Raw genomic sequence first — 57671 nt, 5'->3', positions numbered from 1 at the left:
GCAACAAACAGACCGGATGTCCTTGACCCTGCAATTCTCAGGCCAGGCCGTTTTGATAGGCTTGTCCATGTTCCGATGCCCGGAGTAGAAGCCAGAGGAAAAATCCTCGAGATCCATTGTGAAAGGATGACTCTTGCGGGAGAAATCGACTTTAAAAAGCTCGCAAAAGCTACCGAAGGGATGAGCGGAGCAGACCTGAAGGCAATTGCCACTGAAGCAGGCATGTTCGCGGTCAGAAAAGATAAGGAACTCGTTGAAATGGAAGATTTCCTCGAAGCAGTGGGTAAGGTATCTGTGGCTGCAGATACGCAAAAAATGATGCCTAGCAGCCCTCCTGAGACGACAATGTTCGTGTAAAAAACAGGGAGTCACAAAAAAGACCTTTCGGGGGTGCCCGTTTTTACAGAAAAAATTCCAGTTTCCCGTTGATTTCTGCTGGGAGTGGCGTCATGGGGAACCGGCAAACTATTTTTGTAATTCAGACATAAAGATACCTGTGAGTTCAGATTTTCACATCAAACCCGAAATCCGAATTCTGGGCATAGACGACTCTGCGCTTCTTAATGAAAGGGTAATGATAGTAGGAACTGTTTTCAGAGGAGGAGACTGGATAGACGGAGTCCTGCGCTCGGAGATCACCAGAGACGGACTTGATGCTACCGAGGTGATAAGCACGATGATAAAGAATAGCAGGCATTACGGCCAGCTCAGGATTATCATGCTTGATGGAATCACTTACGGAGGCTTCAATGTTGTTGATATAGAGGAACTTTACAGAGAGACAGGACTTCCTGTTATTGTAATCATGCGTTCCTACCCTGATTTTGAAAAGATTCGATCTGCCCTCAGGCATTTCTCCGATGGAGATGTGCGCTGGGACATAATAAAAAAAGCCGGCAAAATAGAAAAGCTGATAACGAAAAAAAACGGGACTCCGACTTATATCCAGAAAACCGGAATAGGGATAAAAAGCGCAGAAAAGATAGTCCGCCTCACTTCAATAAGAAGTAATATTCCGGAGCCTCTCAGGGTTGCCCATCTAATTGCAACAGGCATCATCTTTGGGGAATCAAGAGGAAAAGCATAACTGAAAACATAACCGTTTTTGCCGGACTCCGGGAGAGGATCCGGGCAGAGAACCAACAGAATCTTGAGCAGCGACCTGAGCAGAAAATTTAGCAGAAATAAGCTCCGGGCGGGTATGAGATTAAGGGGAAACATGAAAAAAAATCAGGAAAAAAGGGAAAGATAAAAATACAGGAACCAGCCTCAAAAAACATACAAAATAAAAAAATATACATTTGAGACAAATAAATTAGAGAAGTGCAGGCAGAAAAGAGAAACAGACCAGATAATCCCGAAGAGCAAGGAATATAAAATCAAACAGGAAAATAGAGTAACATTAATAAAATTATTAAGCATATACAGTGTAAATTCAAAAACTGGAAAAGGAAAACTATTAAATTGGAAACTGTATATGTGATGGTTAAAATAATTTGTTCCTTGTTGTAGTATACTTATTTCTAATACAATCCGTTAAATGATCATCCCAGCAGAATGGAGGAAAACAGTAGTATGAGGTCCATTGTGGAAGAAGCCCTTGCTCGATCTGCCCTGGAAGGACGCGCCGGGCAGGGAGAGTACTCAGATCCAGATTACTCTAATGAAAATTTAGAAGTGGATGCTGAACTTGAAGAAATACTGAGAAGCCTTAAAACAACTATCAAAGTAGTAGGTTGCGGAGGCGGCGGTTCAAACAGTATCCAGCGCATGATGGGCGAAGGCATCCAGGGAGCAGACCTTGTTTCTCTGAACACTGACGCTCAGCACCTTCTTCATATACGCTCCGGCAAAAAAATTCTCATAGGGAGAAAGAAAACTAGAGGACTTGGTGCCGGCAGTCTCCCCCAGATAGGAGAAGATGCTGCAATCGAGAGTATTGATGAGATTAACAAGATCGTCCAGGGCTCAGATATGGTTTTTATTACCGCAGGCCTTGGAGGAGGAACCGGAACCGGATCCGCGCCTGTAGTGGCTGAGGCAGCCAGGGATGCAGGAGCCCTTACGATTGCAGTCGTAACCCTCCCGTTCAGCGTGGAAGGGCATGTAAGGAGGACAAACGCTGAGGCCGGTCTCGAGCGTCTGAGAGATGTTGCCGACACAGTTATCGTTGTCCCCAACGACAAGTTGATTGAAGTGGTCCCAAGGCTTCCGCTTCAGGCTGCCTTTAAAGTATCGGATGAAGTCCTGATGAGAGCAGTAAAGGGCATAACCGAACTGATTACAAAGCCCGGACTTGTCAACCTTGACTTTGCAGATATCAGAACTGTGATGCAAAACGGAGGCGTTGCTATGATAGGGCTTGGAGAGGCAGACGGCGAGAACAAAGCTGTCGAGTCTGTCCAGAAAGCTCTGCGCAGCCCGCTCCTTGACGTGGACATATCAGGTGCGACCTCTGCTCTTGTTAACGTGGTTGGAGGCCCTGACATGACCATTTCGGAAGCCGAGTGTGTGGTTCAGGAAGTCTACAGCCGCATAGACAGCAATGCCCGCCTGATCTGGGGTGCGCAGATCGATCCTGACCTCGAACAGACAGTACGTACCATGATCGTGGTCACAGGAGTTACCTCCGCCCAGATTTACGGTCACGGGAACGATAAGAACATTACATATAAGTACGGAATTGACTTCGTAGAGTGATCAGATCAGGAATGAAACAGTAAAATGGGTTAAAACGCTCGGTTGGAAAAAACACTGTTTTCCTCCTCTTAAAGGAAAAAGAAGGAACGTAGGAATATAAATCCAATCGAAAACTATTTTTATGGTAAATGCAGTATGATGCCGATACAATTCGGCATCAAAAATGAATAAATATTTACTGACACGATAAGGGGTTTACGTGAGTAATAATCCTGCGTCTAAATTTTTGGATGTTTAAAAGACCGTGCCAGTGATATCTTCATATAATAGGAATTAATAATATAATCCGCCCGTCCTTCCTGAGATATTAAATCCGATATTCTGTGATATAAAAGCAAATTTCGGAGATGCAGCATACAAAGGAAGAGCCGCGCGTAAAACTCCAGAAAAAAATAAAGATGTATATAAAAACCTGGATGTGAATTAATTGGCAGAATCCACATTTGAACCGAAAATAACCACAAAAAGCGTTGGTCAGGCAATCCGGGCACACCTGAGGGTCCTGAAACTTACGAAAAAACCGTCCAGGGAAGAGTTCTTGACCATTGCCAAAGTTGCAGGTGCCGGCATACTGGCTGTGGGCGCAATTGGATTTATTATCTATGTACTGCTGACAATGTTGCCCCAGTGGGTGGCCCAATGAGTGAGGATTCCCAGATATTCGTAATCAAAACCACGGCAAACCAGGAAAGATCAGTTGCAATGGCCCTTGCAAGGATTTCGAAGAAGGAGAGACTGGACATAAGGGCAATCCTGGCTCCTGATGAGCTCAAAGGATATGTCCTTGTCGAGACCCCAAAGTCCGGAATCGTGGAACTGGCAATCCAGACAATTCCACACGCAAGAGCCATTGTTAAAGGGAGTTCTTCAATCGCTGAAATCGAGCATTTCCTTAAGCCCAAGCCAATAGTGACCGGAATCAAGGAAGGGGCTATAATTGAGGTCACCTCTGGACCCTTCAAGGGAGAAAAAGCCCGGGTTAAAAGGGTTGACGAAGGGCATGAGGAAATTACTGTGGAACTCTTCGATGCTGTGGTTCCGATCCCCATCACGATTCGCGGCGATACCGTAAGAATACTCAAAAAAGAGAAAGACTAAGCCAGAAATCGGATGGAAACGCCTGAAACATTCCAGCTTATTAATAAACAAAAATCACCAGTACTCAGAGTGGATTGAAACAAATCTACAAAATTTATACTATAAAAACCGGTGAGACTCAGATGACAAGTATTGTTGAAGCACTTGTCCCCGGAGGAAAAGCGAATCCCGGACCACCATTAGGTCCGGCACTTGGTCCGCTCGGGGTCAATATAAAAGACGTGGTCGAAAAGATCAATGCAAAAACAAGGGACTACAATGGAATGCAGGTCCCTGTGAAGATAATTGTTGACGACAAGAAAAACGTCGAGATCGAGGTAGGCACCCCTCCGACCGCATCCCTGGTCATGAAAGAACTGGGGATCCAGAAAGGGTCAGGAAATGCAGGAAGCGAGGTTGTTGGAAACCTCACCATCCCGCAGGTTGCAAAGATCGCCCGTATGAAAAAGGAAGACGTGCTTGCTTATGACCTCAAAGCCACAATGAAAGAGGTAATGGGCACCTGTGTCCCTATGGGCGTGAACGTAGAGGGAATGAAGGCTAAGGACTGCCAGAAGGCACTCGATGAAGGCAAATTTGACGATTTGCTTGCAAGCGAGGAATGGTAAACCTTCTTCTCCTTTTACCTTTTAATCCGTGGTCTGTCTACACACCAATAGTTTTAAATTGGATACCACTAATAGCACAAGAGCCTTGAACAGTGTTCTACTGGAATAGCTTAGAGAAAGTTATTGGTGGCTTACTGTTAAGAGTAACAGACCCGGATGGGAGCCCCTACAACCACCGTAGTAAGCCGGAGTGGCTGTCTGGACACTGAGTTCAAACACTACGGGGAGGAACAAGATGGTAGAAAAGACTATACTGGAAGCTGTCAAGAAAGTTATTGAGGAGTCGCCAAAACGCAATTTCTCGGAAAGCGTGGATCTGGCGATTAACTTAAAGAACCTTGACATGAACCAACCGAAGAACAGAGTCGATGAAGAAGTAATTCTTCCGCACGGGCTCGGAAAAGAGCTGAAGATCGGTGTTTTTGCAAAGGGTGACGTTGGCCTGAAGGCAAAAGCTGCCGGTGCTGCGTATGTTATTTCTGATGTTGAGCTCGAAGAGCTGGTAGCTGACAAAAACAGAGCCAGAACTCTTGCAAACGAATGCGACCTTTTTATTGCAGAAACTCAGTTCATGCCGATAATCGGTAAGAACCTTGGTATTGTTCTGGGACCCAGAGGCAAGATGCCTATCCCACTCATGCCGAACAAGGATATCGGCGAACTGATCCAGAGCAAGCAAAATGCAGTCAAGCTCAGGTCAAAAGACAGACTTACCTTCCACGTGGCTGTCGGCAGAAGGACTATGAATCCTGATGACCTTGCCGAGAATATTGAGACTATTATGGCCAGGCTTGAGCGTGTCCTCGATAAGGGCAAGCACAACCTCAGAACGGTCTATGTCACGACAACCATGGGGAAATCAGAGAGGGTGGTGTAAATGGCAGAAGAAAGGCATCACACCGAGCACGTCCCGCAGTGGAAAAAGGATGAAATCGAAAACATAAAGGAACTCATCCAGTCCCACAAAGTTTTCGGGATGGTAGGGATCGAAGGCATTCTTGCAAACAAGATCCAGAAGATTCGCCGGGACCTTAAGGACGTTGCGGTGCTCAAAGTCTCCAGGAACACCCTCACAGAGCGGGCTTTAAACCAGCTCGGGGAAACCATTCCCGAGATGAATAAATACCTTGACAAACAGACTGCTCTGGTATTTACCAATGAAAGTCCCTTCAAGCTTTACAAATTGCTTGAGCAGACAAAGACACCTTCTCCAATAAAAGGAGGCGCAATAGCTCCTGTGGATATAATTGTCCAGAAGGGCCCCACCAGTTTCCCACCTGGCCCGATTCTGGGTGAATTCCAGAGCGCAGGGATTCCCGCTTCAATAGAAGCCGGGAAGGTAGCAATAAAGGAAACTAAGGTTGTCTGTAAAGCAGGTGAGGCAGTCCCGCAGAAGCTCGCCACCATGCTCGCAAAGCTGGAAATATTCCCACTCATTGTAGGGCTTGACATGAGAGCCGCCTATGAGGAAGGGACAATTTACGGGCCGGAACTCCTTGCAATTGATGAAGGCAAGTACTTCTCTGACATTATCAGTGCAGTTCAGAATGCTTTCAATCTCTCAGTCAACACTGCATACCCGACAAGCGCAACAATCGGCACCCTGCTGGCAAAAGCACATGCAGAATCAAAGAACCTTGGTGTCAATGCTGTTATACTTGAACCGGGAGTCATGGACGCCCTGCTGGCAAAAGCACATGTCCAGATGACCTCTGTTGCATCCGAAGCTGCAGATAAGGACGCAGCTGCTGTGGATGAAGATCTGAGGGAAGTTCTCGGAGCAGCCGCAAGCGCGGCAGCAGCAGTAGCTCCGGTAGCAGCAGAAGAAAAGAAGGAAGAAGAACCTGAAGAGGAAGAAGAAGACCATGCCGAAGAAGACGGAATGGCCGGACTCGGTGCCCTTTTCGGATAAACAGATTTACGATTTACAATTTACGATAATATAAAATTAGGTGATCAACGATGGAATACATATATGCAGCTCTCTTATTGCACAACGCAGGTAAAGCAATTTCCGAAGAAGCAATCACTGCCGTTCTTCAGGCAGCTGGTGTAGAAGTAAACGAAGCCAGGGCAAAAGCCCTTGTCGCAGCCCTTGACGGCGTGGACATCGAAGAAGCAATCGCAAAGGCCGCATTCGCAGCCCCCGCAGCAGCAGCAGCTCCAGCAGCAGCAGCCCCTGCAGCAGCAGAAGCTGCTGTTGAGGAACCAGAAGAAGAAGACACCTCCGAAGAAGACGGAATGGCCGGTCTCGGCGCCCTCTTCGGGTGATTTCAATACCCATAGCTCGCCTCAGGGCGGGCATTCTTTTTTTTGGATTTCAAAACTTTTGAAGTATTTTTAGTGGTTTTAAAAAATAATCGTTTTGAAAAATAATCGTTTTAAAAAATAATCGTTTTGAAAACAAGAATTTGTACTCATAATAAATATTCCCATAGTTCAGATTTGGTTAAAGCTTAACTGTTTCCCTATTCAGAGATTCAATGTTCAGCTATTTTGAAGGTTACTTCTCCGAGCTGTTTTTCCATACTAACGTTTAAGATTATGTTTCTGGCCAATTAAGTGATTATTTTCTTACCTTCTCTTAAACATTTTAATCTCTTTAGTTCTCCTGTTATTCAGCTTCTCTTACAAAAAAGTTATAATAAAAAAGCTCATGAATAGAGGAATTAATCTTGAATGGAAAAACTGCTATTGTTAAAAACAGAAAGAGATCCCTATGTCCCGATTTGACCCCATCATGGCTTCAAAAGCCCTCTGGCAGATAAGGATTAAAAAGCGCCCTTTTGTCATCTCTCACGGCGTAAATGCCAGCTGCAATATGAGCTGCAAGTTCTGTGAATACTGGAAAGAGCCCGGAAAAGAACCAAAAAGAGAAGAGGTCTTCAAGCTGCTCGATGATGCGAAAAAATTCGGAATAGGAGTTTATAATGCCTGGACGACTGAACCTCTTCTCAGAAAGGACCTGCCCCTGATAATGGCTCATGCAAAGGGACTCGGGATGGTCACATCCATGGTCACAAACGGAAAGCTGCTCTACGAAAGAGTAGAAGAGCTTGAAGATGTGGATTTCCTTTCGGTTTCAGTAGATGGGATAAAAAGCTATAAAGAAATCCGGAGAATGGATTTTGAAACCCTGCTGAAAGGCTTAAAAAAGGCTATCGAGGTAAGGAAACACCAGAAACAGAAAAATCCAATCCTGCTGAACTGCGTACTCACAGGAAAAAATCTGGACGACATTGAAACCCTGATTTTGCTTGCGAAAAAACTGGGTGTAAAAATATCATTTGAGCCTGTACATGAGTTTCCCGGAATCAGCGAAGAGATCTGGAGCGAAATAGGAATCCGCGACAAAGAAAAATTCCGCCGGGTTGTGGACAGAATAATCGAGCTGAAAAAAGAGGGCTTCCCCATTATTAACTCCAAAACCTACCTCAAAATGGTAAGGGATGGAAAAATGGATTACACATGCAGGGCAAGCGGCATTATTATCAATGTCACACATGACGGGACTGCCGAGACCTGCCGGGTACAGCATGAACCACTCGGGAACGTTATGAAAGACGGATTTGAAAAAGTATGGGAAGATTCTACACAGCGCAGGAAAGAAATAGTGCAGAATTGCGAAGGCTGCCTCTTTTTCGGGTATACTGAAAATAGCCTGATGCAGAGTTTCAATCCTGAAGTTTTGATGCATTACGAGTGGATGTAACGGCAGATTTGCGCTTCCCGATTTGCGCTTCGGGATCACAGGAAATCGGAGATTTTCTGGGAGTTGCACTGCAAGTGCAACAGCACGCGGTCCTTTTCGCTCACTTTGTTCGCTCAAGAGGACTTAAAACAGGTGTGGGGATAAGTTCAGGGAGCGAAAAACAGGGCAACCGGAATACCGTATCAAATGTTTCTTATTCCTTTGATCCTTTTTCACCTGAAATCCTGGTTTTCGGAAATAATCCCCAGGGCTCCGGCTGCAACTCTCCTGACCTCCGGGTCCATGTCATTTAGTTTATTAACGAGGACTTCGATTGCTTTTTTATCTCCACTTTTTCCGAGGGCTTCGGCGGCACACTTTATTACCCAGGGATTATCGTCATCCAGCATTTTGATAAGAGAGCTTACTGCCTGCGGGGCTCTGAGGTTTCCAAGTGCATATACGGCAGTAATCCTGAGTTCGGGGTCGGGTTCGTTAAGCATTCCGATGAGAGGCTCAACTGCACGTTTGTCTCCGAGTTTTCCCAGGGCATATGCGGAAGCGTTTCTTACTTCAGGGCTGAGATCAGCGAGTTTTTTGACCATGTGGGAAACAGCCATCTCGTCCCCCAGGTTTCCAAGAGCTTCTGCGGCATGCTTTCTGATTTCCGGGTAGGGAGAATCCAATCTGGAAAGAATGGCTTCCAGGGCTTTTTTATCCCCGATTTCCCCAAGAGCGACCATGATATGTTTTTGAAGTTCTACGGGAGTGCCTGCCATCTGAGGGTCTTCCAGCTTTTTGAGAAGGGCATCTACCGCATTCCGGCTTCCAAGGTTTCCGAGAGCTTCGGCTGCAGCAACCCTGACCTCAAGGACTTTATCGTCCATCCTTCTGGCAAGAGGGAAAACTGCCCTTTCATCTCCGAGCCTGGCAAGCGCCCGGATGGTATGCGACCTGAAGTCAGGATCTTTATCTTCAAGCTTTTCAACAAGCACATCGACGGTTTTTTCGCTCCCAACACAACCGAGAGCCTCAACTGCAGCTCCCCTCACCCGGGAATTTTTATCTGCCAATTTTCTTAAGAGTGCATCTGCTGCCTGTTCATCCCCCAACCGACCCAGAAGCTGAGCCGCAACCATCCGGACATCCGGTTTTTCGTCATCAAGGGCCTGGATACAGAACTCCGTATCCTCGGCACTGAGCTCCATTTGCCCTGAAGACCCCAAGCCCTCAAGCTCCCGAAGGAGATTCGAAAGATGAGCAAATTTTTCGGAGGAAGTTTTTAGCCCGGAAACATCACTTAACATCTCCAGGGAAAGATAAACGATGGCGACGAGGGAGGCTACTAATGAAAACAGAGAAGTGAAAAGCATGAACTTTATTTTCACTTCTGGGGGAGAATATAAGCTGAAAATGATAAGCATCAGCCCGTTGAGATATATGCTTCCGGCAGCCGTGTATGATACGATTTTCAAAGGGAGCTTTAACCGGTTTGCAATCGAATGGATGCTGTCCCGGGCCCTCTGCAGGACAGGGCAAAAATGGCAATAAACACGGCATATACTGCAGCTATAGACTGCATCACCGCAGAGGGCACCCAGAAGTAATTATTCATACTTCCGGCCCTGGTTCCGGGATCATTTCCGGAAAGAGCGACATAGCTTAGAACAATCAGAATAGAAAAGAAAAAGAATTCCAGTTTGTACGTTTTTACATCAGTTAATTTCATACTTAACGGGCAGTTTGTATAAAGAATATTCTATAAATATTCACCTGCCTGAAGGCGAAGCTACTCATAAAATTTTAATTGCCACAGGGTCCCCACCTCTGAGCCCGAACTGAAGTGCAGCACTTCCCTGGTTTATCGCAATTTCCAGAAAACCGTGGCTGCCTATAAGTGCAAGTGCATCTTCCTGTCCGACAAAACCATAACTCCGGACAAAGGGGACTTTTCGGCCGTTTACCTCTACCTTCGAGCCAAAAGTGCAAAATTGCAGAATGGCATCTTCCGGGATATTCGTAATCACATTTCCGAAACTGTCAGCAAAAACAACTTTCCCCATAAGAAAAGGCCCGTCAACTCCAAAATATCCGAAATCAAGGTCCACAAAATCCGAGACTCTATGCCCGACACCCTCGATTGGCATACCTTTTGAGAGGTGGGCTCCCACAGGTGCAAAGATGTCCCTGCCGTGGAATGTCGCGGAAATCCCGGATTTGAGCATAAGGTCCCTGTTTGTAATTTCATACACTTCCATCTCCCCCAGGCAGCGAGCTGCAGGGATCAGGAGCCCGTTGTCAGGCCCCACGAAAAACTGCTCACGGCCAGCCTCTCCGGCTTTTATGGCAAGGGCGCGGCGGGAAGTCCCGACCCCGGGGTCGACAACTGCCACATGAACAGTCTTTTCCGGAAAATAAGGGACAAGAGAGTAAAGGGCAAAAGCGCCTTCCCGGATACCGGCCCTTGAGATCGAGTGAGTTATATCAACGATTTTCGCGTCGGGGTTGATACGCAGGACCACGGCTTTCATGGCTGCAGGGTAGAGGTCCCCAAAATCGGTGGTAAGGGTGATGACAGACATGAATATTATTCGGCTTTTTTGCTATTTTACACTATGGCGAATTGAGAAATAATATTAAGATGTGAGAAGATACAGTCCTACATTGGAAAATATAGAGGGAAATAGAAAAAGCGTGGCGAAAATGAAACATACAAAAATATTATTCATACTGATTCTCATAAGCCTGACTCTTTTTACATCAGGCTGCGAGGAAAGAACGATTGCAGAACCCCCGGATTCAGAAGAAGACTCTGAAGTTCCCGAAAAACTTAGCCTTGAAGAAGCCAGACAACAAGCCAGCTTTGAGATCATAACCCCGGAATACCTGCCCGATGGATATGTTTTCAATTATTCGATAGTATACAATAATGGCAATATAACTCCTGAAGATCAGGATGCCAAAATAGTCATCCTTAATTATCAAAAGGGGAACAAAAGCTTTCAGATAAAGGAAACAGTCTACGAAAGCAAATGGGAGTTTGGGGATGCTGAAATAACAGTCTACCCAGACAAGCTTGAAGAAAATACGTTCATGGAGGGGACTGAAAAAATTAGCATCAACGAAAGAGATGCAAAATACCTTGAAGGACCAGAAGATCTGAATCTACTGCAGTGGGAGCTTGGAGGAGTTGAGATAACCTTGAGCGGATCTCTCGAAAAAGCCGAGATGCTGAAAATCGCGGAATCTTTAGATCCTTATACCGAATTCTATATCCTCGGACCTGAAGGAACTGCTGAGAACTATCCAACAGATTACGTTCTCGGAAAAAGCGGAACAGTAATAGTAGGAGTCGTGAACCATGAGTACAAACCCGTGAATTATACAATGGAAGTCAGGCTCGAAGATACACCTCTGCCTTTACCCCCTGATCAGCAGTATATAACTCTCGGGGACAACGAGACCTGGGAAAAAGCAGTTACCATAACCCCACCCTTTGAGGGAACGGAGATGACGCTTGGATTTTTGCTCTACAATGAGGACGAGAAGAATGTACTTGAAGAGGGCATCTGCATGCCTTATAGAGACCTTCGTCTATGGATAAACGTATCACAGAATCTCTCGGAAAACATTTCAACTCCGTTAACGGCAATATAAATAACTGAGCTGAAATTCAACATCGAGTCCGCCTTTCCAGAAAAAGCTGAGGTAATTAAATCTGCAGGAATAAGTATTGTTCCAAAGCGGTCAGCACATGATTTCTCCGGGAATAAGTATTGTTCCAAAGCGGTCAGCACATGACTGAAATAATGATTGTTCTTGTGACAATATTTTATCTTACAGTTGCATTCCTGTTTTTGAAATTGGTATATAGATTAAAGAAAAGTTGACAGAACTCACAGAGAACTAAACAGGATTTACAGAGAAATGAGGAATGATCTTTGTGTTTTCTTATTTCAAATTGTTTCCTTCAAGCCTTAATAAAAACTCTTTTACATCCAGCCCACTAGCATAACCCGTAAGTTTCCCGTTTGCCCCGATAACCCTGTGGCATGGCACTATTATTGCGATCGGATTCCGGTTGTTTGCAAGCCCCACGGCCCGGGAAGCCTTCTGGTTTCCAATGCTTTTTGCGACCTCTCCGTAAGTCCTGGTTTCCCCATAAGGGATTTCACATAGAGCCTTCCAGACAGATTTCTGAAACTCCGTGCCTTCGGGAGCCAGCTTTACGTCAAAAGACTTGAGTTGCCCTGCAAAATAAGCTTCAAGTTGCCCGGAAATTTCCCTGAAAAAATCCTCATTTTCCGCCCAGCCATCAGGAACTTCGATGTTCTTTTTGCCTGTCTGGATGTTTAAGTATTTCAGGCCTTCCTCGTCCCCTGCCAGAAGTATTGGGCCTATTGGGGATCCAACTACATGATAATACATTTCTGTTTTCTCCTGCCGGTTACAGGTAGTTCTATTGTTTCTGGTAGAAATGCCTATTCAATGCCGGACCTATAAAATTCTCCAATGAATAGGCAGAAATTTCACAATTAAGACATATATTTTATAATATTTTTTCGAAAGATTTATCATAAACAAACTTTAAAATTTGAAGTACTGGCCCGAAAACAGAAAAAAGATCAAGAAAACAAAAGGAAAACGTAAATAAAAAAAACTGGAAGTTGGAGAAAATGAAAACAAAGACAATACTGCCCGTACTTATCGTCGTACTTATCGCAACGACACTTGCCCTATTTACCTCGGGCTGCGGGGAGAAACTCACTGTAGAAAAGGAACTTACAGAAGAGAATGGACTTACAATAGAAGAAATTGCAGCCCATATACAGCAAAACGAGGGCAATATCGAAGATTACTCATGTATAATACACCTGAACTTATTTTTAGAGGGAGAAGCCCTGGAAAGGGAATATGAGGTCATGTGCAAGAAACCGGACATGTACAGAATTCTAACGAAAAAACCGGGAGAAGAAACTGAAAAAGAAGAGGTTTCGGACGGAGAGTACATGTGGACCTATTACCCCTGGAAAAACACCACCATAAAAGTAAAACTGCCTGAAACTTCCGGACCCGAAGAAAAAGAATCCGAGGAAAAAGAATCTGCAGAGAAAGAGTCTGGAGAAAACAGTGGTACCGGGTTCATTGAAGGCCTCCTGAATGACAGCGGTGTATCCCTTCTCGGGACAGAAGAGATAGACGACAGGCCCGCCTACCTGCTGGGAAAGAACTCCGAAGAAAAAGGAGATGAAAAAAGAGAGGAAGATAACGAAAAAGGTGGAGAGAAAGAGGCAGATGGAGAAGAAGAGGGGGCCCAGCCAGGATATAGGGAAAAGTTCTGGATAGATAAAGAGACAGGGACGCTTCTCCGGTATGAGACATATGACAGCAGCGAAAACCTGACAGTAAAATATGAAATACGAGACCTGAAAATCAACACGGGCATCCAGGACTCCGAATTTGAATTTGAGGTGCCGGAAGGGACAACGGTAGAAACCAGAGAGTTCGGGAAATATTATCCTCCTGAAAACCTGACAGGCCCTGATGGGGACAGGCAGATAGCCTCAGGTTTCATCATAGGTCTTTGTCCCTGAAGAGAAGGGGCAACGGTGGAAAATAGGGAGGAAGAATAGGATTCAACTTTCAATGGGATGGGAAGAATTCAAAAAACCCGGGAAATAGAATGGTGGAGAAAATGACAGACAGGAAAATACTTACAGCATTTACATTACTGGTTCTGCTGGTTCCGGTCCTTTTTGTATCGGGCTGTACCGAGGAACACAGTGCGGAAGAAATCGCAGAACAGATGCAGGAAAAAGAAGCCAGCATCCAGGATTACTCGTATACGATGCAAATAACCTCATACATTGGAAATCAGACACGAGAAAGTGAGATCCAGACCCTGCAGAAGAAACCAGACAAGACAAAAACCGTTGCAATCAAACCTGAAGAAGAAGCAGGAACAATTGTGGTTTCGGACGGGGAATTTATGTGGACCTATGACCCGAAAACAAATACGGTCATAAAAATGGAAATGCCGGATACCCCGGTATTGGGTGAGTTAGATTCCGCAGGAATTATTGGCGAGTTCCTGAACAAAACGGATGTCTCTCTGCTTGGTATGGAGGAAATCGACGGAAGGTCCGCATACTTGCTGGAGGCAAACCCGAAAGAGGAAAAAGAGGGACTCCTGTTTGTAGAAGGGATGAAACTCTGGGTGGACAAAGAGACATGGATGCCTCTAAGGTATGAAATATATGACAGCAGCGGAAACCTGATGATGGAACTTGAGATCCGCGACCTGGAAGTCAATCAGGGGATCCCGGATTCCGAGTTTGTATTCGAGGTGCCGGAAGGGGCAACCGTAAAGACCGTGAATTTTGACTCATTAATTCCCGAAGAAATGACCCTCGAAGAAGCCAGAGAATCTGCGGGATTTGAAATCCTGGTTCCGGAGTACCTCCCCGAAGGATATGCCTTCAACTATTCGACGGTCTCCAACAACAGCTGGATAGCCCCTGAAGGGCAGGCCTCCGAGACGGTTTCCCTGAGATACGAAAACGAGGAGGAAGATTATATTTTCCTTTCGGAAACCGTACACGAAAACGAGGCCCCGGAAGCTCCAATCATGAATTCTGCAGAAGAAGTTTCTATTAACGGGATGGAAGGGAAGTACCTTGACCTGGGGGACATGAATATCCTGAGCTGGAAGATAAGGGATATTGACCTGAGCCTTACCACCCCCCTGGAAAAAGACGAATTACTGAAAATTGCAGAGTCAATTTCGGAAAAAGAATAAATCAAAAATTCACGAAAAATACAGAAAAACTGAAAAACAACAAAAACTGAAAAACAACAAAAACTGAAAATAACAAAAACAAAAGAAAAGAAAGTAAAGGCCAAAGGCCTTACTTTTTTTGCGAGACTACTTGCTTATTTTGCGAGGTTGTAGCTCTGGTTGACGATCTTCAGGGCGCAGTAGTTGCCGCACATTGTGCATGCGTCGGTGTCTTCGGGTGCCCTGCTGGTCCTGACTGCTCTTGCGTGTTCGGGGTCGATTGCAAGGGAGTACATCTTTTCCCAGTCGAGTTCTCTTCTTGCTCTGCCCATGTCAAGGTCCCACTGTCTTGCTCTTTCGGGGTACTTTATCATGTCGCCGACGTGAGCTGCAATTCTGGAGGTCTTGACTCCGGTTATGACGTCTTCGAGGTTCGGGAGGGCAAGGTGCTCTGCAGGAGTCACATAGCAGAGGAAGTCACAGCCGCATGATGCGGATACGGATGCGCCGATTGCGGTTACGATGTGGTCATAGCCGGGGGCGATGTCAGTAACGAGAGGACCGAGCATGTAGAAGGGCTTGTGGCCGCTCATTTCCTTCATGAGCTTTACGTTGGTTTCGATCTGGTCGAGGGGGACGTGGCCAGGACCTTCGACAATGACCTGCAGGCCCTGCTTGTGTGCCCTGTCAGCCATCTCGGAGTTGATAATCAATTCCTGGATCTGGGCGCGGTCGGTTGCGTCGTGGATTGCACCTGCACGCATTCCATTTCCGGTGGAGAGGACAACTTCGTGTTCCTTGAGGATTTCAACGAGGTAGTCGAAGTTTGCGAAGAGTGGGTTTTCCTTTTCGTTATGGAGCATCCAGGAGCTCATGAAGGCGCCGCCACGGGAGCAGAGACCGCCGTACCTGCCGTGGGCTTTAAGCCTGTCAAGGGTAATGTTGTTGATACCAGTGTGGATTGCCATGAAGTTGGTTCCGAGCTTTGCCTGGGCTTCGGTTGCGTTGAAGAGCTCGTCTTCGGTCATGTGCACGATTGAACCGTACTTCCTTGCAGCTTCAATGAAAGCCTGGTAAAGAGGCACTGAACCAACTGAAAGGGAGATGCTGTCAATGACTTTTTTCCTGATTGCGAGGAAGTCTCCACCGGTCCCGAGCTCCATGAGGGTGTCGGCGCCTGCTTTTTCTGCAGCGATTGCCTTTTGGACTTCCATCTCTGGATCAACAATGTCTGAGGATACACCAATGGAGGCATTGACCTTGGTCCTGAGCCCTTCTCCAATACCGCAAATCTTTACCTGTCTGTAGGGAGAGGTTGGAATAACGATTCTTCCGGCTGCAACGCCACGGCGGACAAATTCAGGGTCAAGTCCTTCGTCCTTTGCAACGATCTTCATCTCTTCAGTGATAATTCCTTTTTGTGCATCTTCCACAATTGTCATATTTAGTACCTCAAGCTTTCATTTATCTGTAAGATCATCATGCAAGATTCATAAGTAAGTAAAGGGATTGTGAGTTAGATCCTAAAAGGCTAGTAATTATATATAACACTATTTAAAAAACTAACTTTAACCTTAATCAACTTTACTTTACTTATATGTAGAGAGATGCCGAAAATAGATAGCATCGGATTAAAATAAGTTTTTTATAAAGAATTATTAAAAGTTGTTTTGAGTAGATAACAAGTAAAGTTGAGTTGAGGGGAGAGTTATATTAGAAGAAACTTGAAAAATGAGGATGAAAAATGAGGATGAAAAATGAGATGAAAAAGTAGATCCGGAGAAAAAATAAGTACAGGAAAAGACCTGTAGAATGCTTAAAAAATGTGCAGCGATCAGAAAACACAGAGATTTCTTATTATTTTCTCTGCTTATTATTCTCCTGGATTAAGCTGACTGTTTGCCTGTGGAGAGTTACTATAAGATCACTGATCATCCCGAAAATGAACATTTGAAGACCGAATATAATAAACAGTGTTGTGAGAATCGAAAGAGGGATGCGGGTGATTCCCTGAAGCCACTGGAATACCACAAAGGTTCCCGTAAACAGACCTGCCATAATAAAGAAAAAGCCTATAACCCCGAAGTAAAACATAGGGTTATGCACTTTTGCAAGCCTGTAAATGGTAGATCCGATTCTGATTCCATCTTTTACAGGGTTTAGCTTGGTTGCACCTTTTTCGCTTCGGGGGAGGTAAGTAATCGGGACTTCTTCAACCCTCTGTTTTTTCAGGATGCATTCCACAGAGATTTCGGTTTCGATTTCAAAGCCGGCCTTGTTAAGTTCAAGGTCCCTCACACTCTCGAGAGTAAACGCACGGTAGCCTGAGAGAATGTCTGTTAAATGTACTCCGTAAGCAAGGTTAAAAAACATATTAATCAGGCGGTTGCCCACAAGGTTAAGCTTTGTAAAAGCCCCCGGGGAATAATTTTCCAGCCGGCTACCTATAACATGGTCAACTTTTCCTTCCAGAACAGGCTCAAGGAGAGTAGGAGCTTCTCTTGCAAGATATGTCCCATCTCCATCGACCATTACCACATAAGGGCTCTCGATAATTTCGAAAGCCTGGATCACTGCCTGTCCCTTGCCCTTTCTAGTCTGCAAGACAACTCTTGCGCCTTCTGCCTCTGCAATCTGCGCTGTCCCGTCCCTGCTGTTTCCATCGATTACCAGAATGTTGGAAAACCCTTCTTTTTTGAAATCTTTAATGAGCTCCCCTATCGTTGCAACTTCGTTAAGGGTAGGAATGAGGATGCAAACATCTGCATTATTCACGTTTCACACATATCCTTTGCCGGAGCCTCTACGCGTATCGCAGAATCCGTTTTTATATAATTATTCTATCCATATCCTTTCCACCGGAGACAGATTTAATGGATATAATGGATATAATAGATTAAAAAATATGAGGATTCTTATAAAAGCCCCATGTTGTCGAGCTGTTGACGGACTACTTCTACACCCCTCTCACAGTCTTCAGGGGATTTCCCGCCTGTAACTACCAGTTTTCCGGAACTGAAGATAAGGACAACTACCTTGGGTACATCGATTCTGTACACAAGACCCGGAAACTGCTCGGGTTCGTATTCGATATTCTCAAGCCCAAGCCCGATTGCAATTGCATTGAGGTTAAGGATAGTGTGCAGGTCTGCGGAGGCAACTATATTCTGGACAGTAATCTGCGGGTTTTCGATTGTCGGGATCCCTATACCGTTCAGCTTTTTTGCCATATTGCCAATAACTGTGTGCACGTCATTGACATTTTTTGCTCCTGTGCAGACAACCTTTCCGGAAGTAAAGACCAGGAAAGCGGCTTTGGGGTCAGAAACCCTGTAGACGAGCCCTGGAAACTTCTGCTTGTTGTACTCGGCGCCTTCGAACTCGGATTCGATCACAATTAGATCAAACTCTTCAGCGAGTTTGGTGGATGCGACCACGTTTTCAATTTTAATGCTAGATTCGCTCATTAGTCAACCCTCAGTATATAAAGCAAAAGTAATATCCTCTAACCAGTATATAAAGATATAGTTAAATGCCTCGCATACTATATAAATACTATATATATAGAATATAAATGGAACAGAAAAGCTTAAATTATGGGCGCCAGTGAATTAAAAAAAATTAAAGGAGAAAGTGGCACCCGCATTGGCTTTGAGATGCCTCATTCTTCAAAGTTTTTCAAGCCTTCAAGGAGGGAATCATATTTTTTGCAGACCCTCTCGAGAAGGTCGCCCTCTACAGTGCGGTGAGTAGGTATCAGAATATTTGCCCCATTACCTATGCTAACTCCTTCGCGTGAAGTCCCGTAATCCGGAGCAACAAGGATACCGTCTGTAGAAATCCGTATGTTGAGGTCGTTTACGATCCTTGAGACCATCTCAGTTGCAGGTTTTACCTTCCTCTCAATTAGGAAAGCCGAAGATACGTATTTTTCCCGCGTCTCCCTGATCTTCCGAAGAGTGTTTTCCACTGTTTCGGGGTCTACCTCATCGGAAAGTTCTTCAGAGATTAGAGAGACTGCCTCGATAAGGTCTTCAAAGGTTGTTGAACGAACCTCAAGGATTTCCCCATCACAATGCTGCTTCACGGTATCAAGGTAGCCGGCAGAGACCACAAGCACATCAGCCTCAAGCAGGCGGGAAATTTCCTCCTTTGAAGGGCGGTAAGCATTGGCAACAAAATAGTCTTTAATCCCGCACATACCCATAAGGGACTCATACATTGGAGTCACAGCAATGATCTTTTTCCCAACCCAGAGGTTTATCTCACTCTGCCCTCCCTGCGACCTCAATAGTTCAATGATTTTTTCCTTTATGGCTTTAGGGTCATTTCTTTTGAGCCCGAAATAATCTGCAAACAGAGAAGTTGTAGAAAGCTGCCTGCTTCTCCCGCTGGGCACAGACTCAACAAATCCTCTCTCAATCAGGTCTTTTATATGATCATAGGCCCCACTGCCCCTCATATCGATAAGGTCGGACTGGAGCAGAGGCTGATGATAGGCAATCATAGAGAGGGTCCGGAGTTTGGGGGCGGATAGTTCTTTTGGGGCAACGTCCCGCATAAGTTCGGAGTACTCCGGCTTAACCTGCATAACGTAACGGTCTCCAAGGTCCAGAATTTCGAGGCCTGATCCCCGGAAAGAGTAAGCCTCCATCAGCTCCTGCACTGCCGAAAAGACATTCTTTTTTGGCTTTCCGGTAATTTTCATAAGTTTTTCAAGGCTTACTGCCCTGCCCGCAGCAAAAAGAGCCGCTTCGATAATTTCAAGCTCACTCATAAGTTTCACGACCAAAAAAGAGGATAAGGTTATTTTTCATTTGAGTTAACGTGTTTCTTCAGGAGAGTCTACATCTATATGTTCCGGCTCAAAGGACAGAACCTCGGGATACCCGGCTTCATCAGGCTCTCCATCAGTGTACTCAACCGGAGGTTTACTGTTTGCAAAATTGTCTTCCATAGAAAATTCAGGCTCTGAAACATCTCCTGTTAAGCCCTGTTTGCTCTGAAGGAAGAGAGGCGGGTTGCCTTCCGTAGAAAACCCTGATTCTTCTCCTGGATAAATATACAATTCCCCGAAAAGTTCACTCTGGAAAAGCCAGATCTTTCTGCTCGAAGCAAGAAAGAGGAGGGAAAGGTAATCCATGATCCTGTCTTCACTCAGTTTAAGGAGGTCAGAAAACTCCACAACAGGCTGCTTCATAAATAGTTCAACAAGCCTTGCCCAGATAAGTACCAGCCTCGAACCGATCGCCTCGTCGTGGGCAATCCCGAGCACGTCTCCGGTAGTAAGGGGATCCGGAGAAATATCAGGTTCTTCTGCAGCCAGACGGGCTTTCTTTTCGTTTTTCCTTGAGAGCGTCCTTTCAGCTTTTTTAAGCTCCAGAATAAGTTCATTCAGTGTGACAGGCCTTGTGGAAAGGCGGCGGACAGGCAGCTTTGGGATAGGAAACTCATCAGGCTCAGGGAGGTCTTCATCATCGAAAAATCCAGAGTCAAAATCATCTTCTTCTTCTTCCGTTCCGAGAATTACTGAAGATTTCATTCGGAGGAGGACAGCTGAATAAAGGAGAGTCCTTGAGGAAATCCTCAGGTCCATTTTCTGGAGCTCTTCTATCCTTTGCAGAAAACTGTCAGTTAGCTGCACAACATCGATATCCCAGGGATCGATCTTCCCGTCCTTTGCAAGTTCGACCAGGATACCCAGGGGCTCATAGGAATCAAACTCTGAAAGGTCGAGCAGAGTCCAATCAACGCCGAGGCATGAAAGAGTGTTCGGAAGCCCGAAAACTTCGGGGTCTGAAAAAAGAGAATTCTTTTCCCCCGATTCACGAACATCGGGGGAAGGAAGTCCGGAAATATCAAGTGCCGAATTATCTATAAGTTCAGCCATTAAACTTCACTCCGGTAATACTCGTGATGTTATTCTCCTGCATTGTAACCCCGATAGTCCGGCTTGCCGCCTGGATCATGGGTTTTCTTAAGGAAACAACAATAAACTGGACTTTTGAGCCTGAAGTTTTAACGTGCCTTGAGACTCTCTCCACGTTCCAGCCGTCAAGGAACATGTCGATCTCGTCAAAGGCATAGAAAGGAGCGGGGCGGTATTGCTGGATTGCAAAAATAAAGGCAAGTGCGGTAAGGCTCTTTTCTCCTCCGGACATGGCTTCTATACGCTGGAGAGTCTTTTCTTTTGGCTGGGCCCTGAGGGTCATTCCTCCGGCAAAGGGGTCATCAAGGTTTTCCAGCAGGAGTTCTCCCATGCCATCGGAAAGCTCGTAAAAAATCTCTTTGAAATTGGTATTTATGCTTGTATAAGCCTCCATAAAGGTGTCCCGCTTGAGCTGCTCGTAATGGTCAATGCGTTCAAGGAGCTGTTCTCTTTCGGAAAAGAGAGTATCGCGTTTGCCCTGCAGGTCTGAAAGCCTTAGTTCCACCTCGTTATACTCATCGATTGCCCTCATGTTTACAGGTTCAAGCCTGCGCAGGGCTTCTTCGATTGCCTGGATCCTTATGTAAACGGTTTCGTAACTCGGGACCTCTAAGGATTCTTCTATGCCCCTTCTCTGTATCTCTTCAAGCAGCTGCTTTTCCTGGTCAAAAAGTGCACTTCTCGTAGCTGTGAGAGTAAGTACCTGCTGTTTTGCCTTTTCAAGGGTGGTTGCGGCTATACTGACCCTGCGCTTTACTGCACTGTATTCGGCCTGAACATTTTCCCTTTCTTTCTGGAGCCCCATAAGCTCGTCGGAAAGTTCAAGTTCCCGGTTCTGTTTTTCCAGAAGCTGCACTTCAAGTTCCGCAATTTTTGCCCTGAGAGAATCTACTTTTTCACGCCTTGAAGCTTTCTTTTCATCGAGTTCCCGGATAAGCTCCTTAGCTTCGGCAATCTTCTGCTCAGCATACTCTTTTTCGAGCTGCAGGGCATTCAGGTTTGCTTCGGTGTCCCTGATCCTGCCGTCAAGTCTCCGGATTTCCTCGTCTACAAACTCGGCTTTTTTGTTGATCTCGGGGAGAGGAGAATCAGCAAGTTTTGCCTCAATTTCGGCAACCTGTACCTCAAGTTCAGCCAAAGCGCCTTCTTTTTCAGCCTTTTCTGCAATTACACTGTCCATTTCAGCCCTGAGTTCTGTCCTGGACTCTTCAATTGCTCTCAGGTCTGCCTGCTTAGCTTCAAGGAGTTCTGTAAGTTTGGTTCCCCTGCCGGCAATTTCCTGAAGCTCGAGTTCTTTTCTGGAGATGGTAGCCTCACAGTCGCGGATCTTCCTGCTCAGCTCAAAAACGTGGCTTTCAATGTTGTCCTGTTTACTGATCGCTGCAGTCCGGCTTGCGTCGAGGGATTTAATCTCACCTGCAAGCTCAAGGAGTTTGTCTTTTTCCGCTGCCGCAAAAGAGATCCCCGATTTTGAAGAAAGAGAACCTCCAACCATTGCCCCACTCTTTTCAAGGAGTTCACCTTCAAGGGTGACCATTCTTGCCTTTCCCATGAAACGGCGGGCACTGGCAAGGTTTTCCATAATAAGGGTATCCTGGAAAACATACCAGAAAGCAGGTTCGAAGTCGGGATCAAATTCGATGAGGTCAATTGCGTACCCTATTACTCCATTTTCATAACTGAGGCTTTCAAGCCGCCTGGAATCCCTCATTTTATTAAGCGGAAGGAAGGTAGCTCTTCCGCCCTTTCTCCGCTTCAGGAATTCGATTGCCTCTGCAGCATCCCCATCATTATCTACAACAACTGCCTGCATCCTGTTACCTGCAGCAACCTCAAGGGCAGCCGCATACCTGCGGTCAACTTTTCCCAGCTGGGCAATGGTCCCGTGAATTCCAAAGAGTTCATTCTGCCTGGAAGCTCCGATTACCATTTCCACAGCCCTTGAATATCCGCCTCCCTGTTCTGAAGCCCGGACCCTTGCCTCGGCAATTGCATATTCCTGCTGGAGCCCGTGAAGCCTGCTCTCAAGTTTCTTTATGTCTTCCTTGACCCTGAAATGGCTGCTCTCGACATCGTCACGGTCTTTTATCAGGGACTCCAGGTTTTCCGTAAGCTTCTCAATCTCATACTGGACAGAAAGAGTATCACTATCAGAGGCAGTGAATGCAGCTTCTGCATCCCTGATCTGGTTTTCGATATCCCGCAATTCCGACGATTTTCTCCTGAGGGTATCAAGGAGCCGGTCCTCATTTCGGATAAGCTCATTTTTTTTGTTTTTAATGTCCTCAAGTTTCTTGCGGGCAGCCATGAGCTCGTCCCTTGTTGCTGCAAATTTTGCATCCACATCCGCAATCCTGCTCTGAAGCAGCATACGCTCGGTTTTTCTCTCGGACAGCTCAGAAGAGATGCTTTCTTTTCTCACGTTTTCAGTTTCGATTTTCTCTTCGAGCTCCCCTACCTTGCCCTTTGTGGAGTCGATATCAACAAACGCCTTTCTGCGCTTTGCGTCAGCGTCTTCAAGTTCGGATTCCGAAAGCTCAATGCTGTCCACACAGCGGGAAATTTCCCCTTTTGTCTCTTCGATTTCCCTTTTGACCTGCAGCTGTTCGTCTTCCCCTTTTTTCCGGATTTCAAGGGAAATTGTTTCCAGGGCCTGTTCAAGGGCTTCTAATTCCTTAACCCTCTCGTCCAGCAGTACCTGGACTTTTTCAAGATGCTCTGCTTTGCCTGCAAGTTCTTTGTCCACATTTTCCAGTTCTGTTCTGGCATCCTTGAGTTTGGAGAGCAGGACATAGCCTTCAAATTTAATTTTATCAGTCTTCAGAGCCTGGTACTTCAGTGCCTGGTCTCGTTCCCCTGCAAGTTTTTCAAGCTGGGTACGCACCTCTTCAAGGATGATGTCCACGCGTTCGACCTGCTGCCTGACGATTTCCAGTTCCCCGAGCGCCTTTTGCTTACGCTCATCAAATTCTGAAACCCCGGCAATTTCGTCAATGATTTTCCGCCTTTCTACAGAGGTCATGGAGGTGATCTGCGTGACATCTCCCTGCATTACCACATTATAACCTTCAGGCGTTACTCCTGCCTTTGCAAGCTGGGAATGGATTTCCCCCAGGCTTACGGCTTTTCCATTAAAGTAAAAGTAACTGTAGTACGCATTTTTTGTCCGCTTGATCTTTCTTGAGACCTCAACCTCATCAAGCTCTAACGGCATCTTGCGGTCAGTATTGTCAAAACGGATCGTAACCTGGGCAAAATCAGGCTTTTTTGCCTCGTCTCCATTGTAAATAAGATCCGTAAGTTTTTCAGCCCGGAGAGTCCTGGAGCTCGAAAGCCCGAGCGCAAAGAGAATCCCATCTATGATGTTTGACTTCCCACTCCCATTAGGACCGGAAATAGTGGTGAAGTCATTGAAAAAGGAAATCTTTACTTTTTTTCCAAAGGACTTGAAATTAACGAACTCGATTTCTTTTATGTACACAGAATGCCTCTGAGGTTTTGCGTTTTTGAGGATGTCTCCGTTTTTTCAGCCTCATTACGCCTGGGGGTCTTTCCGATTGCAGGTTATGATTTCCGCATCATCAGTATCCCTAAGATCCACGGACTCATCGATTAAACGCTTTTTTGGAGCCTTTTCGGCGATTATGTACTCGCATTTATAATCATCATCGGGTCGGGCTCTTACAGGATCTGCATTCACAGGAGATTGGCGCCTCATAGAAGATCTCGAGCTTGGAGGGAACAACTGTCCCGCAGGGGCTTCTTTTACTGGAGTCGACTGCCTCATGTTGCCTCTAAGCCGTTTTCGATCCCCGCTCTCGGCGATGATATACTCACACTTTGTTTCGACAACCTCCTGTTCGTCAAGTTCCTCGGGCTCAACCTCCCTTATCTTAAGCTGAACTTTTGCATTTGTGCCTGGCAGGGATGCAGGAGCTTCCCTGAAATCAATAAGCTCGTGTGAGGAAGGATTCTCTTTCCTGAACTCAAGTTTACGCGTTGGTTTTCTGGAGAGAGGAGGAAGGTCAAGGGGGTCTTCGAGGATGGGAAGAGAAACAGAAGGAGAAGAGGGAGGCAAGGGGGGAGAGAAAGAAACAGTATTTTGCATGCATCCCAGCGCTCCGGAGAGTTTTTCGAGGTCTTTTTCCAGCTGTTTTATAAGCATTTTCTGGTCAAGCAGCTCCCTGACAAGCCCTTCCTGAATTCCTGCCAGTTCCTTCAGCCGCCGGTCCGCCGTCGAAGAGTCATTATCTTTGCCAGAACTGAATTCGGCTCGCAGTTCGCTAATAATTGAAGCCTTTAGTGATGCAGAATCAGGGAGCCTCTTCAATTCGGTTCTGATTTCGGAAAGGATCTGATCCTTAAAGGAATCCAGATCGGAACTGTTTTCCATTTCGGCCTGCAGTTCATTGAGAACCGAAATCTTGATTGATTTTTTGAGAGTCTCGAGCTCCTCATAGGTTATTGACAATCGCCTTTTAAGCGGTGTATTGTGCACGTCCCTCTGTCCAGTTCTCATGAAAATACCTCTAACAATAAATTCGGGTCCCGGGTTTCCTTATGTCTGCAGTTTTTTGTTAGCATGAAACATCAGTGTAATATAATTAAATAGATTCAATCTGACAAATTTAAATAATGTGTATAAAGTACATGTAATCTTACTTTATATATATATGGTAATCGATAGTATTCAGCAGACCCGAAATAACTTTAAATTATATTATAATAAGATAACTTAATAAACCTTTCTGAAAACGGGTGCAGAAACCGCATATAAGAACAGGAGAAATTGCAAAAAATATTAAATTTCCGAAGGAAGAAGGGTTAAACATCAGAAAGGACAGAAAACAGGAGATGCAGATCGGAAAATGCTCTGGAAGAGAATGAACAGTTTTCCTTAAATCACCCTGTAAAGAATAATATTGATGCTAAAATGCCTCACTTTCGAGCACATAATACCCGGATCCGGAATTAAGGAATCCCGTGGAGATAATAACTTTCCTGGAGAGGAAAGGGGCAGAACAGTAGAATAAATATGTTTTGGAAGCATCTGCACAAAAATATTATATATGTGCAGCAGGTGCAATTCTACTTCCCGGAAAGACTGGATAAAGGCAGATATAAAAATAAGAGATGAAGTCCAGAACGCGGAATGCTGTTAATGATCTCATATAAACAAGATAGAGGCTTCAGTCCGGGATTTGTACAAAATAGGGAATGAAACCCAAAAGTTAACTCTAAAATGAAAGGAGTTAAAGAGTTGGATTTCAACAGGGGTTGGAAATTTTTAGAAGAAAGTGTTACTCAATGGACGGAATAGACTCATCGAAATTAAGAAGTACACTCTGCCTCTCCTGGATTTTGGGGGATGTGCTGCAGTCCATCTCCAGAGCACTCTCGTTAACAATAGAACCGTGGGTCCCGGTGCTTTCAAGGAAAAGTTGAACCTCTTCAACTTCAGGCTCTCGGAAATGATCCATTTCGAAAATATCCATAATAACACTAAAAACGTTTTTGTGTATGTGATCGGTAATCCGAGTCATCGAAAATAAACACGATGCATGAAGTATTAATAATTTACTATAATATGAAAACAGACGAGAAAGAATGGATAAGTTTACTAATATATAAATATTGTACCCGGCATACAGAAACATACGTTCCAACGAATCGGCACTGAGGCAAATAAAAAAACTTGCTGTTTTTTGATAATTTAATTAATCTCATAAATTAATTGATCTTTCCTTAAATACCGCTTTTTACTCAATATAACGGAATTTCAGCACGTCCCTCTTTCAGCCAGAGAAATACCTCCCTTAACCCCGGAAACCGTGTTTCAATTCCGGCAAATATGAGCGCCTCCACCAGCCTGTCTGCCCATCTTAAAAGAAGTGAAAAAAACGACTATTTATAGCGAATATGGTTGAAAGGGTAAGAAATATTTGTAATTTAGACCTCCTGAGCGAAGATAACTGATAAAACCCATAAATTTGTCCTTGGAGCAAAGTTCACTACTAAAACCCATAAATTAGCCTTCTTGAGCAAGATAACTGATAAAACCCATAAATTTGTCCTTGGAGCAAAGTTCACTACTAAAACTCATAAATAATCCTCTTGAGCGCAGCGAAAAGGACTGCGGGCTGTTGCACTTGCAGTGCAACTCCCAGGAAATCTCCGATTTCCTGTGATCCCGAATCGCAACTCGGGCGTCACAGGAAGAGAGGCCCGAGAATCCGGATCAAGACACCTACCACAAGAGCAAGGAATATGGTGAAGGTAACAATCATAGCCGTATCCTTTGTTCCAAGCTCATGCTTCAGTACTGCAATCGTTGCCACGCACGGGACATAAATGGTAGTAATAACCGCAAACTGGTACATCTGAAGGGGGGTCATTACAGCTGCGAAGTTGGCTGTGCCTGCAAGTACGGCCAGGATCTGGAGAGCCATTTCCTTTCGGAGAATTCCAAAAACCAGGGCTGTTGCGGCAAAAGCCGGAAGACCCAGAAGGCCAACAGATACAGGTTCTACAAAGTCCTGGAAGATCGAAAGAAGACCAAGGGCATCGGCGATTCCGAGGAATGCACTTCCTGCAAGCAGCAGCGGAAAAGCGATATATAAAAACTCCCGGCTTTTCATCCAGGTCTTCCTGAGAGTGGATTTCAGTTCAGGTTTTCTGAGAGGGGTCATTTCCATAATGAAGCCGCTTCTCTGGCCTGGAAGGGTTTTTCCGAGAACCCAACCCATCGCTGCAATAATGAGAACATCCAACACATAGATAGAAACCGCGGGCCAGAAACCAACAAATGTCCCCACAAGTCCCAGGATAATAACTGTCCTTGCAGAGCAGGGAATAAGGGAGATGAGAAGCGAAGCTATCCGCTTTTCCCTCCTGGTACCAAGGGCATGCACTGCCATTATTGCGGGGACATTGCAGCCAAACCCCAGAACCAGAGGAATAACAGCTCTCCCATGAAGCCCGAGCTTGTGGGTCAGGTTGTCCAGGAGAAAAGCTGCCCTGGTCAGGTAGCCTGAGTCCTCGAATATGGAAAGGATAGCATAGAAAACTGCAATATACGGGATTGCAATTGCAAATCCGGCTTCCACACCCCGCAGGGAATAAAGAATCAGGTTTCTAAAGATAGGCGCCATGCCAAGAGTCATTGTTTCCACTGGCTGAATCACGTGAGGCTCAAAAAAATCATTCACAATCCAGTTTTCAAGGAAGCCTCCTACCCTGAAGACGAGAAGAAAAGTAAGGAGCAAGGCCGCTATGAGAACCGCAATCCCGAAGTTAGGAGAGGTAAGAACACTGTCTATCCTGTCACGAAATTTTTTTTTCGGCTCGAACACTGAGACAACACTATCTACGATATGCCCTGATTCTCCGTACAGGTCTCTTGCAACGGTATCCGGAACTGAAATTCCGTGCTCAATCTCAAGGTTCTGCCTGAAGCGTCGGGCAGAAGAGAGAATGGCATGGGCTTCAGGCGGCATGCAGCAGAGTTCCACAAACTCGGCATCGTTCAGCAGAGCTGCAATCTTGACACTTTGAGATGAATCCGGAAAAGCATGGTCAAGACCGGACAGAGCCTGGAGAATCCACTGGCTGTACTTTACCCTGTGGTGGTCCTGGACTTTGTCTTTCTCTTCGAGAGCCACGAGCACTACCTCATCAAGCCCTATCCCCCACGTTGCAACAGTGGAGACTACAGGCAGGCCTAAGAGTTCTGAAAGTCTTTCCGTATCAATAAGAATTCCGAGCTCTGCTGCCAGATCCACCTGATTTAAGGCAATAACCATAGGGATATCGAGTTCCAGCAGCTGTAGAGTCAAATAGAGGTTTCTCTCAAGCCGGCTTGCATCAAGGACATTGATAATGACATCCGGCTTATCTTCAATAAGAAATCTCTTGGTTACCTTTTCGTCTTCGTTTGCAACCCCGAGAGAATATATTCCAGGCAGGTCAACTACTTCAATGGTCTTGCCTCTGGCATTTACACTTCCTCTTTTAAGCGCAACCGTAGTGCCCGGGTAATTGGAAACCTCAACCCCAACTCCTGTAAGCCTGCTGAAAAAAACGCTTTTTCCAACGCTTGGGTTGCCTATGAAGGCCAGTGTCACATCATAAGGAGAATTCTTTTGACCTCTGTTGCCAGAAGTACAGCATGAGCTGGAAATCCCTATCATGCCTCCATTAATTTTTCCCTGTACCTGTAAAGTGCCAGCATTGTCCCTTTTTTACGCATTTTTACCTTTAGGAGTGATAAAAATTTTTTTTGCGATATCTCTTCCAAGAGCAATCTCAGACCCAACAACCATGACTGAGATACATCCCTGTTTTTGCTTGCGCCTGACTTCAATACCTTCTCCTGTAAGGATACCAAGAGAGGTTAAACGCTCTTTTGTCTCCCTTGGAAGGGTTACCCTGGCAATCGTACCTGAACTTCCCTCTTTCATTTCATCGAGAGGAATGAATCCTTCCTCGCGCTGCAAGTTACTTTTATCGATATTAATTGGGTGTCCGTCGGGGCAGTACTCCGGATTTCCCAGGAAATCGTAAAGTTTCTCAAGCACTGAGTCTGATACCGCGTGCTCAAGCTCGCAGGCTTCCCTGTGGGCTTCCTTCCTGTCAAAATCAAGGACTTCAGCCAGGAAAGTCTCAAGAACCTGGTGTTTCCTCTTAACCCGGATAGCTTCTTCGGCCCCTTTAGTGGTCAATTCGACCCCTTGATAGGGCTTATACTCGACGAACCCCATAGAATGCAATTTTTTGATCATTTCCGTCACACTGGGCGGAGATACATTCAGTTCTTCTGCAATTTGTTTGGTTTTTGCAGGGCTCTGGTTTTTCGTAATAAGGTAAAGAATAGTTTCTAAGTATTCTTCGAGTCGATCTGTATGCATTAACACCATTCCACCAACACATGCCCGAAATTTATCAGGCCAGATGATTAGGACAACCTAAAAAATAGAATCACTGAATAAATAGCTTTTGGTTTTTGCCATTTTAAAGAAATTCGGGTTGAAAAAGATTTCAAACCCGGGCTTTATCACATGGAATCGGACAGGAAAAATAAAATAAAAAATTCAGGAGTCGTGAAGCGTAAGACTTCCTGAGGGTTCCTGAAAGATTTCAGGCGTTGATAGATTTAAGAACTGCAATTTCATTACAGTCCGGAAATTTGGGGCACCTGATGCAACCAGACCAGATTTTCCTGGGAAGGCTGTTTTTATCCACAATATTAAAGCCCAGGGTTTCAAAAAACTCAGGCACATAAGTAAGAGCAAAGACTTCCTTCATATCGAGATCTTTAGCATCCTCAAGACAGGCTGAAACAAGCTGTGTGCCTACTCCTTTTCTTGCACAATCGGGCTTAACTGCGAGAGCAAGGATTTCTGCAAGGTCTTCCCAGACCACATGCAGGGCACAGCATCCCACAACCTCTCCTTCGATCTCACATACATAAAAATCCCTTATGTTCTCGTACATCTCACTAAGGGAGCGAGCAAGCATAAGCTCATCCTTAGAGTAAGTGTTGATGATTTGCTTCATCTCAACAACATCACTTATCCGGGCTTTTCTGATCAATTCCTGTTTCCTCTGAAGCGGCAGTTATGTTTTTTAATAGAAATTATGCTGCATTATAAGCATTTACTGTATTCCAGCTAGGAATAATGTATTTCTAAATAAGAATTTATTCCATAATTTACAGAACATGTCTCTTCTCTTGTTCTGTCTCTTCTCTTGTTCTGTCTCTTCTCTTGTTCTGACTATTCTCTTGTTCTGACTCTTCTCTTGTTCTGACTCTTCTCTTGTTCTGACTCTTCTCTTGTTTGGATGATTCTCTTCCGAAGACCGATTTTTCTCTCACCTACCGAGGATCTGTTTTTTACGGACACAGCGAGGAGATGGCCAGAAAACAAAAGCATAAAATGAGAAACTGCTGAAGAAGAAACAGCGTCTATACTTGCAGAAAACATATACTTGAAAAGCTTTTCACATCAGATAAACTTCCAAAAACAGACCACCAAAACAGATAAGGTGAAACAGGCAAAACGAAACAAAGGAAAAACAGACAATAGATAAGAAAATGGAATTTAGCGGGCGCGAAGGGATTCGAACCCCCGACTTACAGCTTAGGAGGCTGCCGCCATATCCGGGCTAGGCCACGCGCCCACAATGCAACTCCCGAAAATACAGCATGTAACAGTATGCTAAAACTGCATTCCAGGTGAAGTATCCATAATACCGGCATAAGATATATATTTAATTATCGCTCCGAAGCATAGAAAATCTGCAAGTGTGACTATAGAAGACCTCTGGAAAGTTTTAAATTCAATGTAAACCATGTAACCCCTGTGGGTTAACAATGCAGTTATGATTACAGGGAATTACATAGCCCTCAGAGATGTACAGAAAAAAAGAGTTAACAATAACTCTGTATGCTTTGAATATACTCTCAGAATTATCGAATTTATTTAATTCACATTCAATTCACGTTCAAGTCACATTCATACATCTTCAAAAAATATTTACCTGACACTTTTTCAGACAGAAGAATCGAGTAAACAACAAAAACATGAAAAGCTGACAGAAAGCCGGGTAAAGAGATAAAATTAACAAAAAAGGAAAAAATATGCATATGAGACATGATCATTCTTACCCCGCCCATACTCCCGAACTTAGGAAAATGGTCTTTGCCTCCCTCTTTGCAGCCCTGACTGCGGCAGGGGCATATATACAGATCCCCATTCCCTTTTCGCCTGTTCCTGTCACACTGCAGGTATTCTTTGTCCTGCTTGCAGGAAGCATTTTGAAGAGCAAATGGGGAAGCCTGAGTATGGTTGTATATACCCTGCTTGGCATTGCAGGGCTTCCGGTCTTTGCAGGAGGCAGTTCCGGAATAGGAGTGCTTTTCGGACCTACTGGAGGGTACATTTTCGGTTTTATGCTGGCTGCCTACCTTATAGGCAAACTTTCCGAAAAGGCGGAAAGTGCCGGAAACTCAGGGTTTGCGGTCAATGCCCTTAATATGAGCACAGGAGTTCTGGTCATATATGCCTTAGGGGTTTCCCAGTTGATGCTGGTAGCCGAAATAGGACCCTGGACAGCACTTACCTTCGGAGCCTTTCCCTTCCTGCCAGGAGAAATAGTAAAAATCGCAGTTGCCGCATATATCGCTTCAACCCACAAACTCTAAATCCTTCATGACCTCTAAAGCCCTGAGCAATCCCATTCCCGGAAAAAAACTAAGTTCTCAAATTTCACTTAATTTAAAAAGAAAAAAAATAGAATTCGATTCAGCATGATAAGGTTCGAAAACGTAAGTTACAATTACCCTGATGGAACCCCTGCCCTAAGAAACATAAACATGGGAATAAAAAAAGGGGAGTACATAGGGATAATAGGAAAAAATGGGAGCGGGAAATCCACTCTGTCCCTCCACCTTAACGGGCTCCTGAGGCCTCAAAAAGGAAAGGTCATGGTAAGGGGCATGGATACCGGAGACTTTTCAAAGCTTCAGGGGATCAGGAAAATTGTCGGAATTGTATTTCAGAACCCTGAAACTCAGTTTGTTGGCAGAACCGTAGAAGAAGACCTTGCTTTCGGGCCTGAAAATCTCTGCCTTCCCCCCATGGAAATCCGGAGGCGTGTGGATAGAGCCCTTGCTGAAACAGGGCTTGAGAAATACAGGTATCATTCTCCAAAGACCCTGAGTGGAGGGCAGGGACAATGCGTGGCTCTTGCAGGAGTCCTCGCCATGGAGCCTGAATGTCTTGTTTTTGATGAAGTAACCTCCATGCTTGACCCTGATTCAGGGAAAGCCGTCCTCGAACGTGTAAAAAGACTGCATGAAAAAGGAAAAACCATAGTGTATATAACACATAATCTTGAAGAGCTTCATGCTGCAGACCGAATTATCGTAATGGACAGAGGGAGGATAGTGCTTGAAGGAAAACCCGAGAATGTACTTTCAGATCCTTCTCTCCGAGATCTCGGGCTCACTCCACCTTCCCTGATAGAACTTGCAGAACACCTGAAAAATCACGGAGTTGCGGTCCCCTGGGAAAAGACCTCTTCCCCTTCCAACTTTGCGGAGGAGATATGCCGATTATTCTTGAAAATGTAAGTTTTTTCTACTCGAGAAATACCCCTCTTGAAACAGCAGCCTTAAAAGATGTTAATCTGCGCATCGAAAAAGGGGAATTCGTGGGGATCCTGGGAGAAAAAGGTGCAGGAAAATCCACCCTCATAAAACTATTTAATGGACTTTTGCGCCCGGATTCAGGAAAAGTAACTGTTGATGGGCTTGCCCCCTCTTCAAAAGAAGTTAAACGAAGGGTAGGGATGGTCTTTCAGCAGGCTGCAGACCAGCTTTTTTGCAGGACAGTATATGAGGAGATAGCATTCGGACCACTAAACTTCGGATATACAAGAAAAGAAACTGAAGAAAGAGTCTTTGAAGCCCTTGACGCAGTTTCGTTCGACCGCTCAATGCTACTTCGAGACCCGTTCAGCCTGAGCGGGGGAGAGATGCAAAGAGTCGCCCTTGCAGGTGCCCTTGCCCTCAGGCCGGACTATCTTGTGCTGGACGAACCTATAACAGGGCTGGACCCTGCCGGGAAAAAAGAAATTCTTGATACTCTCAGAAAGATAAAGGATCGGGGTACTGCAATTATAACTGTGACCCACAATCTAAAAGGGTTTTTTCCCCTTCTGGAAAGAATAGTGCTTATCCAGAAAGGCAGGATAAGTTATCAGGGAAGCAGAAAAGAGTACCTTGAGACCGAAAACGTACCTCTTCCCCCTGTAGCGTCCATGATGAGAGAACTTAAAGTAAGGGGCGTACCGGTAAACCCTGCTGTCTTTACGGTTGAAGAAGCTCTTGAAGAGATATTGAAAGTAAAATCAATGATTGAAAAAGAAAAAGCTGAAAAATAACCTGAAGAATAGCCTAAAAAAGCAAGAAAAAGAAAAAAATAGGGAGAACGAGAAAAAACATGCAAGAACCTGTTTTCAGTTACGTTCCCGGGGTTTCCTTTCTGCATACGCTTGACCCCAGGACAAAACTCGCAGCTGTGATGCTGCTGGGTATTCTGGTCTTCAGGACTGAAAGTTTTTTCGGGATAGGGGCCCTTTTTGCGTTCTTTTTTGCCCTTGCATCATTCACCGGGCTGCCAGTCGGAGTATTTTTCCGGGCAGTTAGACCTATGTTGCTGTTTATAATATTCATCTTTCTTGCGCAGCTATTTTTCACCGAAGGAAGAGTGCCGGCTTCGTTCTGGATCCTGCAGCCGAGTATCGAGGGGCTTCAAAATGGGCTCAGGCTTTCTGTACGGTTTATACTCCTCCTGCTTTTTGCCGCCCTTATGACAGCCAGCACCGACCCTTCGGCAATTACCTGCGGGATAGAGAGAATACTTCGTCCACTGCCCCTTCACTGGCTGGGAGTGAACTCCTTTGAACTTGCGACAATGATGAACCTCTCGATAGCCTTTCTCCCCCTTCTTTTTGAGAGGGTTGAGCGGACAAAAGCTGCACAGGCTTCAAGGGGCATGTATTTCGGACGGAATCCTTTCCACTCAGTTCCTGCCCTTGTAATTCCCCTGATAAGAGGCATTGTAAGGGATGCTGAAGAACTGGCTCTGGCAATGGAGAGCAGGGGATATCAGGGAACTCGCAGGACTTCGATGCATGAGCTTTTAATGCAGAAAAGAGACTGGGTATCCCTTTTTGCCCTTGTGTCTTTTGCTGCCCTTATCCTGAGATTTTGAAGAAGAAATAAAAGGGTGCTCCCTGGTTAATTGGTTGGTATTATTCCGAAATGACCTTTTGTTTTATCCCCTGTTCTTTCTTTCCACGTGCTGCGCCCTGCTTGAGCCCGCCTGCGTACAGTAGATAAAAACAAAAGCACTAGGCCGGCTGGAAACCTTATATCAATTCAGATCGGAGCAGTCCTGAGAAAGAGATTAATAGATGAACAGTTGTTCATATGTTCATGCAAGATAAGTGCGATCGTGTTAACCCAGAGAAGATAGAAACCCTGATGCAGAAGGTCCCGGATTCCGAAAATATTACACGGATGTCTGCAGTCTTTCAGGCGCTTCAATCAGATACCCGCCTGAAAATCCTTTTTTTGCTCAGGCAGAAAGAGATGTGCGTCTGTGAACTCGAGCAGGCTCTTGAAGTCACGCAGTCTGCAGTCTCTCATGGGCTTCGGACCCTCAGGCAGCTTGACCTTGTAAGAGTAAGGCGGGAAGGAAAATTTACGGTTTACTACATCGCAGACGAACATGTACGCACACTCATCGAGATGTGCCTTGAACATGTGGAGGAAAAAACATGAGCTTTGAATTCCTCAGCTTCATTCCTTTCCTGCTTTCGGGGATCCTTCTCGCATCCTGGAAAATCTTTGTGGAAGCTGCCCCTTACCTAATTTTCGGTTTCGGCGTTGCAGGTATCCTCAATGTAATTGTTCCTGACCAGAAAATTGTGGAATACCTTGGAACATCAGCAGGAAAAGTCCGTTCCGTTATCAACGCCTCCCTGGCAGGTCTTCCCCTTCCCCTGTGTTCCTGCGGAGTGATCCCCGCAGCCATGTCTATAAGGAAAAGGGGGGCAACCAGAGGTGCAACTTTGTCCTTCCTGATCTCGACTCCCCAGACCGGAGTGGACTCTATTGCAATCACCTACGCTCTCCTTGACCCCCTGATGACTATTTTCCGCCCGATTGCAACCCTTGTAACTGCACTTCTTGCAGGGCTTGCAGACAACCTGCTGATAGGGGAAGAACCCGAAAAAAAAGGAAGCAAAAGACTGGAAAAATCCGGGAAAAAAACAGAAATCCTTGCTGTCTCGACCCTTGTAGGAGTATCGGCAGCCGGGGAAAAATGCAACTCCCATTCCTGCGGCTGCAGCTCACCTGAAGTTCCGGAGACAGGAAAAAAGGACTATCCTGCCCTGAATACGGTGCCTTCAAAAGCCATGCCTCTGGAATTGAAGACCGGATCAGAAAAAGGAGTCCTGCCCCTCACACTTCCCTCAGCAACAAAGGCCACTGAAAGCAAAACATCCTCGTGTGGCTGCGGGCACTGCGAGCAGGAGAAAAATGAATCATTGCCGGATGGGAGAAGCAAAAAATCCGTAAAAGAACAGTTCCTGGAAGGACTGAAATATTCCTACATAGAACTTCCCGGAGAAATCTCGAAGTGGATGCTGATTGGAATTCTGCTTGCAGGGATAATTTCCTATGCTGTTCCCGAAACCCTGATTCAGGAATACCTGGGAGGAGGGCTCGGGTCAATGCTGGCCATGCTTGTAGTGGGAATTCCACTTTACATCTGCGCTACAGCCTCGACTCCTCTTGCCGCAAGCCTCGTAGCCAAAGGAATGAGCCCTGGCACGGCTTTTGTTTTCCTTCTTGCAGGTCCTGCAACCAATGCGGCAACCATAACCATGGTAGCCCGTTTCCTGGGAAAGCGTTCTGCAGCCCTCTACCTTGGAGTGATCTCCCTGTGTTCCCTTGGGGCAGGAATCTTTCTTGACTGGCTTTACCTTAAGCTGGGAGTAAGTGCGACTGCAACCCTGGGAAGCGCAGGAGAACTGCTTCCAGAAGACATTAAGATTGGCTTTGCGGCCCTCCTGCTCCCTCTGATGCTATACGGAGTCTTCCGCAGGGGGCAAGAGTGCGGCTGCACTGAATGCCATTGAAAGGAAGAGAGAACAGGAAGAAATCAGATATATAATTATAAAAAACGTTGGATAAATAACAGGATAATATAAATCCTCGTAAATAGAATAATCAGTATGCAGGAAAATCCCGACTTTGAGGAAAAAAAGGATCCGAAAGAAAGCGATTTCAAGGCTCCGGGGGAACTTGAAACTGGTTATACAGAGAAATCATGGGAAAAACCTGAGAAAACAATGGAAGAAACAGAAAAAGAAGCCAGCATAGAGCCTCTACCCCAGGAAAGAATAGAACCGAAAGAAAGCGATTTCAAGGCTCCGGGGGAACTTGAAACTGGCTATACAGAGAAATCATGGGAAAAACCTGAGAAAACAATGGAAGAAACAAAAGAAGAAGCCAGAACAGAGTCAGGGGAAAGAACCAGCGAAGAAAAGGAGGAGACAAAAGAAGAAAAACGCACGGTTTATAAAATGGAAAAGCGCCTGACAAAAAGTAAGAGTGACCGTATGCTCTTTGGGGTTTGCAGCGGGCTCGGAAAATACTTCGGGATTGACCCGACCTTTGTAAGGCTTGTCTTTGTTCTTCTTGCCCTGATAGACGGGATCGGGATCGTCATATATATTATTCTGGCAATAATCATGCCCTCGGAAGAGAGCGTTCAGATGGTGCCCGAAACCCGGAAGAGCAGTTAACGAAAAGAGCTGGCAGTATCCGGATTTTTAAAGAACAGGAAATAGCGTTATGTGAGATTATACCGGGAATTTTCATATCATCAGCGTCCCCGGTAGACTGCATTTTTAGTTAATTTATATTTAGTTCAAATTTTATTTAATGTATATTTATTTAAATTTCGACCCTGTTTTTGAATTTTTTCGATTTGAAAAGAGATGTTGCACAGGCCTCCGTAAAAAGCTGCAGCTATGCTGAAAGCTCGTTGCCGAAAAAAGACAAAAATAGATTGAAAACGAGCGGATATTTCAATAAAAAGTATAAGAACATCAGGAAGAAGGTCGAGGTTTATTTACCAGAAATTAATCAAAAGTAAGCAAGAAGAATAAAGCGGGCTCGAAGGGATTTGAACCCCCGACGTCTGGGTTAGAAGCCCAGCGCTATATCCAGGCTAAGCCACGAGCCCTGGTTGCTTATCCTACTGCGGAGTACGAAATGAGCCTTCTAAGATAAAAACCTTTTGCATGAACATACTAATTGGTGCGATATAAAATCTAAAAATATTTATGTGGAAGCGGAATTGTAATATATATTTAGTATCTACCCGCTTTACTTGGAATGTTTATTAAGAATCTCAGTATGGCAACTCTCTTGGAGTTCTGAGTTCCTTTAAGAGCTTTTCACAGAGCTTACATACTGTAAAAGAGTGAAAAAGTTAAATGGGCTATTGACCTGTAGGTTAAAGACTTATACTGGATAGAAAGCCCCAGTTAAGTACCCTACAGATAATAAAAACTGAAAAGGATGATTTGCAAATGAGTGAGTTACTGATTTATTTAGACGGGAAATTTGTCCCAAAATCCGAAGCCAAAGTTTCGGTCTATGACCACGGATTCCTTTACGGCGACGGTGTGTTCGAAGGCATAAGGGCATACAACGGGCGTGTCTTCAAGTTAAAGGAACACGTTGACAGGCTTTATGACTCAGCAAAAGCAATCGCAATGGACATCCCCATCACAAGAGAAGAAATGGCCGAGATAATCCTTGAGACCCTCAGGAAAAACAACCTCAAAGATGCTTACATCCGCCCCATCGTCTCAAGAGGAGTCGGAGACCTCGGACTTGACCCCCGCAAATGTGAAAAACCATGTGTCGTTGTTATCGCCCAGGGCTGGGGAGCCATGTACGGCGACCTTTACGAAGTCGGGCTCACAGGAGTCAGCGTCTGTGTCCGTAGAAATGCCCCGGATGCCCTGTCCCCGAACATCAAGTCCCTGAACTATCTCAACAACATCCTCGCAAAGATTGAAGCCAATGAAAAAGGAGGAGATGAAGCCGTCTTCCTTGACCAGAACGGCTTTGTGTGCGAAGGCTCGGGAGACAACATCTTTATCGTCAAAAACAACCAGGTCCTTACCCCCCACACAATAAGCAACTTAAAGGGTATCACAAGAGCCACAGCCATCGAACTCCTGGACGAGATGGGCTACAAAGTCATCGAATCAAATCTCGGCCTTTTTGACCTCTACACAGCAGATGAAATCTTCGTCACCGGAACAGCAGCCGAATCTGCCCCCGTTACCAAACTTGACGGAAGACTCATAGGTACAGGCAAACCAGGACCCCTTACAATGAAAATGGTTGAAGCCTTTGATAAAATAACCAAGAGTACGGGCACACCTATTTATAAATAAAAGAATCTGCTCAATGAAAGAGCGCGACTCTGAAGACAAAAACAAAAACGGCGGGATTTTTCCCGCCAAACTCTTTTTTAGATCAAATCTTTCTCAGTCAACCTTCTTAGCTGGAATCTATTTCTTTCGACGTTCGAAGTCAATCTTATCAGTCAACCCTGTATACTTTTCTCCTGCAGGCACCAGCCGATTCCAGCTGTAAGAGCGATTACGGATGCAAGAACAGATTGATATGCACCGGGAAATGCTATTAAGGTAAAAAATCCATCTGGAAACCGATAAGATTTCAGGTTTGACTCTTATGAAACGCAAAGAATTTCGGGAACTTGTCTCTGTGGAGGAGGCCCGGAGAATAATAAACAACCTTCAGGTCCGTCCTGAAAAAGAAAGCTCAGCCCTTGAGAATGCCCACGGAAAAATCCTTGCAGAGGATATTATTACCGAAATTAATGTTCCTCCTTTTCCGAGAGCTGTGATGGACGGCTATGCTGTCAGGGCAGAAGATACGTATGCCTGCAGTGAAACAGAACCCATAAAGCTGAGGTTACTTGGAAATATCCCCGCAGGTTCGGATGCAAAATTCACGGTCTCGGCAGGGGAAGCTGTGGAGATTGCGACAGGAGCCCCGATTCCTGAAGGGGCTGATGCTGTGGTTATGGTTGAATATACCTCTGAAGAAAACGGGACTGCACTCATCTTCAGACCTGTAACCGGGGGAGAAAATATCATGAAAGCAGGCTCTGATATCCTGAAGGGGGAAAGGGTGCTGCGCAGGGGAAGGAAACTGGGCACAAGAGAAATCGGGGTCCTGGCTTCCATAGGAAAAAAAGAAGTTCCCGTACTCAGGCTGCAGGTAGGGATAATTTCTACTGGAGACGAACTCACCAATCCGGGAGAAACGCTGGCTTCGGGGAAAGTATATGACGCAAACTCTTACACGCTATACGCAGGAGTCCGGGAATGCGGAGCTTTCCCCCTGCTTTACGGGATTGTAAAGGACAATGAGAGTGTGATGGGAAAAGCACTTGAAACTGCGGTTTCGGAGTGTGCCCTTATCCTGACTTCGGGCAGCACATCATCCGGGGCGGGGGATGTGATGTACCGGTTAATAGACGAAGCAGGAGAGACCCTTGCCCACGGTATCAACATAAAACCGGGAAAACCTGTAATCATCGGCGTCATAAAAGATGTCCCGATTATAGGGCTTCCCGGAAACCCTACATCTGCTTTAATGATCTTTAATGAATTTGTGGCTCCTCTTCTTAGAAAATCCCTTGGAGCAGAGGCTGGAATCAGGAGAACGGAAGAAGGAATAATGGGTACGGACCTCCGTTCCGAAGGGAGGCAGCAGCTCCTTCCCGTAGGCATGGTAAGGGGACGGGTTTATCCTGCAGACAGGGGTTCAGGTGCCATAACATCGCTTTCCGGAGCAGATGGCTTTATAGAAATCCAGCCAAAGACCGAGTTCATAGAAGCAAGAACTCCGGTAGAAGTGACCCTTTTTGGAGAAGTTGAAAAGCCGGATATACTCATTGCAGGTGGGTTCTGCCCCGGACTTGATGTTCTGGAAGACCTTAGCGGACTCAGGTTCAGAACACTTTACAGCGGCTCAAGCGGGGGTTTCAGTGCAATTGCCGCAGGCACGGCAGATATCGCAGGCGTGAATATGCCCTCCAGGCGTCCGGAAGGACAGAACGGGACCCTGCCAGATGAAATCCGGTACAATACCCCCACAGTTGAGGCAATGGGCCTTTCAGGAGCTGTGCTTGTTAAAGGGTACAGGCGTGAAGTAGGACTCCTTGTCAGGCAGGACACCCCGATTTCCGGACTTGAAGACCTGCCAGGAAAACGCCTGATTAACCGGAACAGAGGTTCGGGTACAAGGGCTCTTCTTGAGATGAAAATAGAGGAACTGGCAAGGGAAAGAGGAGTAAGCAAAAAAGAGTTTACGGACTCAATACCAGGATATGTTTCCGGAGCGAAATCTGAAGTTGCAGTCTGCGAGGCTGTTCATTCAGGAAAGGCTGATGCCGGAGTGGGCATAAGGAACTGTGCAGAAAGAAACTGCCTGAAATTCGTAAAATTTGCAGAAGAAGAATACGACTTTCTGGTCAGAAAAGAGGTGTTGGAAGCCCCTGAAATCAGAAAATTCCTGCAAGCCCTTGGTTCCACAGAATTCGCCTCAAAGCTTCCGGCAGGGCTGCAGGTATATGAGAGAACTGGAGAGATCATTCCTTTTGAGTAAAGGCGTTGGTCGCGCCCCGTTGCATGGTTAGTATTTTAGAATTAAAGCTACCGGTAAGGCTATTGATTTTGTATAGATCTACTGTACGCAGGCGGGGTCAAGCCTTGCGCGGCGCGTGAAAAAAAGAACGTGAGATGCCATTTGCGGTCATTTAGGAATAATACCAACCAGTTAATCAGGAAGCACCAGGGCGTTTGTTATGTATATTTGCCAGAGAGCTTCCAATCAAGAAGGTTTAAATATTATTATACTTATTGAGAGATATAAATAACCAACCAATTTCATCATTTCCGGATCAATCAATAAAAATAATTTCATACCAACAAAATAATTCAAGCAGTAAAAATCATTTAGTAGCTTAGTAGCAAGGAAATAAAATAATTCTAACAGTAAAGACCATTCAGTAGCGATAAAAACCATTCCATAGGTATATATATTGCATCCAACTATTCAGAATAAAATATCCAGATAACGGATCTGTTTTAGATCAAAAAAGGTTTATAGAGACCGTTTGGATGCGGTTTCATTTTTAAAGTGCTATGAAAATAATTTTTTCAGTCCCGAAATCGGCAGGTTCCAGATGAGCAGCATACAGGAGCAAATACAGGAAGTAGAAGACGAAATTCGAAAGACCCAGTACAATAAGGCAACTTCTCACCACATAGGCAGGCTGAAAGCCAAGATGGCCCGCATGCGGGATGAAATTGAGAAGAAAGCCTCCTCAAAGAGTGGAGGAGACGGTTACTCGGTCAAGAAATCGGGAGACGGTACCGTAACTCTCGTGGGCTTCCCGTCGGTAGGGAAATCCACTCTTCTGAATAAAGTCACTGGCGCAAAATCAGAGGTAGGAGCATACGAATTCACCACCCTTACCGTCGTGCCGGGAGTGCTTGAGCACAAAGGAGCAACAATCCAGTTCCTTGACGTACCCGGGCTTGTAAAAGGCGCATCTTCCGGGCGCGGACGCGGGAAAGAAGTGATTTCGGTCATAAGAAACTCCGACATGGTTATCTTTTTGCTCGATGTTTTCCAGCCCAAGCACTATGAAGTCCTTATGGACGAACTATACCAGGCAGGAATCCGTGTGGATGAGGTGCCCCCTGACGTTACCATCAAGAGAAAGGACAGGGGTGGAATCGAGATAAACTCAACCATAGACCTTGACCTGGATGAAGAGACTATCAAGGCAGTGCTGGATGAATATAAAATCCACAATGCCCATGTCCTGATAAGGGAAAATATCAATGTAGACCAGCTTATCGATGTCGTCCTGGAAAACCGGAGTTATGTCAGCTCCCTGATTGCAGTCAACAAAGTGGACCTTGCTTACCCTCAGCTGATAGAAGAATGCCGGAAAATATACCCGAACTCACTTTTTATCTCAGCCCATAAAGGCATTAATATCGAGGAGCTCAAGGACGCTATCTACGACTGCCTGGGCTTTATCCGGGTCTACCTGAAACCTCAGGGAGGACCAGCAGATATGGAAGAGCCTCTTATAGTAATGAGTGGGACAAACATCGGCCAGATCTGTGACCGCCTTCACCGTGATTTCCGCAGAAAGTTCCGTTATGCCCAGATATGGGGCCCGTCTGCAAAACACCCCGGACAGAGGGTAGGACTTGAACATGCCATGGAGGATGAAGATATCCTCACGATAATCATCCAGAAGTAAAAGAAAAAGGAAAGCGAAAGGGAAGAATAAAGGAAGAAATCGATCTTTCGCATTCCGTAGTTTTTTGACTGCAGTTTTTTTGAATATAACTTTTTTCCAAATCTAACCTTTTTCTTAACCGATCTTATTGATATTACTTTTTGATTTTAGATACTCTTAAAGAGCCTGTATTGTCTCAGAATTGCTGGAGAAAACATTTCTCTTTCTATCGTTCTTTGAGTCGATAGAACCTTTAGCTTCGACTTCCTCCTCGAATTCCGCAGCACATTCAGCCGGGCTTTTCCTTGGGGATTGTTCAGGGACTTTCTTATGAAGCTCAGCCTTTACATCGGTTCCGATACCATACCTTTTCTTTGCAGCCTCAAGAATTGCTGCCAGCATACCGGAGTAAGAGATATTGGTATAAGCTGCCATTTTTGCAAGGTGCCCATCCCAGCACCAGCCAGGATTCGGATTTACTTCAAGCAATTTTGGCCTGCCTTCGGCGTCAAGCCTCCAGTCAAAGCGAGCATAGTCGCGGCAGCCCAACCTTGAAAAGAGAGCAAGGCAGCACCTCACAATTTCTTTTTCGGTTTTTTCAGGAATTCCCGCAGGCACGGATTTGATATTCCAGTACGGAGAATCAGGAAGCCATTTAGCCTCATACCCGCAAATCTGTGGAAGTTCTTCCGGAACTGCAGAGTAATCTTCTTCCGTGATAGGCAGTACAGTGCACATAGGCGGATTTCCGATGATACCGACACTGATGTCCTTCCCCGGAAGGAACTCCTCCAGCAGGAAAGGCTTATCTGACCCTATTTTTTCTTTCGTCTCCTTCATTATTTCGAATATTTCTTCCCTGCTGTGGACTATGCTTTTCTGCGTGATCCCGTAACTTGAGTCCCCTGAGTTGGGTTTTACTAGCAGGGGGAAAGAGAGGGAAAGCCTTGAAACATCAGAATCCCCGGTAACGAGAATTCCTTTTGCCACAGGAATCCGCATCTCACGAGCGACCCCCCTTACAAGAGACTTATCATAGCAGAAGGCAAGGCATTGGGGACCCGCACCTGTATAAGGAATATTGAACTGCTCAAGCAGGGCAGGAACATGAAGCTCTTTTGTAGGGTCATTGTAAAAGCCTTCATCACAGAGGTTAAGCACAAGGTCAGTTTTTCCTGCTCTCTTTTTAAGGTCTTCGAGAAGGGTTTCGTGCCTGTCCAGGAAAGTGAATTTCATGTAAGGAATCTCAGCAAGTGCCTTTTTCATCCTATTAACGGTTTCGAAATCATCATCGTCAAATACGCAGGCAGGCTTGACCTGGTCTTCCTTTCTCGGGTCTCCAAGCACCACTACAACGTTAAGGGGTTTTTTACTTTCAGAATGAAGAGGGGAAGCCAGAGACGGCCAGGCTTTTTCAACCGTTGCTGAAAGCAGGATTCTCTGCTCCATCATTCCTGCATCCTGGGTGCCTGTTGACACAGGGCTAAAGGTTGTATGAAAAGTAGGGCTGCTAAAACCTGATGCTGTAAGTAGCTCAAAAAGGCTTTCCTTATTGTACAGTCTCTCAGCGTAAAACTGATCCGCAATTATTCCTTTGTCATTGCGGCATATAACCTCCCTGCAAATCAGACGGTCGCCATCAGAAGAAAGGGCTCTTTCCCTGCATACGAAGTACTTCCTGTCCAGCCATTCCCATGATCTTGGCTGGAAATTCTTTTTCATATGGTCCCCATCTGCAGCATCAATAAAGACCCTGCCTCCTGGTTTCAGTACTCTGAAAATCTCCTCAAGCACTTTTCGGTCATGCAGAGTGGAATCAAAGTATCCGAAGCTGTTTCCAAGGATGGTAACCACAGAGAAAGTATCAGATGGGTAAGGCAGTTTTCTTGCGTCCCCTTCCCTGAACCGGACCTGCAGGTTTTCCTTCAGAGCCCTTGTTCTTGCTTTCCGGATAAGGTACTGGGACCTGTCATAGCCTTCGACGTTTGAAAAACCCCTCCTTGACAGTTCCAGGACATGCCTGCCCTGTCCGCAGCAAAGGTCAAGAACCGTGTCTTCAGGGGCGAGTCCGAGGATGGAGACAACAAGATCTGTTTCTTTCCTTGTAACTTCCATATCATCCAGAAGATCGGCATCGGTCTTGAGATAAAGGGAATTAAAAAGAGTCTGCCACCAGTTGGACTGGACATGGGGTTCAAGGTCATCAACAGGCCCGAGGGTTTTCATCTGTACGGTACCTTTAGCGCGTTTGCGCCTGGTATTTGAATCGGTAGTATTCTGGGTCATGATTTGATATCTTCCAGAAAAAAGTGTATGTGCTCTCAGTATATCAAGTTTATCAGAGGGTTGGGCACCCTTTATATACCGGAAGGGTTAACCAGCTAAATCTATTAGACGATTAATAGGTTTTAAAAGGGCATTTAAAGTTATAACGGATTTTTTAGCGGTATTTATGGAAATATTATTGCTTAGAAGGGCAAAAGGAAGATAAAGTAAATAATAGCATCTAAGAAGGAAATTAATGCCCCAATTCTGGCGAATTCCATAAAAGAAAACGTTTCACCGTCTTTTTCAGCATTCTGGAGGATTATAACATTGCTTGCAGCCCCCAGGATAAAAAGATTCCCCGCAATTGTACTTCCAGCAGCAAGCGCCATCAGCTGCCCCTGAGAGACCTCACTTCCCATTGCAGGGAGATAGAGCGCAACAAAGGGTACATTAGAAATAAGCTGGCTGAGTCCCATGCTGAGGACAAGAATCATAGGAACCGAGCCTAAATGCGGAGACATTCTGCCGAGAAGTTCCTGGCAGGTTCCGGACATCCAGACACTTTCCATAAGCACGAACATTGAAACAAAGAAGACCAGAGTTGTCCAGTCAATATTCTTTACAACTTCAGTTCGCCTTTTACTGAGCAGTATGGGAGAAGCGGAGAGCAGGGCAATCCAGCTCAAACTGAAATCCCGGGAAGGCAAAAACTCCACAAAAAGGATCTTACAGGTGATAAGAGCCAGCAGAAGGAAAAGAGACTTCTTTGAGATTTCTGCAAGTTCTGGGTCGGAAATAACCTCTTCAGAATGAACAAGAGCTGTTTTCCCGAATTCCCGGCTGAAAAAGAGCCTGAGTACTGCATAAGCAAGTGCAAGGTTTATAAGAGTCGGCAGAGCCAGCGAACACAAAAAGGTCACAAACGGGGAATCAAGATTTCCGTCAATTGCGATCAGAAGGTTCTGAGGATTTCCGATGGGGCTCATGACGCTACCTGTGGTTATTCCGAAAGCCAGGGCAAAGAGCATGAGTTTGGGGGATACCCCGTATTTCCGGGAAAAACGCAGAACAAGCGGAGTGCCCATAATAGCAAGGGTATCATTCATAAGGACTGCAGAGAGAAGCCCTGTAGAAAATATCACGAGCAAGACCAATTGACCCGTGTTCCTTGCCCTTGAAACTATCCGGCTTCCAAGCCAGGCAAGGTATCCGCTCCTGTTAAGCGCCTCACCCACACAAAAAGCCCCGAAAAGGAAGAGGAGAACATCCATGTTAATTGCCCGGAGAGCCTCTTGAGGTGAAATTTCCCCGAGCAGTAGCACTGAGAGAGCACCCAGGGTCATAACCTGCCAGATCCGCAGCCTCAAAGACCCAACCTGCCTCAGAGCAGTCAGTAAAAGAACTCCAAGGAGGACGAGTACCGAAAGGTCAGGCGAAGACACAAAAGAGGTTATCAAAGACTCTGCTGCCATAAATCCCGCAAGCCTGTCAACATAAGTTTCAACGTTCTATTAATATAAACTTCGAATGTGATATATTCGCAAGTATAAATTTCCTACGCTCGTCCATCTGCCCCCTGAAAAACGGCTCGTGAGAGTATGGTAAGATAACAGGGATACGAAACGCTTAAAATGACTGGACAATATTTCAAAATATGACTATATGGTTTCCTTTCTCTGCAACCATTCTCAAGGAGGAGAATGCCTATGTTTCAATCTGCCCTGAAGCGGATGTTATCTGTAAAGGAGGAACTGTTGAAGAAGCCGTTGCAAACCTGAAAAAAGAAGTAGAAAAATTCCTGGGGGAAGAACTTCCACAGGGTTTTTCGGAAATTGTGTATTACTGAAATTTTACAAAATTTACTAACTTTGCGAAACTTTACGAAATAATTAATATTTACAGAAAGTTTTCCTTGAAACAAAAGCCTGGAAAGAAGTCCTCAAATCCCTGCTTTTACCGCATCCCAGAGCATTTCCATTTTTTCAAGCGGGGTGTTAAGAGGGATTTCGCAGCCTGTCGACAGAATGAAACCTTTTTTCGGTGCCGCGGAGAGACAGCTTTTTACCTCATGCTCGATCTCGGCGCGGGAACCGGTGAGAGGAGCATCCGGGATAATGTTTCCCATAAGGCAGATGCCTGCGTCCGAAAATACCTTAAATTCCTTGAAGCAGTGCCTTGGACCGCACCCGATGTTTTTGTGGTTATGGAGCTTTTTACATTCAACCCCATACTTTTTTCCGAGCAGCCTGACATCCCCGAAGGCAAAGTTAAGGGCATGGGGTTCAAGTTTCATTTCCAGGTCATAGAAAGCATGGGCTGCACAGTTATGGGAGATTACATAGCCTCCTCCGGCTTTGATATGATCATAGAGTTTCTTCGTATATGGCAGCATGAATTCTTCAGCCATTTGCGGGCTGAAAAGGTCTCCCGTGTTCTCCCCGTTTTCGACAAAAATACCGTCAGCTCCGGCTTCAAGCAGGGCATCGGCAAAAAGGATGCAGCTTTCCGTGAGTTTTTCCAGCAGGGCGTGGAAACTGTCCCTGTCCTTCAGCATGTCAATGCAGAGCCTGCTCCCTCCCATGACCTGAGATGCGAGCATCAGAGGAGACATAGTTGCCCCTGTGATAAATGCTTCATCCCCGATTTCCTTCTTGAGAATCTCAACCGATCCGGCAATGGTCTTCACTCTCCCGGACTTCTCGATGTCATCGGGGTTTATCAGTTCATGCTCAGCCGCGGATTTGAGTACATATTTTGCAACTGTAGGATAGGCATTTTCCTTTATGTTTACCTTTGTCCCGAGTGCCTCGGCTTCCACCAGAAGGCAGCCCCAGGGGGACATTACATTATCCTGGTGATACATCTCCCGCGCAAGGATCTGTGCCCTTGCAATTCCCTCTGCAGAACCGTAAGCGTCCTTGAGGCTTGCGCCCAGCCGCTCCAGTACCGCATGCCCTGCTCCGAACCACAGGTAGCCGTATGGGACACGGTCAACATAGTTTCCTTCTAGTGCGTTAATAAAACGCTCCCTTGAGGTCATTTCCGCTTCCATATAGGATCTCCTTTTTTAAGCTTCCATATATCAGTATAAAAGTAGTTTTATAAATACCACCTAGGTTTAAGGCAGAAGAAAAAATCCTGAGGAGGAAATTCAACCAATTTCCAGCTCATAAAGGGTGGAGAAGAGCAAAATGAATAAAAAAAGGTATAAAGGAAAAAATCTTCCGTTTTTCTTCAGGGTTTCCTGAGATTTCAATATGGCTTATTCACCCGTTTGTAGGTTTCATTGTTGTGACAGTGCCTGCATCAGACTGATGAAAGAACCTCATAAGGAATGTAGACTTTATCGGTTTCAGGAGTATAAACAACTATTCCGTCGAGTTCATGAGTAACTCCATCCTTAATAAGAAGGTTCTTGCTCACGGGCAATTCGGCATCTCCGATTCTCAGTACAGGGTTTAAGGGATCTGTCATATCCAGAGAATACTCATTTTCATCGAGTTGCCCATCTCCGTTGTCTCTGGAGAAAACCTCACCTGCTTCGACAAACAGATATTCGCTGGTTTCATTCAGGTCAAAGCCCAGTTCTTTAGCAACATATTCCGCAATTTCAGTATTATCCATGTGGCCTGAAGGACTGCCAGGGCCATAAGCCCACAGAGGGACATCTTCTCCACAGTGCCCATGAGTAGTCCACCCAATGACTGTATGATTTCGGCTGATTACCTCACTGATAGCATAGTCGAGTGAGAGGCCTTTCCCATCATTGTAAAGTTCAAGAATTTCAGTTATGTCTTCATCAGTTGCATCAATGCCCCACCAGGTCTTCAACTGGTTTTTGATATTTTTGGGAGAAAGATCTTTCCCTATTTTTGCCGCAACACCTGGAGAGTTGAGCTTCATGCCTTTCAAAGGCTTAATAACATCTTTTACTGTTGTGGAGGTATATTCTGAATCTGAGTAACTGCCAATAATCATGCCGCCTGTGTTATGATCCGGGAAAGCCAGGACAAGGGTATGCCCGTCTTTTTCAGCAAAATCAACCGCAACTTTAACAGCTTCATCAAAAGCCAGAAAACTGGTGACAGCATAGATAGGGTCATTGGTGTGGTCTCCCCAATCAACCTGGCTACCTTCCACCATAAGGAAGAAGCCGTCCTTGTCCTGGGAGAGCAGCTCGACTGCCTTTTCAGTCATCTCTGCAAGAGAAGGCTCCTCAGGTGCAAGTAGGGGGCGGTTAATGTCCGATTCCATGTGGCTTTTGGCAAAAAGACCCCAGGTTCTGCCGGAGGTCAGGTCCAACATTTCGTCTTTGCTGTCAATAAACTGGTAGCCTCTGTCAAGAAGTACTTCGGTCAGATTTTCCCCATCCATCCTTTTTCCCCCTTCAGCTACAGGTAAGAGATAACGGGAACCGCCGCCGAAAACGACATCAATATCCCCATAAACCATCTGTTCCATAATTTCGTTTTCATTATTTCTGTCATCGACATGAGAAGCAAAAGCCGCAGGTGTGGCATGAGTGACGCGAGAAGTTACCACAAGCCCGGTAGCTTTGCCTTCAAGTTTTGAACCTTCAAGCACTGTTGCAAGCGGTCGGTATTGGACTTCTTCGGAAGGGGCTTCCAGTATGCTTAACACAGAATCATCAGCTGGACCGACGCTTATAAACCCATTTGTTGTTTTATGACCTGTAGCTAATGCCGTTGCAGCAGCAGAAGAATCTGTGATAACTGAGTCAGCACTATAAGTTGATACTGCTCCAACCATCATTTCATCAAGCTGCAGGGGTTTCCCGCTGTACCATCGAGCAAGGGTCTGTACACTCTGGGAACACCCATCAGGGACAAGGACAATAATGTTTTTGATTTTGGCATCCGGGTCTGCCAAAGTTATAGAATTGCCATTAATGTTTAAAACAGTACTTTTTGCATTGGAATCGATTGAGTCCACCGCCGAAGTAATATATCCGAGCAGCAGCAGACCGACGATTGATAGAGTAAACAAAACATATCGTTTCTTGGTCTCCATGAAATTACCTCAAACTTTAAAGCATCTTATTAAGAACAGCTTTTGAGAGCAGGTTTATCTCAGATCGTACTCAGAATTTTGGACTTCAAGTTTAGAGAGAGCCAGAAACAGGTCAATGGCTCACATGTAAAATATATAAATATATAGAACATTGGATATAATATTTAGAAATCTTGATGTAGTTGCGGACTTCTGTTAAATTGTGGAAACACTCATCTTCTGCACTCTTTACCGTAGCTGGACTTATTCTCAATTCAAAAAGGTCCTTAAGCGCTTTTGAGATTCGTGCATAAGGAATCAACTTCCGGTCTCTTCTCGCAACCCTTTACTCCAGTCATCTAAAGGTTGTAACCGCAGAATTTACAATTGCAGAGCCGATGGTTTACGCTTTCATGGGGGGATCAAAAATATTTAGCGTAGATCCATGATGCCCCTGCTTACCACCAAAACGTTTAACACTCAAGTAAGGTTCACGTTCAGCTTTCTTCTTGGCAAAAGTATCGGTAAAAGGAAGCTTATTGCTGTATTGACTGTTCGGATTAAAAAGAGCCTTTAGATCCCTAACTTCTTCTTTAATCTCACTCAATTCAATCTTAACATAATTCAATTCAATCTCGAGACTCTTTATATTGTCAAGAATAGCCTCTGGATTAGAGTAACAGATAAATAGAATATCATCACGCCCTATAAAAACACGAAATTAATGATTTTTGTATTAACCAGTATGAAAATAAGCAGCATTGAATATAGCAGAAAAAGAAGTTCGGAGCAAAGGTAGCTGAAAAATTACGATATTTACTTTATAGTTCCTTTCTCAGATCTTTTAGAGTCAATAGATAAGCTCAATCAAAAATAGCTAGCTGCGAAATATTTAACATAGGCACTGAGGTATTACGAACCATGACAGAAATGTTTACATTTTCGGCAGTGGTGCAAAAGGAGAAAGAGCGGTACGTATCCTCATGCCTGGAACTGGATATATCAAGCCAGGGAAAAACGATTGAAGAAGCAGTTTCGAACCTGAAAGAAGCGGTCGAACTTCATATCGAAAAAGAGGACATCAACCTTCCGATCAAACGCCCTTTTTTGACAACTTTTAAAGTAACAAGGAAAAGACCTGGAGAGAAAAAAGCGCAGTGAAGAAAACGTTGTGAGAAGAAGCTCAGAGGCACGATTATCCTTTTCTACTGTGTCCCCCAACACAGCAGCCCTGAAGATATGCTCCCCCAAGCATATTGATCCAGAGCAGGATCAATGGCCCCCAAGCATTTCTTATTGTATATACCCTACTCACTTCCCAACTCCACGAATATAACATTATATCATTGACTATTTTAAATTAATTACCCAAAATTTTGTTCTTAAACAAAAATTAATTCAACGTTAAAAAATTCAAAGCAATATAAGGATTTAAGTGTAAAAGCTCAACTGCCAAAATTAGAACTGTCGTCTACAGGTGCCTGTTACTTAAACGATCAACCTGGAAGGCATTTCGGTACTGGGTCTTTTACCCTTTTGACCTGTGAAAAATATATTTTATGAATGTAAGTCTCAAAAGCCATATTCAAGAAAAAATGGATAGAAATCGGAAAAGAAATAGAGAAGGAAATAGAGAAGAAAATAGAGACAGACAGAAGAGAAAAGATGGAGTAAGGAAAAAAAGTATAAGAGAAGCCCGGAGGTACTACATCCGTTCGCCGTGTCCCCCAACATAGCCTCTCCGAATATCATATGCTCCCCCAAGCACATTAATTCGAAGAAAGGATCAGCGGCCCCCAGGCAATTCTTCAGGTGGTAGATTATGTCGGTAGATTAACCAATCTCACTTCCCAACTCCAGTATATACTAATAGCGTAAATTATTTTAAATTAATTATATCAAAAATTGTTCTGTAACAAATTATATTGTTACGCTAAAAGTTTCAAAACCAGCATAAATTTTGCGCCGATTCTAATTTTTAACCAGAAATATCAGCAAGAGTGCTCATAGAAGAGCAAAAGAATATTGAGAATACAGCAAAAACAGATCGAAATCGATCAAAAATTAATATAGAGCCGATCCCAAAACTCAAAATTGCTTCTCTAAATCCCGTATTCAGAATAATCAATAGAGTTTCTGATCATGAAAATAGTTCTGAAACTTTACTGATTTGAAAATAAAATTGGTTTTGGGATGAGCTCATAAACAAATTTGAAAGCACTCAAAAAAATAAATACTGTAAGAAGAAGAAGCCCGGTGTAACTCTCATCCCTTACGGTGTCCCCCAACACAACAGCTCTGAAAATATGTTCCCATCAACATACCGCCAGAGCAGGAACGAGTAACTCCGGGCGATTCTTTAACAATCCGCTAATACTTCTATTCGGTCATCCCTATCTCTTCCAGCTCCATTATATAGTAATAATGTAAATTACTTTAAATTAATTATACAAAAAATTCATTTCAAACAAAAAATATTATCATGTAAAAAGTTTCAAAGCCGGCATACGAATTTTTATATAAATGAATATTTGACCTGAAAATCCCGCAAAAAAGTCCCAATAAGGCACAAAAATTAAGTACATGAATTAAGCTATAAGTAAAAGCTTACATGCGTAGTCCTGTAGGGTAGTGGTCAATCCTTCGGGCCTTTGGAGCCCGGGACAGCGGTTCAAATCCGCTCAGGACTATAAAAATATTCATCTGGTCTTAAATCAAGAGATGTATCATAATAAAGAATTTATTTTTGTGTTTTAGCCAGTTCCTTTTGAATATTTCTTCTTAGCACCTGTTCAGCCATCCAGCCGATAGCGTTGTAAACAGGATTAACAGGAATATCCACGTAATATTTTGCTTCCGATCTGAGCCAGCCTTTCTCTTTCCAGTATGTATAATCAACAAGAGAACTCTGTTCAGGGTCACCAAAACTCGCCCTCTGGGAATGAAAAATTAATACATCTTTAAGCCCCGGAGAGCGGCGTTTTTTCTGAAAAGAATTATAAAACGCAGATGCAGCTTTCTCAAGCTTCTGATTGTTCTCCTGCTTTTTCATCTCAGAAATCTGTATAGGATTATTTTTGAGTCCAACAGAACAAACTACTTCAAAACCCCATACACCAACTATCAGTTTGAGATAATAGAGAACCCCCTTAAGGCCCAGCGCACCTGTGGTAGACAGAAGAAGAGCTTTTTTATCGAAAAAGAGGGGTCGATGACAAATATAAAATAAACGGTCTATGAAAGTTTTCAGGAGTGCGGAAACATTCATACTATAAACAGGCGTAGCAAAGATTACTCCATCGGCAGCATGCATCTTCTGCTAGATAACAAAGGCATCGTCTTTACATGGACAGTGATCTTCTCCTTCCATAATACAGACATAACAACCACGGCACTGCGATAGATTTGCATCTTTGAGCATCAAGTATTCAAATTCAACACTACCCATTGACTGCATGGACTCTTCGATTTTTTTTGCAGCCCTATAAGTATTACCTTTTCGCGGACTTCCCATGATAACCAGAATTTTCATAGCTTTAATATATTCATCCATGTAGTATAAAAATGGCTAGATATAATACTCGACCTCAAGAATTTCTACGAAACGAGTCCAAGCATATCCTTATTGATCCAGCTGAGAGCCATCGTACACAGGGTATTTTAACTGATCTCTTCACATATATCAACATTAATCGTAATTGTTCGGAAGTCATAACTAATACAGGGATTTCATAATCAATACATGAATGTCTATATGTTGGATATCCGGTAAAAACAAAGAACGACTATATATTCTCTGAAAATATAGTATAAAAGGCCGGATACTGGTTTTCAGCACGATATTTTTCCGGTTGAAATGTTTCTACCTTTAGTTATAAAAAATCAGAATCTTTCTGGGGGTGAAAGAATTACATCTTTAATATATGAAGATGCGGGACCAGAGGAACTTGAAGCAATAGCAGTGGCAGTACATTCCCTTGTAGGGCTTCCGACCACCATCCGCAGCCTCAAGAAGAAGGGGCTTCGCCTCGAAAAAGGAAAAATAATTGACAGGGACTATACAGGGCCGGTACTCGAAGAGGTGCTCAGGACCGGAAAGACCATAAGGGGAGTTCCGAAGGAGGGCACTTACCTGGGCAGAAACGTGGCTGTTTGCCCGATCTTCTCGGAGAACGGGAAGGTGATTGCAGTAATAGGAATTGTGGACCTATTATCTGCCCTTAAGATGCAGGAAATAATCAGGACCGTAGTAAACAATAGCCCTGCAGTTGTTTTCCTGTGGAGAAAGGAGGCAAAATGGCCGTCCGAATTTGTGTCGGAAAACGTCGTCCAGTTTGGATATACGGTGGAGGACTTTATTTCCGGCAATATCCTTTATGGGGACATCATCCACCCCGATGACCAGAAAAAAGTTGAAGAGATGTTAGAACAGCGTATCCGAAAAGGTGAAGTTGACTTCAATGCGGAGTACAGAATATTCACAAAAGCCGGAGACCTGCGCTGGGTCAACGAAAGGACATTTATCCAGCGGAATGAAGACGGAGAGATAACCCACTTGCAAGGGCTTGTCCTCGATATAACCGAACGGAAAGAGAATGAAGAAGCCCTCGGGAAATCTTTTGAAATGCAGAAGCTGTTGAGAACCATAATCAACAACAGCCAGGCAGTGGCATTTTTATGGGAAAACAAAGAAGACCTGCCTGCAGAATACGTTTCAGAAAACGTGACCCAATTAGGTTACACTGTAGAAGATTTCACATCAGGGAAAGTGGCTTACGGGAGTATAATTCATAGGGATGACATTGGCACGGTTATTGAAACCCTTAAACGCAACATCGCCGAGAAACAGGAATCTTTCGATATTGAATACAGGATTTTTACAGGAGACGGAAAAATGCTCTGGGTGGATGAGAAAACCTTTATCCAGAGGGATAAAGAAGGCAAAGCAACACATCTTCAGGGCCTTGTTGTAGATATTACCGAACAAAAAGAAGCCCAGAAAATGCTCGAAATCCAGCGGGAACTGGGAATGAACCTTAATACTACCTGGAATCTCCATACCATTCTTGACCTGGTACTTGATGCCTGCCTGCAGATAAACGGACTGGACGCCGGGGGTGTATATATTAAGGACGAACTCATGGACCAGATAAATCTTGTTGCATCCAGGGGAATTTCACCCGAATTTAAAGAAAAGGTTTCAAGATATAAGGCAGAATCAAATGAGGCAAAACAGATCTGGATCGAAAAGCCCATTTACTCGCTGGATTTTTACTCCGAAAATATGGCTGAAGCGGCAAGGGAAGAAGGAATTACAGCAGTAGCGATAATTCCTCTTAAGTATAGTAACGAAATCGTAGGCAGCTTGAATTTTGCCTCCCATACTCTGGATAAGATTCCCTGGAGTATCCGCAACTTCCTTGAAAGCATCGCTCTCCAGGCAGTAAACCATATCGCTCCGGTCTGTATCCAGGCGGACCTATCATAAACCGCTCGCAAACTAAGGTCCACTGGTTTTCTCCTTAATTTATCGAATCTCAATGAGCAGTAAAAGAAAACATTTGTTACCCAAATAATCAGGTCTAAATAATAAAATTAAAACTCTTTTTTAATCAGCTGAACCCATTTAAGATTCGGTTTTTGGGATTAGTTGGGCGCAGGATTTGCTGAATTGATCGACAAGTAGACTGTTAATTATTTGTCCTGTGGAGTCTGCTCAAACCGCAGGATGTAATGAGGAGAAGACTCGCCCAGCCTTCCTTTTAGAACTCATAAGCGAAGACTAACCCCGGGTTCGGTTACAGGAAGATGATAACTGTTGAAAGGGAAGAGAATACTCATATTAACTGCCGTTTTCACACTGCTTATCCTTATATCAAGCTCTGCATCCGCGTCTACTCTTTATGTAAAGGAAGGAGGAGATACAGGAGAATACGGTAGCCTGCAAGAAGCAATAAATGCCGCCAATGAAGGGGATGTTATCCTTGTTGGGGAAGGAAGATACAGTGAAAACGTACTTGTAAATAAATCTCTTGAGATAATCTCTGAGAATAAGTGCCCTAATAAAACCGTAATTACTGCTCAGGATCCTGAAACCCCTGTGTTTCATGTGACTTCTGATTTCGTAAAAATCAGCGGATTTACTTTTAAAGGAGCGAATTCAACATATGGGATCTATCTAGAAGGGGTTTCTGGAAGTAAAATCAGTAACAACTATTTTTCGGAGAACTGGAGAAGCATAATGTTAAGAGATTCGCATGAGAACACTCTGGAAAATAATCGCTTAGCTAACAGCGACAACGGTATCTGGCTTGAAAGTTCAGAACAGAACATAATAAAAGATAACAGGGCAGCCTCTAACCGCCATTACGGCTTCTATCTGAATTCATCCCAAAACAATACCCTCCAAAATAACTGCGCCTCCGGGGAAGCAGTTGGTATATACATGGAAAACTCTTCCGGATGCCGTATACTTAACTCGAAAACATCAAACAACTTTTACGGAATATACCTTATCGACTCTGGGGAAAGCCTTCTCGAAAACAACACTGCAAACTCAAACGAGATGTACGGGATATACCTGGGAAACTCAAATGAAAGTGTCCTGAGAGGAAACAAAGCAAATTCGAACCAGTGGGGAATCTACCTCAACTCAAGTTTTAACACACTTCAGAACAACACAATGTCTTGCAACAGCAGGAATTTCGGGGCTTATACTTATCACTACAGAGGAGAAATGAACAACACCATTGACACCAGCAACATGGTAGATGGAAAACCGATATACTATCTTGTAGGGGTTTCAAACCAGACTCTTGATTCAGATTCCAATGCAGGAGTTGTCTACTGCATTAACTGTGAGAATATTACCCTCAAAGACCTATATCTTGAAAACAGCAGTTTTGGGATTTACCTGTATAATACTCAAAATTCCCTTATTGAAGGAAACAACATCTCAAACAACGAACATGGAATTTACCTCGGAAACTGTTCTATTACAACTCTCAGAGGCAATGCTGTCAATTCAAATGAAGGAGATGCTTTCATCTTAAGCAGCTGCAGGAACTGCCTCGTAGAAGATAACAATGCATCAAACAACATGGCAGGCATCTGGCTCTGCGATGCCAGCAGAGACAACGTCCTGAAAGAAAACACAGCTACTTCGAATAGCTGGTGCTGTATAGACCTCGGGGACACAAGCTGCAACAATACTCTTGAAGGAAACATCCTTTCAGAAGCCTATGAAGGGATCTATCTCTACGGGGCAAGTGAAGAAAATACTTTGAAAAACAACACTATCACAGCCAGTTCCTATGGACTATTTACGGAAGGCTGCGGCAACAATACAATCTCAGGAAATAGAATGTCAGGAAATGATGTAGGCATATCTCTTAACCTGGACTGGACCGATGGGACAAATTCGGACTGCAATATCATTTACAACAATTACCTGAATAATAGCAAAAATGCCGAAGACTACGGAACAAATACCTGGAACATTTCAAAAACTAACGGAGTGAATATCGCAGGAGGACCTTATCTGGGTGGGAATTTCTGGGCTTCTCCTGGAGGAGATGGTTTTTCAGAAACAGCTTTGGATGAGGACAAAGACATGATTTCGGATTTCCCATACAAC

General features: G+C 44.7%; 46 protein-coding genes, 3 tRNA genes and 1 pseudogene (2 of these 50 cut by a window edge). 28 read left to right on the top strand and 22 right to left on the bottom strand.

The window, feature by feature from the left end; all coding sequences use genetic code 11:
- From EO98_RS14570 to EO98_RS14525, 10 genes are all read left to right on the top strand, one after another.
- Positions 1–357, top strand: the end of a protein-coding gene (locus EO98_RS14570; protein WP_048137937.1) for a proteasome-activating nucleotidase. 942 nt of this gene lie to the left of the window's left edge; the window shows 357 of its 1299 coding nt (coding positions 943–1299); its start codon lies beyond the left edge, outside the window; it ends in the stop codon at positions 355–357.
- Between the two features lie 139 nt (positions 358–496).
- On the top strand, positions 497–1087 hold the full coding sequence (locus EO98_RS14565; RefSeq protein WP_048137935.1) for a DUF99 family protein: 591 nt from the start codon (positions 497–499) through the stop codon (positions 1085–1087).
- Between the two features lie 488 nt (positions 1088–1575).
- Entirely contained in the window at positions 1576–2700 is a 1125-nt protein-coding gene (gene ftsZ, locus EO98_RS14560) for a cell division protein FtsZ (RefSeq protein ID WP_048137933.1), read from the top strand.
- Between the two features lie 427 nt (positions 2701–3127).
- Positions 3128–3343, top strand: a complete 216-nt coding sequence (locus EO98_RS14555; protein WP_048131547.1) for a protein translocase SEC61 complex subunit gamma — start codon at positions 3128–3130, stop codon at positions 3341–3343.
- The gene (locus tag EO98_RS14550) at positions 3340–3798 is read left to right on the top strand and encodes a transcription elongation factor Spt5 (RefSeq protein WP_048137930.1); all 459 of its coding nucleotides are present in this window, start codon (positions 3340–3342) and stop codon (positions 3796–3798) included. Before EO98_RS14555 ends, EO98_RS14550 begins: the two co-directional genes overlap by 4 nt.
- Positions 3799–3920: 122 nt before the next feature.
- Positions 3921–4406 (top strand): 50S ribosomal protein L11, encoded by a 486-nt coding sequence (locus EO98_RS14545; RefSeq protein ID WP_048131549.1) that lies wholly within the window; start codon positions 3921–3923, stop codon positions 4404–4406.
- A gap of 235 nt (positions 4407–4641) precedes the next feature.
- A complete protein-coding gene (locus EO98_RS14540; RefSeq protein ID WP_048131550.1) occupies positions 4642–5283 on the top strand; it encodes a 50S ribosomal protein L1 in 642 nt (213 codons plus the stop codon).
- Positions 5284–6318, top strand: a complete 1035-nt coding sequence (locus EO98_RS14535; RefSeq protein WP_048137928.1) for a 50S ribosomal protein L10 — start codon at positions 5284–5286, stop codon at positions 6316–6318.
- A gap of 50 nt (positions 6319–6368) precedes the next feature.
- Positions 6369–6677 (top strand): 50S ribosomal protein P1, encoded by a 309-nt coding sequence (gene rpl12p / locus EO98_RS14530; protein WP_048131553.1) that lies wholly within the window; start codon positions 6369–6371, stop codon positions 6675–6677.
- Between the two features lie 448 nt (positions 6678–7125).
- Positions 7126–8118, top strand: a complete 993-nt coding sequence (locus tag EO98_RS14525) for a radical SAM protein (protein WP_048137926.1) — start codon at positions 7126–7128, stop codon at positions 8116–8118.
- A gap of 212 nt (positions 8119–8330) precedes the next feature.
- Here the strand turns inward: EO98_RS14525 and EO98_RS14520 are convergent, their stop codons facing one another.
- Together EO98_RS14520 and EO98_RS14515 are read right to left on the bottom strand one after the other, a co-directional pair.
- Positions 8331–9572, bottom strand: coding sequence for a HEAT repeat domain-containing protein (locus EO98_RS14520; RefSeq protein WP_048137924.1), 1242 nt, complete (start codon positions 9570–9572; stop codon positions 8331–8333).
- Positions 9573–9890: 318 nt separating this feature from the next.
- Positions 9891–10679 carry an S-adenosyl-l-methionine hydroxide adenosyltransferase family protein gene (locus EO98_RS14515; RefSeq protein WP_048137922.1) on the bottom strand — a complete coding sequence of 263 codons (789 nt, stop codon included), beginning with the start codon at positions 10677–10679 and terminating at the stop codon, positions 9891–9893.
- A 121-nt stretch (positions 10680–10800) separates the two neighbouring features.
- Here EO98_RS14515 and EO98_RS19230 point away from each other — a divergent pair, with 121 nt between their 5' ends.
- Positions 10801–11754: a DUF1616 domain-containing protein gene (locus tag EO98_RS19230; protein ID WP_082098633.1), complete on the top strand. Its 954-nt coding sequence runs from the start codon at positions 10801–10803 to the stop codon at positions 11752–11754.
- Positions 11755–12048: 294 nt separating this feature from the next.
- Here EO98_RS19230 and EO98_RS14505 read toward each other — a convergent pair whose 3' ends face one another.
- Complete coding sequence (locus EO98_RS14505) at positions 12049–12525, bottom strand: methylated-DNA--[protein]-cysteine S-methyltransferase (protein ID WP_048137919.1); 477 nt, start codon at positions 12523–12525, stop codon at positions 12049–12051.
- 248 nt (positions 12526–12773) lie between these two features.
- On the opposite strand from EO98_RS14505, the gene EO98_RS14500 reads away from it, so the two are divergent.
- Positions 12774–13691, top strand: coding sequence for an outer membrane lipoprotein carrier protein LolA (locus EO98_RS14500; RefSeq protein WP_048137916.1), 918 nt, complete (start codon positions 12774–12776; stop codon positions 13689–13691).
- A 101-nt stretch (positions 13692–13792) separates the two neighbouring features.
- The gene (locus EO98_RS14495; RefSeq protein WP_048138050.1) at positions 13793–14896 is read left to right on the top strand and encodes an outer membrane lipoprotein-sorting protein; all 1104 of its coding nucleotides are present in this window, start codon (positions 13793–13795) and stop codon (positions 14894–14896) included.
- A gap of 134 nt (positions 14897–15030) precedes the next feature.
- On the opposite strand, the gene thiC is transcribed toward EO98_RS14495, so the two are convergent.
- The 12 genes from thiC to EO98_RS14435 all read right to left on the bottom strand — a co-directional run bounded on the left by thiC (position 15031) and on the right by EO98_RS14435 (position 30983).
- Positions 15031–16317 (bottom strand): phosphomethylpyrimidine synthase ThiC, encoded by a 1287-nt coding sequence (gene thiC, locus EO98_RS14490; protein WP_048131560.1) that lies wholly within the window; start codon positions 16315–16317, stop codon positions 15031–15033.
- Positions 16318–16732: 415 nt separating this feature from the next.
- On the bottom strand, positions 16733–17650 hold the full coding sequence (gene aglJ, locus EO98_RS14485; RefSeq protein WP_048137914.1) for an S-layer glycoprotein N-glycosyltransferase AglJ: 918 nt from the start codon (positions 17648–17650) through the stop codon (positions 16733–16735).
- Positions 17651–17790: 140 nt separating this feature from the next.
- Positions 17791–18342 (bottom strand): TATA-box-binding protein, encoded by a 552-nt coding sequence (locus EO98_RS14480; protein WP_048131567.1) that lies wholly within the window; start codon positions 18340–18342, stop codon positions 17791–17793.
- A gap of 194 nt (positions 18343–18536) precedes the next feature.
- The gene (scpB, locus tag EO98_RS14475) at positions 18537–19652 is read right to left on the bottom strand and encodes an SMC-Scp complex subunit ScpB (RefSeq protein ID WP_048137911.1); all 1116 of its coding nucleotides are present in this window, start codon (positions 19650–19652) and stop codon (positions 18537–18539) included.
- Positions 19653–19697: 45 nt separating this feature from the next.
- A complete protein-coding gene (locus tag EO98_RS14470) occupies positions 19698–20765 on the bottom strand; it encodes a ScpA family protein (RefSeq protein ID WP_048137909.1) in 1068 nt (355 codons plus the stop codon).
- On the bottom strand, positions 20758–24285 hold the full coding sequence (gene smc / locus EO98_RS14465) for a chromosome segregation protein SMC (protein ID WP_048137907.1): 3528 nt from the start codon (positions 24283–24285) through the stop codon (positions 20758–20760). Before smc ends, EO98_RS14470 begins: the two co-directional genes overlap by 8 nt.
- A gap of 54 nt (positions 24286–24339) precedes the next feature.
- Complete coding sequence (locus tag EO98_RS14460) at positions 24340–25323, bottom strand: hypothetical protein (protein WP_048137904.1); 984 nt, start codon at positions 25321–25323, stop codon at positions 24340–24342.
- A 781-nt stretch (positions 25324–26104) separates the two neighbouring features.
- Positions 26105–26284 carry a hypothetical protein gene (locus EO98_RS14455; protein ID WP_235282815.1) on the bottom strand — a complete coding sequence of 60 codons (180 nt, stop codon included), beginning with the start codon at positions 26282–26284 and terminating at the stop codon, positions 26105–26107.
- A gap of 729 nt (positions 26285–27013) precedes the next feature.
- On the bottom strand, positions 27014–28993 hold the full coding sequence (gene feoB, locus EO98_RS14450) for a ferrous iron transport protein B (protein ID WP_048137902.1): 1980 nt from the start codon (positions 28991–28993) through the stop codon (positions 27014–27016).
- A 51-nt stretch (positions 28994–29044) separates the two neighbouring features.
- Positions 29045–29710, bottom strand: a complete 666-nt coding sequence (locus EO98_RS14445) for a metal-dependent transcriptional regulator (protein WP_048137900.1) — start codon at positions 29708–29710, stop codon at positions 29045–29047.
- 229 nt (positions 29711–29939) lie between these two features.
- A complete protein-coding gene (locus EO98_RS14440; protein ID WP_048137898.1) occupies positions 29940–30395 on the bottom strand; it encodes an N-acetyltransferase in 456 nt (151 codons plus the stop codon).
- A 513-nt stretch (positions 30396–30908) separates the two neighbouring features.
- Positions 30909–30983: transfer RNA gene (locus EO98_RS14435), tRNA-Arg, on the bottom strand.
- A 460-nt stretch (positions 30984–31443) separates the two neighbouring features.
- Here EO98_RS14435 and EO98_RS14430 point away from each other — a divergent pair.
- The 7 genes from EO98_RS14430 to EO98_RS14400 all read left to right on the top strand — a co-directional run bounded on the left by EO98_RS14430 (position 31444) and on the right by EO98_RS14400 (position 37187).
- Positions 31444–32007 (top strand): biotin transporter BioY, encoded by a 564-nt coding sequence (locus tag EO98_RS14430; protein WP_048137896.1) that lies wholly within the window; start codon positions 31444–31446, stop codon positions 32005–32007.
- A gap of 105 nt (positions 32008–32112) precedes the next feature.
- Complete coding sequence (locus EO98_RS14425) at positions 32113–32937, top strand: energy-coupling factor transporter ATPase (protein WP_048137894.1); 825 nt, start codon at positions 32113–32115, stop codon at positions 32935–32937.
- Positions 32913–33749: an energy-coupling factor transporter ATPase gene (locus EO98_RS14420; protein ID WP_048137893.1), complete on the top strand. Its 837-nt coding sequence runs from the start codon at positions 32913–32915 to the stop codon at positions 33747–33749. Before EO98_RS14425 ends, EO98_RS14420 begins: the two co-directional genes overlap by 25 nt.
- A gap of 59 nt (positions 33750–33808) precedes the next feature.
- Positions 33809–34582 carry an energy-coupling factor transporter transmembrane protein EcfT gene (locus tag EO98_RS14415; protein ID WP_048137892.1) on the top strand — a complete coding sequence of 258 codons (774 nt, stop codon included), beginning with the start codon at positions 33809–33811 and terminating at the stop codon, positions 34580–34582.
- Positions 34583–34806: 224 nt separating this feature from the next.
- Entirely contained in the window at positions 34807–35154 is a 348-nt protein-coding gene (locus EO98_RS14410) for a helix-turn-helix transcriptional regulator (protein WP_048131637.1), read from the top strand.
- Complete coding sequence (locus EO98_RS14405; protein ID WP_048137891.1) at positions 35151–36518, top strand: SO_0444 family Cu/Zn efflux transporter; 1368 nt, start codon at positions 35151–35153, stop codon at positions 36516–36518. The genes EO98_RS14410 and EO98_RS14405 overlap by 4 nt, the downstream gene beginning before the upstream one ends.
- A gap of 96 nt (positions 36519–36614) precedes the next feature.
- Positions 36615–37187 (top strand): PspC domain-containing protein, encoded by a 573-nt coding sequence (locus tag EO98_RS14400; protein WP_048137889.1) that lies wholly within the window; start codon positions 36615–36617, stop codon positions 37185–37187.
- 368 nt (positions 37188–37555) lie between these two features.
- Here EO98_RS14400 and EO98_RS14395 read toward each other — a convergent pair.
- Positions 37556–37630, bottom strand: a tRNA-Arg gene (locus EO98_RS14395).
- A 349-nt stretch (positions 37631–37979) separates the two neighbouring features.
- Here EO98_RS14395 and ilvE point away from each other — a divergent pair.
- The 3 genes from ilvE to EO98_RS14380 all read left to right on the top strand — a co-directional run bounded on the left by ilvE (position 37980) and on the right by EO98_RS14380 (position 42778).
- Positions 37980–38858: a branched-chain-amino-acid transaminase gene (gene ilvE / locus EO98_RS14390; protein ID WP_048137887.1), complete on the top strand. Its 879-nt coding sequence runs from the start codon at positions 37980–37982 to the stop codon at positions 38856–38858.
- Positions 38859–39159: 301 nt separating this feature from the next.
- Complete coding sequence (locus EO98_RS14385) at positions 39160–41103, top strand: molybdopterin biosynthesis protein (protein WP_048137885.1); 1944 nt, start codon at positions 39160–39162, stop codon at positions 41101–41103.
- Between the two features lie 580 nt (positions 41104–41683).
- The gene (locus tag EO98_RS14380; RefSeq protein WP_048138048.1) at positions 41684–42778 is read left to right on the top strand and encodes a GTP-binding protein; all 1095 of its coding nucleotides are present in this window, start codon (positions 41684–41686) and stop codon (positions 42776–42778) included.
- 156 nt (positions 42779–42934) lie between these two features.
- Here EO98_RS14380 and EO98_RS14375 read toward each other — a convergent pair whose 3' ends face one another.
- Both EO98_RS14375 and EO98_RS14370 read right to left on the bottom strand, forming a co-directional pair.
- Positions 42935–45043: a methyltransferase domain-containing protein gene (locus tag EO98_RS14375; protein ID WP_048137883.1), complete on the bottom strand. Its 2109-nt coding sequence runs from the start codon at positions 45041–45043 to the stop codon at positions 42935–42937.
- A gap of 182 nt (positions 45044–45225) precedes the next feature.
- Positions 45226–46497, bottom strand: a complete 1272-nt coding sequence (locus EO98_RS14370; protein ID WP_048137881.1) for an anion transporter — start codon at positions 46495–46497, stop codon at positions 45226–45228.
- A gap of 182 nt (positions 46498–46679) precedes the next feature.
- On the opposite strand from EO98_RS14370, the gene EO98_RS14365 reads away from it, so the two are divergent.
- Positions 46680–46871: a hypothetical protein gene (locus EO98_RS14365; RefSeq protein ID WP_048137880.1), complete on the top strand. Its 192-nt coding sequence runs from the start codon at positions 46680–46682 to the stop codon at positions 46869–46871.
- A 93-nt stretch (positions 46872–46964) separates the two neighbouring features.
- Here EO98_RS14365 and EO98_RS14360 read toward each other — a convergent pair whose 3' ends face one another.
- The 3 genes from EO98_RS14360 to EO98_RS14350 all read right to left on the bottom strand — a co-directional run bounded on the left by EO98_RS14360 (position 46965) and on the right by EO98_RS14350 (position 50663).
- Positions 46965–48077 (bottom strand): methylcobamide--CoM methyltransferase, encoded by a 1113-nt coding sequence (locus tag EO98_RS14360; protein WP_048137878.1) that lies wholly within the window; start codon positions 48075–48077, stop codon positions 46965–46967.
- Between the two features lie 254 nt (positions 48078–48331).
- Complete coding sequence (locus tag EO98_RS14355; RefSeq protein ID WP_048137877.1) at positions 48332–50056, bottom strand: alkaline phosphatase; 1725 nt, start codon at positions 50054–50056, stop codon at positions 48332–48334.
- A 382-nt stretch (positions 50057–50438) separates the two neighbouring features.
- The gene (locus tag EO98_RS14350) at positions 50439–50663 is read right to left on the bottom strand and encodes a hypothetical protein (RefSeq protein ID WP_048137875.1); all 225 of its coding nucleotides are present in this window, start codon (positions 50661–50663) and stop codon (positions 50439–50441) included.
- 293 nt (positions 50664–50956) lie between these two features.
- Between EO98_RS14350 and EO98_RS14345 the strand changes: the two genes are divergently transcribed.
- Both EO98_RS14345 and EO98_RS14340 read left to right on the top strand, forming a co-directional pair.
- Positions 50957–51196, top strand: coding sequence for a type II toxin-antitoxin system HicB family antitoxin (locus tag EO98_RS14345; RefSeq protein ID WP_048137873.1), 240 nt, complete (start codon positions 50957–50959; stop codon positions 51194–51196).
- Between the two features lie 1456 nt (positions 51197–52652).
- Positions 52653–52725 (top strand) — tRNA-Gln (locus EO98_RS14340).
- A 50-nt stretch (positions 52726–52775) separates the two neighbouring features.
- On the opposite strand, the pseudogene EO98_RS14335 reads toward EO98_RS14340, so the two are convergent.
- Positions 52776–53567 (bottom strand): annotated as a pseudogene (locus EO98_RS14335) (flavodoxin family protein).
- A gap of 324 nt (positions 53568–53891) precedes the next feature.
- On the opposite strand from EO98_RS14335, the gene EO98_RS14330 reads away from it, so the two are divergent.
- A complete protein-coding gene (locus tag EO98_RS14330) occupies positions 53892–55523 on the top strand; it encodes a PAS domain-containing protein (RefSeq protein ID WP_048137871.1) in 1632 nt (543 codons plus the stop codon).
- Between the two features lie 330 nt (positions 55524–55853).
- On the top strand, positions 55854–57671 hold the 5' portion of the coding sequence (locus EO98_RS14325) for a NosD domain-containing protein (RefSeq protein WP_082098628.1). The gene runs 129 nt beyond the window's last position; 1818 of the gene's 1947 nt are visible here — the first part of the coding sequence; it begins with the start codon at positions 55854–55856; the stop codon falls past the right edge of the window.

Source organism: Methanosarcina sp. 2.H.T.1A.6, from assembly GCF_000979455.1.
In the GTDB taxonomy this organism is placed as follows: domain Archaea; phylum Halobacteriota; class Methanosarcinia; order Methanosarcinales; family Methanosarcinaceae; genus Methanosarcina.
The sequence above is the reverse complement of the archived record's forward strand: the minus strand, read 5'-3'. Positions and strand labels throughout refer to the sequence as shown.

What these genes read in the sequence shown, in the direction of transcription:
- EO98_RS14455 (WP_235282815.1), bottom strand. Translation starts at nt 26,284, where the DNA reads ATGGATCATTTCCGAGAGCCTGAAGTTGAAGAGGTTCAACTTTTCCTT.
- EO98_RS19230 (WP_082098633.1), top strand. Translation starts at nt 10,801, where the DNA reads ATGAAACATACAAAAATATTATTCATACTGATTCTCATAAGCCTGACT.
- EO98_RS14375 (WP_048137883.1), bottom strand. Translation starts at nt 45,043, where the DNA reads ATGACCCAGAATACTACCGATTCAAATACCAGGCGCAAACGCGCTAAA.
- ilvE (WP_048137887.1), top strand. Translation starts at nt 37,980, where the DNA reads ATGAGTGAGTTACTGATTTATTTAGACGGGAAATTTGTCCCAAAATCC.
- EO98_RS14370 (WP_048137881.1), bottom strand. Translation starts at nt 46,497, where the DNA reads ATGGCAGCAGAGTCTTTGATAACCTCTTTTGTGTCTTCGCCTGACCTT.
- EO98_RS14330 (WP_048137871.1), top strand. Translation starts at nt 53,892, where the DNA reads ATGTTTCTACCTTTAGTTATAAAAAATCAGAATCTTTCTGGGGGTGAA.
- thiC (WP_048131560.1), bottom strand. Translation starts at nt 16,317, where the DNA reads ATGACAATTGTGGAAGATGCACAAAAAGGAATTATCACTGAAGAGATG.
- scpB (WP_048137911.1), bottom strand. Translation starts at nt 19,652, where the DNA reads ATGAGTGAGCTTGAAATTATCGAAGCGGCTCTTTTTGCTGCGGGCAGG.
- EO98_RS14430 (WP_048137896.1), top strand. Translation starts at nt 31,444, where the DNA reads ATGCATATGAGACATGATCATTCTTACCCCGCCCATACTCCCGAACTT.
- rpl12p (WP_048131553.1), top strand. Translation starts at nt 6,369, where the DNA reads ATGGAATACATATATGCAGCTCTCTTATTGCACAACGCAGGTAAAGCA.
- EO98_RS14535 (WP_048137928.1), top strand. Translation starts at nt 5,284, where the DNA reads ATGGCAGAAGAAAGGCATCACACCGAGCACGTCCCGCAGTGGAAAAAG.
- EO98_RS14365 (WP_048137880.1), top strand. Translation starts at nt 46,680, where the DNA reads ATGACTATATGGTTTCCTTTCTCTGCAACCATTCTCAAGGAGGAGAAT.
- ftsZ (WP_048137933.1), top strand. Translation starts at nt 1,576, where the DNA reads ATGAGGTCCATTGTGGAAGAAGCCCTTGCTCGATCTGCCCTGGAAGGA.
- EO98_RS14515 (WP_048137922.1), bottom strand. Translation starts at nt 10,679, where the DNA reads ATGTCTGTCATCACCCTTACCACCGATTTTGGGGACCTCTACCCTGCA.
- EO98_RS14385 (WP_048137885.1), top strand. Translation starts at nt 39,160, where the DNA reads ATGAAACGCAAAGAATTTCGGGAACTTGTCTCTGTGGAGGAGGCCCGG.
- EO98_RS14360 (WP_048137878.1), bottom strand. Translation starts at nt 48,077, where the DNA reads ATGGAAGCGGAAATGACCTCAAGGGAGCGTTTTATTAACGCACTAGAA.
- EO98_RS14415 (WP_048137892.1), top strand. Translation starts at nt 33,809, where the DNA reads ATGCAAGAACCTGTTTTCAGTTACGTTCCCGGGGTTTCCTTTCTGCAT.
- EO98_RS14400 (WP_048137889.1), top strand. Translation starts at nt 36,615, where the DNA reads ATGCAGGAAAATCCCGACTTTGAGGAAAAAAAGGATCCGAAAGAAAGC.
- feoB (WP_048137902.1), bottom strand. Translation starts at nt 28,993, where the DNA reads ATGATAGGGATTTCCAGCTCATGCTGTACTTCTGGCAACAGAGGTCAA.
- EO98_RS14525 (WP_048137926.1), top strand. Translation starts at nt 7,126, where the DNA reads ATGTCCCGATTTGACCCCATCATGGCTTCAAAAGCCCTCTGGCAGATA.
- EO98_RS14380 (WP_048138048.1), top strand. Translation starts at nt 41,684, where the DNA reads ATGAGCAGCATACAGGAGCAAATACAGGAAGTAGAAGACGAAATTCGA.
- EO98_RS14470 (WP_048137909.1), bottom strand. Translation starts at nt 20,765, where the DNA reads ATGGCTGAACTTATAGATAATTCGGCACTTGATATTTCCGGACTTCCT.
- EO98_RS14345 (WP_048137873.1), top strand. Translation starts at nt 50,957, where the DNA reads ATGACAGAAATGTTTACATTTTCGGCAGTGGTGCAAAAGGAGAAAGAG.
- EO98_RS14550 (WP_048137930.1), top strand. Translation starts at nt 3,340, where the DNA reads ATGAGTGAGGATTCCCAGATATTCGTAATCAAAACCACGGCAAACCAG.
- EO98_RS14505 (WP_048137919.1), bottom strand. Translation starts at nt 12,525, where the DNA reads ATGTATTATCATGTAGTTGGATCCCCAATAGGCCCAATACTTCTGGCA.
- EO98_RS14405 (WP_048137891.1), top strand. Translation starts at nt 35,151, where the DNA reads ATGAGCTTTGAATTCCTCAGCTTCATTCCTTTCCTGCTTTCGGGGATC.
- EO98_RS14495 (WP_048138050.1), top strand. Translation starts at nt 13,793, where the DNA reads ATGACAGACAGGAAAATACTTACAGCATTTACATTACTGGTTCTGCTG.
- EO98_RS14545 (WP_048131549.1), top strand. Translation starts at nt 3,921, where the DNA reads ATGACAAGTATTGTTGAAGCACTTGTCCCCGGAGGAAAAGCGAATCCC.
- EO98_RS14460 (WP_048137904.1), bottom strand. Translation starts at nt 25,323, where the DNA reads ATGAGAACTGGACAGAGGGACGTGCACAATACACCGCTTAAAAGGCGA.
- EO98_RS14410 (WP_048131637.1), top strand. Translation starts at nt 34,807, where the DNA reads ATGCAAGATAAGTGCGATCGTGTTAACCCAGAGAAGATAGAAACCCTG.
- EO98_RS14355 (WP_048137877.1), bottom strand. Translation starts at nt 50,056, where the DNA reads ATGGAGACCAAGAAACGATATGTTTTGTTTACTCTATCAATCGTCGGT.
- EO98_RS14540 (WP_048131550.1), top strand. Translation starts at nt 4,642, where the DNA reads ATGGTAGAAAAGACTATACTGGAAGCTGTCAAGAAAGTTATTGAGGAG.
- EO98_RS14420 (WP_048137893.1), top strand. Translation starts at nt 32,913, where the DNA reads ATGCCGATTATTCTTGAAAATGTAAGTTTTTTCTACTCGAGAAATACC.
- EO98_RS14425 (WP_048137894.1), top strand. Translation starts at nt 32,113, where the DNA reads ATGATAAGGTTCGAAAACGTAAGTTACAATTACCCTGATGGAACCCCT.
- EO98_RS14480 (WP_048131567.1), bottom strand. Translation starts at nt 18,342, where the DNA reads ATGAGCGAATCTAGCATTAAAATTGAAAACGTGGTCGCATCCACCAAA.
- EO98_RS14445 (WP_048137900.1), bottom strand. Translation starts at nt 29,710, where the DNA reads ATGCATACAGATCGACTCGAAGAATACTTAGAAACTATTCTTTACCTT.
- EO98_RS14500 (WP_048137916.1), top strand. Translation starts at nt 12,774, where the DNA reads ATGAAAACAAAGACAATACTGCCCGTACTTATCGTCGTACTTATCGCA.